General features: G+C 70.5%; 61 protein-coding genes and 2 pseudogenes (1 of these 63 running past the window's edge). 19 read left to right on the top strand and 44 right to left on the bottom strand.

Translation table 11 applies throughout. The features are described 5' to 3' along the window. From A5705_RS17445 to A5705_RS27330, 7 genes and pseudogenes are all read right to left on the bottom strand, one after another. Positions 1 to 562, bottom strand: the 5' end (the start) of a protein-coding gene (locus tag A5705_RS17445; protein WP_067881561.1) for a cytochrome c biogenesis protein ResB. 1019 nt of this gene lie to the left of the window's left edge; only the first 562 of its 1581 coding nucleotides appear in the window; its start codon is at positions 560 to 562; its stop codon lies off the left edge, out of view. A 101-nt stretch (positions 563 to 663) separates the two neighbouring features. Next, positions 664 to 1443, bottom strand: a complete 780-nt coding sequence (locus tag A5705_RS17440) for a cytochrome c biogenesis CcdA family protein (RefSeq protein ID WP_067881466.1) — start codon at positions 1441 to 1443, stop codon at positions 664 to 666. Then, positions 1440 to 2009, bottom strand: coding sequence for a TlpA disulfide reductase family protein (locus A5705_RS17435; RefSeq protein ID WP_067881564.1), 570 nt, complete (start codon positions 2007 to 2009; stop codon positions 1440 to 1442). Before A5705_RS17435 ends, A5705_RS17440 begins: the two co-directional genes overlap by 4 nt. 17 nt (positions 2010 to 2026) lie before the next feature. After that, positions 2027 to 2635, bottom strand: a complete 609-nt coding sequence (locus tag A5705_RS17430) for a histidine phosphatase family protein (RefSeq protein WP_068278796.1) — start codon at positions 2633 to 2635, stop codon at positions 2027 to 2029. Then, entirely contained in the window at positions 2635 to 3978 is a 1344-nt protein-coding gene (gene hemL, locus A5705_RS17425; RefSeq protein ID WP_067881460.1) for a glutamate-1-semialdehyde 2,1-aminomutase, read from the bottom strand. The genes A5705_RS17430 and hemL overlap by 1 nt, the downstream gene beginning before the upstream one ends. A gap of 60 nt (positions 3979 to 4038) precedes the next feature. Next, positions 4039 to 4380 carry a hypothetical protein gene (locus tag A5705_RS17420; RefSeq protein ID WP_067881457.1) on the bottom strand — a complete coding sequence of 114 codons (342 nt, stop codon included), beginning with the start codon at positions 4378 to 4380 and terminating at the stop codon, positions 4039 to 4041. Continuing rightward, positions 4361 to 4543: pseudogene (locus A5705_RS27330) on the bottom strand (FAD-dependent oxidoreductase); the annotation flags it as partial. The gene A5705_RS17420 and the pseudogene A5705_RS27330, both read right to left, overlap by 20 nt. A gap of 82 nt (positions 4544 to 4625) precedes the next feature. Between A5705_RS27330 and A5705_RS17415 the strand changes: the two are divergent. Beyond that, complete coding sequence (locus A5705_RS17415; protein WP_067881453.1) at positions 4626 to 5117, top strand: STAS/SEC14 domain-containing protein; 492 nt, start codon at positions 4626 to 4628, stop codon at positions 5115 to 5117. A 4-nt stretch (positions 5118 to 5121) separates the two neighbouring features. Here the strand turns inward: A5705_RS17415 and A5705_RS17410 are convergent, their stop codons facing one another. The 4 genes from A5705_RS17410 to A5705_RS17395 all read right to left on the bottom strand — a co-directional run bounded on the left by A5705_RS17410 (position 5122) and on the right by A5705_RS17395 (position 10359). Further along, positions 5122 to 6492: an amino acid permease gene (locus A5705_RS17410; protein ID WP_068278924.1), complete on the bottom strand. Its 1371-nt coding sequence runs from the start codon at positions 6490 to 6492 to the stop codon at positions 5122 to 5124. Positions 6493 to 6550: 58 nt separating this feature from the next. Continuing rightward, the gene (locus A5705_RS17405; protein ID WP_067881450.1) at positions 6551 to 7294 is read right to left on the bottom strand and encodes a class I SAM-dependent methyltransferase; all 744 of its coding nucleotides are present in this window, start codon (positions 7292 to 7294) and stop codon (positions 6551 to 6553) included. 235 nt (positions 7295 to 7529) lie between these two features. Further along, positions 7530 to 8675 (bottom strand): LLM class flavin-dependent oxidoreductase, encoded by a 1146-nt coding sequence (locus A5705_RS17400; RefSeq protein WP_068278794.1) that lies wholly within the window; start codon positions 8673 to 8675, stop codon positions 7530 to 7532. 85 nt (positions 8676 to 8760) lie between these two features. Beyond that, positions 8761 to 10359, bottom strand: coding sequence for a phospholipase C (locus A5705_RS17395; protein WP_068278792.1), 1599 nt, complete (start codon positions 10357 to 10359; stop codon positions 8761 to 8763). A gap of 167 nt (positions 10360 to 10526) precedes the next feature. Here A5705_RS17395 and A5705_RS17390 point away from each other — a divergent pair, with 167 nt between their 5' ends. Together A5705_RS17390 and A5705_RS17385 are read left to right on the top strand one after the other, a co-directional pair. Next, on the top strand, positions 10527 to 11411 hold the full coding sequence (locus tag A5705_RS17390) for an alpha/beta hydrolase family protein (protein ID WP_068278790.1): 885 nt from the start codon (positions 10527 to 10529) through the stop codon (positions 11409 to 11411). A 9-nt stretch (positions 11412 to 11420) separates the two neighbouring features. Then, a complete protein-coding gene (locus tag A5705_RS17385) occupies positions 11421 to 13580 on the top strand; it encodes an acyltransferase family protein (RefSeq protein WP_068278788.1) in 2160 nt (719 codons plus the stop codon). Positions 13581 to 13811: 231 nt separating this feature from the next. Here the strand turns inward: A5705_RS17385 and A5705_RS17380 are convergent, their stop codons facing one another. Both A5705_RS17380 and A5705_RS17375 read right to left on the bottom strand, forming a co-directional pair. Then, entirely contained in the window at positions 13812 to 14501 is a 690-nt protein-coding gene (locus tag A5705_RS17380; protein ID WP_068278786.1) for a GDSL lipase, read from the bottom strand. Between the two features lie 162 nt (positions 14502 to 14663). After that, on the bottom strand, positions 14664 to 15908 hold the full coding sequence (locus tag A5705_RS17375; RefSeq protein ID WP_068278918.1) for an acyltransferase: 1245 nt from the start codon (positions 15906 to 15908) through the stop codon (positions 14664 to 14666). A 288-nt stretch (positions 15909 to 16196) separates the two neighbouring features. Between A5705_RS17375 and A5705_RS17370 the strand changes: the two genes are divergently transcribed. Then, positions 16197 to 16628 (top strand): STAS domain-containing protein, encoded by a 432-nt coding sequence (locus tag A5705_RS17370; RefSeq protein WP_067881433.1) that lies wholly within the window; start codon positions 16197 to 16199, stop codon positions 16626 to 16628. Here A5705_RS17370 and A5705_RS17365 read toward each other — a convergent pair. The 7 genes from A5705_RS17365 to A5705_RS17335 all read right to left on the bottom strand — a co-directional run bounded on the left by A5705_RS17365 (position 16612) and on the right by A5705_RS17335 (position 22853). Beyond that, on the bottom strand, positions 16612 to 16878 hold the full coding sequence (locus tag A5705_RS17365; protein ID WP_067881430.1) for a hypothetical protein: 267 nt from the start codon (positions 16876 to 16878) through the stop codon (positions 16612 to 16614). The two genes, A5705_RS17370 and A5705_RS17365, sit on opposite strands and share 17 nt — an antisense overlap. After that, positions 16875 to 17384 carry a DUF3093 family protein gene (locus A5705_RS17360; protein WP_067881554.1) on the bottom strand — a complete coding sequence of 170 codons (510 nt, stop codon included), beginning with the start codon at positions 17382 to 17384 and terminating at the stop codon, positions 16875 to 16877. Before A5705_RS17360 ends, A5705_RS17365 begins: the two co-directional genes overlap by 4 nt. Positions 17385 to 17398: 14 nt before the next feature. Further along, positions 17399 to 18379, bottom strand: coding sequence for a porphobilinogen synthase (gene hemB / locus A5705_RS17355; protein WP_068278784.1), 981 nt, complete (start codon positions 18377 to 18379; stop codon positions 17399 to 17401). A gap of 88 nt (positions 18380 to 18467) precedes the next feature. Then, on the bottom strand, positions 18468 to 20129 hold the full coding sequence (locus tag A5705_RS17350; protein WP_067881424.1) for a uroporphyrinogen-III synthase: 1662 nt from the start codon (positions 20127 to 20129) through the stop codon (positions 18468 to 18470). Between the two features lie 22 nt (positions 20130 to 20151). Further along, entirely contained in the window at positions 20152 to 21096 is a 945-nt protein-coding gene (hemC, locus tag A5705_RS17345; RefSeq protein ID WP_068278915.1) for a hydroxymethylbilane synthase, read from the bottom strand. Positions 21097 to 21109: 13 nt separating this feature from the next. Further along, on the bottom strand, positions 21110 to 22486 hold the full coding sequence (locus tag A5705_RS17340) for a glutamyl-tRNA reductase (RefSeq protein ID WP_067881421.1): 1377 nt from the start codon (positions 22484 to 22486) through the stop codon (positions 21110 to 21112). Positions 22487 to 22583: 97 nt separating this feature from the next. Continuing rightward, on the bottom strand, positions 22584 to 22853 hold the full coding sequence (locus A5705_RS17335) for a glutaredoxin family protein (protein WP_067881548.1): 270 nt from the start codon (positions 22851 to 22853) through the stop codon (positions 22584 to 22586). A gap of 65 nt (positions 22854 to 22918) precedes the next feature. On the opposite strand from A5705_RS17335, the gene A5705_RS17330 reads away from it, so the two are divergent. The 5 genes from A5705_RS17330 (at position 22919) to cmaA2 (ending at position 26033) form a co-directional block, all read left to right on the top strand. Beyond that, positions 22919 to 23230, top strand: coding sequence for a WXG100 family type VII secretion target (locus A5705_RS17330; protein WP_082956524.1), 312 nt, complete (start codon positions 22919 to 22921; stop codon positions 23228 to 23230). Next, the gene (locus tag A5705_RS17325; protein ID WP_067881418.1) at positions 23223 to 23513 is read left to right on the top strand and encodes a WXG100 family type VII secretion target; all 291 of its coding nucleotides are present in this window, start codon (positions 23223 to 23225) and stop codon (positions 23511 to 23513) included. The genes A5705_RS17330 and A5705_RS17325 overlap by 8 nt, the downstream gene beginning before the upstream one ends. 105 nt (positions 23514 to 23618) lie before the next feature. Continuing rightward, positions 23619 to 24545, top strand: coding sequence for an HAD family phosphatase (locus A5705_RS17320; RefSeq protein WP_067881414.1), 927 nt, complete (start codon positions 23619 to 23621; stop codon positions 24543 to 24545). Positions 24546 to 24589: 44 nt separating this feature from the next. Further along, positions 24590 to 25102: a MaoC family dehydratase N-terminal domain-containing protein gene (locus A5705_RS17315; RefSeq protein WP_067881411.1), complete on the top strand. Its 513-nt coding sequence runs from the start codon at positions 24590 to 24592 to the stop codon at positions 25100 to 25102. A gap of 10 nt (positions 25103 to 25112) precedes the next feature. Next, a complete protein-coding gene (gene cmaA2 / locus A5705_RS17310) occupies positions 25113 to 26033 on the top strand; it encodes a cyclopropane mycolic acid synthase CmaA2 (RefSeq protein WP_067881408.1) in 921 nt (306 codons plus the stop codon). A gap of 54 nt (positions 26034 to 26087) precedes the next feature. Here cmaA2 and A5705_RS17305 read toward each other — a convergent pair whose 3' ends face one another. The 9 genes from A5705_RS17305 to A5705_RS17270 form a co-directional block, all read right to left on the bottom strand. Further along, on the bottom strand, positions 26088 to 27179 hold the full coding sequence (locus tag A5705_RS17305; RefSeq protein WP_156738449.1) for a lysophospholipid acyltransferase family protein: 1092 nt from the start codon (positions 27177 to 27179) through the stop codon (positions 26088 to 26090). Continuing rightward, complete coding sequence (locus A5705_RS17300; protein WP_067881405.1) at positions 27161 to 28273, bottom strand: SDR family oxidoreductase; 1113 nt, start codon at positions 28271 to 28273, stop codon at positions 27161 to 27163. The genes A5705_RS17305 and A5705_RS17300 overlap by 19 nt, the downstream gene beginning before the upstream one ends. A gap of 71 nt (positions 28274 to 28344) precedes the next feature. Continuing rightward, complete coding sequence (locus tag A5705_RS27325; protein ID WP_003402602.1) at positions 28345 to 28446, bottom strand: 30S ribosomal protein bS22; 102 nt, start codon at positions 28444 to 28446, stop codon at positions 28345 to 28347. A gap of 94 nt (positions 28447 to 28540) precedes the next feature. Further along, positions 28541 to 28798, bottom strand: coding sequence for a cell division/environmental response transcriptional regulator (locus A5705_RS17295; protein ID WP_066917724.1), 258 nt, complete (start codon positions 28796 to 28798; stop codon positions 28541 to 28543). Between the two features lie 139 nt (positions 28799 to 28937). Then, positions 28938 to 29810 carry a pyrroline-5-carboxylate reductase gene (gene proC / locus A5705_RS17290; RefSeq protein ID WP_067881403.1) on the bottom strand — a complete coding sequence of 291 codons (873 nt, stop codon included), beginning with the start codon at positions 29808 to 29810 and terminating at the stop codon, positions 28938 to 28940. Positions 29811 to 29838: 28 nt separating this feature from the next. Further along, positions 29839 to 30678, bottom strand: coding sequence for a thioesterase family protein (locus A5705_RS17285; RefSeq protein WP_067881400.1), 840 nt, complete (start codon positions 30676 to 30678; stop codon positions 29839 to 29841). 23 nt (positions 30679 to 30701) lie between these two features. Next, positions 30702 to 31544, bottom strand: coding sequence for a sugar phosphate isomerase/epimerase (locus tag A5705_RS17280; protein ID WP_067881397.1), 843 nt, complete (start codon positions 31542 to 31544; stop codon positions 30702 to 30704). A gap of 29 nt (positions 31545 to 31573) precedes the next feature. Then, positions 31574 to 32545, bottom strand: a complete 972-nt coding sequence (locus A5705_RS17275) for a hypothetical protein (RefSeq protein WP_067881394.1) — start codon at positions 32543 to 32545, stop codon at positions 31574 to 31576. Beyond that, on the bottom strand, positions 32542 to 33558 hold the full coding sequence (locus A5705_RS17270; protein ID WP_067881392.1) for a Ppx/GppA family phosphatase: 1017 nt from the start codon (positions 33556 to 33558) through the stop codon (positions 32542 to 32544). Before A5705_RS17270 ends, A5705_RS17275 begins: the two co-directional genes overlap by 4 nt. Before the next feature lie 196 nt (positions 33559 to 33754). Here A5705_RS17270 and A5705_RS17265 point away from each other — a divergent pair, with 196 nt between their 5' ends. Next, positions 33755 to 34540: a hypothetical protein gene (locus A5705_RS17265; RefSeq protein ID WP_067881389.1), complete on the top strand. Its 786-nt coding sequence runs from the start codon at positions 33755 to 33757 to the stop codon at positions 34538 to 34540. A gap of 13 nt (positions 34541 to 34553) precedes the next feature. Here A5705_RS17265 and A5705_RS17260 read toward each other — a convergent pair whose 3' ends face one another. After that, entirely contained in the window at positions 34554 to 35276 is a 723-nt protein-coding gene (locus tag A5705_RS17260) for a FadR/GntR family transcriptional regulator (RefSeq protein WP_067881386.1), read from the bottom strand. A 76-nt stretch (positions 35277 to 35352) separates the two neighbouring features. Here A5705_RS17260 and A5705_RS17255 point away from each other — a divergent pair, with 76 nt between their 5' ends. The 3 genes from A5705_RS17255 to A5705_RS17245 are packed head-to-tail and all read left to right on the top strand — an operon-like array spanning position 35353 to position 38500. Continuing rightward, entirely contained in the window at positions 35353 to 36318 is a 966-nt protein-coding gene (locus A5705_RS17255) for a hypothetical protein (protein ID WP_068278782.1), read from the top strand. After that, a complete protein-coding gene (locus A5705_RS17250) occupies positions 36315 to 36644 on the top strand; it encodes a hypothetical protein (RefSeq protein ID WP_068278780.1) in 330 nt (109 codons plus the stop codon). The genes A5705_RS17255 and A5705_RS17250 overlap by 4 nt, the downstream gene beginning before the upstream one ends. After that, the gene (locus tag A5705_RS17245; RefSeq protein ID WP_068278778.1) at positions 36641 to 38500 is read left to right on the top strand and encodes a GMC family oxidoreductase; all 1860 of its coding nucleotides are present in this window, start codon (positions 36641 to 36643) and stop codon (positions 38498 to 38500) included. The genes A5705_RS17250 and A5705_RS17245 overlap by 4 nt, the downstream gene beginning before the upstream one ends. Before the next feature lie 89 nt (positions 38501 to 38589). On the opposite strand, the gene regX is transcribed toward A5705_RS17245, so the two are convergent. From regX to A5705_RS17215, 6 genes are all read right to left on the bottom strand, one after another. Further along, positions 38590 to 39273, bottom strand: a complete 684-nt coding sequence (gene regX / locus A5705_RS17240) for a two-component sensory transduction protein RegX (RefSeq protein WP_066917713.1) — start codon at positions 39271 to 39273, stop codon at positions 38590 to 38592. After that, positions 39270 to 40490, bottom strand: coding sequence for a cell wall metabolism sensor histidine kinase WalK (locus A5705_RS17235; protein ID WP_156738447.1), 1221 nt, complete (start codon positions 40488 to 40490; stop codon positions 39270 to 39272). The genes regX and A5705_RS17235 overlap by 4 nt, the downstream gene beginning before the upstream one ends. A gap of 150 nt (positions 40491 to 40640) precedes the next feature. Then, on the bottom strand, positions 40641 to 41390 hold the full coding sequence (locus tag A5705_RS17230) for a phosphoglyceromutase (protein WP_067881372.1): 750 nt from the start codon (positions 41388 to 41390) through the stop codon (positions 40641 to 40643). A gap of 13 nt (positions 41391 to 41403) precedes the next feature. Further along, positions 41404 to 41922, bottom strand: a complete 519-nt coding sequence (locus A5705_RS17225) for a YbjN domain-containing protein (protein WP_068278776.1) — start codon at positions 41920 to 41922, stop codon at positions 41404 to 41406. Then, positions 41919 to 43250, bottom strand: coding sequence for a D-inositol-3-phosphate glycosyltransferase (mshA, locus tag A5705_RS17220; RefSeq protein ID WP_068278774.1), 1332 nt, complete (start codon positions 43248 to 43250; stop codon positions 41919 to 41921). The genes A5705_RS17225 and mshA overlap by 4 nt, the downstream gene beginning before the upstream one ends. A gap of 52 nt (positions 43251 to 43302) precedes the next feature. Next, the gene (locus A5705_RS17215) at positions 43303 to 44610 is read right to left on the bottom strand and encodes an ROK family transcriptional regulator (protein WP_067881540.1); all 1308 of its coding nucleotides are present in this window, start codon (positions 44608 to 44610) and stop codon (positions 43303 to 43305) included. Between the two features lie 177 nt (positions 44611 to 44787). Between A5705_RS17215 and A5705_RS17210 the strand changes: the two genes are divergently transcribed. Then, entirely contained in the window at positions 44788 to 45537 is a 750-nt protein-coding gene (locus tag A5705_RS17210) for an SDR family NAD(P)-dependent oxidoreductase (protein WP_067881363.1), read from the top strand. On the opposite strand, the gene A5705_RS17205 is transcribed toward A5705_RS17210, so the two are convergent. Next, a complete protein-coding gene (locus tag A5705_RS17205) occupies positions 45521 to 46813 on the bottom strand; it encodes an Ig-like domain-containing protein (RefSeq protein ID WP_067881360.1) in 1293 nt (430 codons plus the stop codon). The two genes, A5705_RS17210 and A5705_RS17205, sit on opposite strands and share 17 nt — an antisense overlap. A gap of 121 nt (positions 46814 to 46934) precedes the next feature. Next, on the bottom strand, positions 46935 to 48053 hold the full coding sequence (locus A5705_RS17200) for a UDP-N-acetylmuramate dehydrogenase (RefSeq protein WP_068278773.1): 1119 nt from the start codon (positions 48051 to 48053) through the stop codon (positions 46935 to 46937). 26 nt (positions 48054 to 48079) lie between these two features. On the opposite strand from A5705_RS17200, the gene A5705_RS17195 reads away from it, so the two are divergent. The 3 genes from A5705_RS17195 to A5705_RS17185 are packed head-to-tail and all read left to right on the top strand — an operon-like array spanning position 48080 to position 50519. Then, entirely contained in the window at positions 48080 to 48598 is a 519-nt protein-coding gene (locus A5705_RS17195) for a DUF2505 domain-containing protein (protein ID WP_067881354.1), read from the top strand. Between the two features lie 23 nt (positions 48599 to 48621). Next, entirely contained in the window at positions 48622 to 49464 is an 843-nt protein-coding gene (locus A5705_RS17190) for a carbon-nitrogen hydrolase family protein (protein ID WP_068278771.1), read from the top strand. Continuing rightward, complete coding sequence (locus A5705_RS17185; protein ID WP_067881348.1) at positions 49461 to 50519, top strand: DUF2993 domain-containing protein; 1059 nt, start codon at positions 49461 to 49463, stop codon at positions 50517 to 50519. Before A5705_RS17190 ends, A5705_RS17185 begins: the two co-directional genes overlap by 4 nt. Before the next feature lie 10 nt (positions 50520 to 50529). Here A5705_RS17185 and deoC read toward each other — a convergent pair whose 3' ends face one another. The 6 genes and pseudogenes from deoC to A5705_RS17155 form a co-directional block, all read right to left on the bottom strand. After that, positions 50530 to 51222 (bottom strand): deoxyribose-phosphate aldolase, encoded by a 693-nt coding sequence (deoC, locus tag A5705_RS17180; RefSeq protein ID WP_068278769.1) that lies wholly within the window; start codon positions 51220 to 51222, stop codon positions 50530 to 50532. Then, on the bottom strand, positions 51222 to 51635 hold the full coding sequence (locus tag A5705_RS17175) for a DUF2599 domain-containing protein (protein WP_068278767.1): 414 nt from the start codon (positions 51633 to 51635) through the stop codon (positions 51222 to 51224). The genes deoC and A5705_RS17175 overlap by 1 nt, the downstream gene beginning before the upstream one ends. Positions 51636 to 51639: 4 nt before the next feature. Then, complete coding sequence (locus A5705_RS17170) at positions 51640 to 51927, bottom strand: DUF2516 family protein (RefSeq protein ID WP_197517001.1); 288 nt, start codon at positions 51925 to 51927, stop codon at positions 51640 to 51642. A 103-nt stretch (positions 51928 to 52030) separates the two neighbouring features. Beyond that, positions 52031 to 52624 (bottom strand): heparin-binding hemagglutinin HbhA, encoded by a 594-nt coding sequence (hbhA, locus tag A5705_RS17165; RefSeq protein WP_067881339.1) that lies wholly within the window; start codon positions 52622 to 52624, stop codon positions 52031 to 52033. 133 nt (positions 52625 to 52757) lie between these two features. After that, positions 52758 to 53178: pseudogene (locus A5705_RS17160) on the bottom strand (helix-turn-helix domain-containing protein); the annotation flags it as partial. A gap of 82 nt (positions 53179 to 53260) precedes the next feature. After that, the gene (locus A5705_RS17155) at positions 53261 to 54646 is read right to left on the bottom strand and encodes a DUF445 domain-containing protein (protein ID WP_369803363.1); all 1386 of its coding nucleotides are present in this window, start codon (positions 54644 to 54646) and stop codon (positions 53261 to 53263) included. 133 nt (positions 54647 to 54779) lie between these two features. Between A5705_RS17155 and A5705_RS17150 the strand changes: the two genes are divergently transcribed. Then, entirely contained in the window at positions 54780 to 55481 is a 702-nt protein-coding gene (locus tag A5705_RS17150; RefSeq protein WP_067881333.1) for a TetR/AcrR family transcriptional regulator, read from the top strand. A 238-nt stretch (positions 55482 to 55719) separates the two neighbouring features. Beyond that, a partial coding sequence (locus A5705_RS17145) for a class I SAM-dependent methyltransferase (protein ID WP_197517000.1) occupies positions 55720 to 55916 on the top strand: 197 nt, incomplete at its 3' end.

The raw sequence follows: 55916 nt of genomic DNA, 5'->3' as shown, positions 1-55916 counted from the left end.
CGGGGCCGCCGTCGGCGATGACGATCACGTTGCCCTCGTAGCCGAAGAGCTTGCCGACCGCCACGGCGACCAGCAGGCCCAGCAGCGAGAAGTGGAAGACGATGTTGCCGAACTCGCGCAGGTAGCCCTTCTCCGCCGAGACCTCGACGACTTCGCCTTCATGCCGGATGGCCGTGCGCCAGCCGCGCAGCCGGCCGGCGACCGTGTTGGCCAGGGCGTTCAGGTCCGCGGCGTCACCGGCGACCTCCGCACTCGCGTGCTTGGGCAGCCGGGACAGGTTGCGCGGGGCGGGCACCGGGGTGGCGCGCAGGCTGCGCGCGTGCTCGATCATCCGCGGGGTCAGGCAGCCGACCAGCGAGACGAACAGCAGCACGTAGACCGCGGTGAACCAGAAGCTGGAGAACACGTCGAACGCCTGCAGCCGGTTCAGCCAGGGTCCGATCACACGATGGGCCTTGAGGTAGTCGTCGACCTTGCCGGCGTTGAGGCTGCGCTGCGGCAGCAGCGCCCCGGGTATCGCGCCGAGCGCGAGCAGGAACAGCAACACCAGCGCGGTGCCCATCGAGGTCAGCGCGCGCCAGGTGTTGCGGCTTTTCGCAGCGAGCAGACGCAAAAGCCCCCAAAATGGGCCACTTTGGGGTGCTTTTGCGTCTGCTCGCGCCATCAAATCGGGAGCCTCACGTCGGATACGAACGCGTCGCGCAGCCAGGAGATGAAATCGTTCCACACCCCGGTGACCAGCAGCACGCCGACCGCGATCAGCAGTGCGCCGCCGAAGATCTGGATGGCCCGGGTGTGCCGCCGCAGCCAGCCCAGGGCCCCCACCGCACCCGCCGAGCCGAACGCCAGCAGCACGAACGGGATGCCCAGCCCCAGGCAGTAGGCGATCACCAGCGCGACGCCGCGCGCGACATTCGCACCGTCGGTGGCCGAGGCCACGGTGATCACCCCGGTCAGCGTCGGCCCCAGGCACGGCGTCCACCCGAGCGCGAACACCGCGCCGAGCAGCGGCGCCCCCGCGACCGTCGTCAGCTGTCGCGGGCTGAACCGCGCCTGCCGCTGCAGCGCCGGGATCAGGCCCACGAACACCAGCCCCATCACGATGGTCAGCACTCCCCCGGCCCGCTGCAGCGCCAGCTGGTTGGTGATCAGCGTGGTGGTCATGCCGAGCACCGCGACGGTGCCGAGCACGAACACCGTGGTGAACCCGGCGACGAACAACGCCGCCGACCCTGCGACCCGCCACCGGGCGGCCGGCGGGGCCTTCAGTGCCCCGGGGGGCGGCTGCTCGTCCACCCCGACGACCGCGGCCAGATAGGACAGGTAGCCCGGCACCAGCGGCACCACGCACGGCGAGGCGAACGACACCAGCCCCGCCAGCAGGCACACCCCCAGCGCCACCAGCAGCGGCCCGGCGGCGGCGATCTGCGCGAAGCCGGTCACGATTCTTGCGCCACCCGCTGCACGACGGGCTGCAGGTCCTGGGCCAGCAGCTCGCGCAGGAAGACCGCGGCGACCCGGTGCTGCCGGTCCAGCACCAGCGTGGACGGGATGACGGTGGTGGGGTACTTGCCACCGAACGCGATCAGGGTGCGCATCGCCGGATCGTAGAGCGACGGGTAGGTCACGTGGTGGTCGTCGACGAAGTCCAGGGCCGCCTGGCGGTTGTTGTCCCTGACGTCGATGCCCAGAAAGGACACCCCGGCCCCGCGGGTGGCGTCGTAGACCTGCTGCAGCTGGCCGACCTCGGCGCGGCACGGTCCGCACCACTGCCCCCAGATGTTGACGACGACGACCTGGCCGGCGAAATCGTCCAGCGACCGGGTGTGCGCGGGGTCGGCCAGGTCCGGTCCGGACAGCGGACCGGGCCGGCCGCGGCTGGACGGCGGGTTGTAGTAGATGTCGGTCTTGCCGCCGGGCGAGACGAATTCGAAGGTGCCGCCCTGGGCCACCGCGTCGTGGCCGGACGAACAGCCGGCGACGAGGGTCGTCAGCACGACCCCCGTCAGCGCCAGTCGCCACCCGGTCAAGGCGCCGCCGGTTGGAAGTACTCGATGTCGACCAGCCGGTCGCCGTCGTAGATGAGCGTGGTGATCGAGCACAGCCCGCATTCGCGCCGCCGCGGGTCGTGCCAGAGCCGCTTGCCGCTCAGGTGCAGCCGCAGCGTCCACACCGGCAGCTGGTGGCTGACGCACACCACCTCCTGGCCCGTGCCGCGGGCGCGCGCCTTGTCCACGGCGGTCGTCATCCGGTTCGCGATCTCGGTGTAGGGCTCACCCCACGACGGCGTGAAGGGGTCGCGCAGCCGCCACCAGAACCGCGGGTCGCGCCACGCGCCGTCGCCGGGGCCGACACGGCGGCCCTCGAAGAAGTTGGCCGACTCGATCAGGTCGGGGTCGGTGTCCACGGCCAGGTCGTGCTTGGCGGCGATGGGCGCGGCGGTCTCCTGGGCGCGCTGCAGCGGGGAGGCGATGACGGCGACGATGTCGCGGCCGGCCAGCGCCTCGGCGACGGCGTCGGCCTGGGCCCTGCCCTTGTCGGACAGGTGGAACCCGGGCAGCCGCCCGTACAGGACGCCGCTCGGGTTGTGCACCTCGCCGTGGCGCACTACGTGGACGCGGGTTTCGTCGGCCATCAGGGCTTGTCCTCCTCGGCGGCCCGGCGGGCGGCGTCGGGCAGCGCCCCGGCGACCCGGTCGAACGCGTCGTCGTCCAGGGCGGTCGAGACGAACCACGCCTCGAATGCGCTGCACGGCGGGTAGACGCCCGCATCCAGCAGGGCGTGGAAGAAGGGTGGGTAACGCCACGTCTGGGTCGCGCGCGCCGACGCGAAGTCGGCCACCGGCGTTTCGGAGAAGAACACGCTGAGCATGTTGCCGGCCTGCGGAACCTGATGTGGCACACCGGCTTTCGTGAGCGCCTCCGATATCAGCCCGGCCAGGCGGTCGGCGTTGGCGTCCAGCGCGGCGTAGGCGGCGTCGTCGGCGGCGCGCAGCGTGGCCAGCCCGGCGGCCATGGCGACCGGGTTACCCGACAGCGTGCCGGCCTGATACACCGGCCCCAGCGGCGCCAGCCGCTCCATCACCTCGGCCCGCCCGCCGAACGCGGCGGCCGGCAACCCGCCGCTCATCACCTTGCCGAAGGTGAACAGGTCGGCTGCGACGGGATCGATTCCGTACCAACCACTTCGGCTGACGCGGAAGCCGGTCATCACCTCGTCGACGATCAGCAGCGCGCCGTGTTCGGCGGTGACCGCGCGCAGCGCCGCGTTGTAGCCGGGTGCGGGCGGCACCACTCCCATGTTGCCGGGGCTGGCCTCGGTGATCACCGCGGCGATCTGGTCGCCGAAGTTTCCGAAAGTCTGGCGCACGGCCTCGATGTCGTTGTAGGGCAACACGATCGTGTCCGCCGCGGCCGCGCCGGTCACGCCGGGCGAGGACGGCAGGCCCAGCGTCGCAACGCCGGAGCCCGCGTCGGCGAGCAACGCGTCGGCGTGGCCGTGGTAGCAGCCCGCGAACTTGACGATCTTGGCCCTGCCGGTGAACCCGCGGGCCAACCGGACGGCGCTCATGGTGGCCTCGGTGCCGGAATTCACCAGCCGGATCCGCTCGACCGGGGCGACCCGCCCGATGATCTCGGCGGCGAGCTCGCTCTCGGCCGGCGTCGGCGCCCCGAACGACAGGCCGGAGGCGGCGGCCTTGGCGACGGCGTCGACGACGGCGGGATGTGCGTGGCCGAGGATCATCGGCCCCCAGGAGCAGACCAGGTCGACGTAGCGGTTGCCGTCGGCGTCGGTGAGCCAGCACCCGCGCGCCTCGGTGATGAAGCGCGGGGTCCCGCCCACAGCCGTGAACGCCCGCACCGGGGAGTTCACCCCGCCCGGAATCACCGCGCAGGCGGCCTCGAACAACCTCGCCGACGCCGCGGTGACCCCGGTCGCGGCCGGGGCGGGTGCGGTCGCCTGGTCACTGCTACCCATGCCGACCAGTGTCCCAGCCTCCGCAAATCGTTCAACTACAGGGTGTAGCAGACGCGGGGGTCAGGCGTCTTGCCGGTCCGATTCCTGGGCGGCCCGCAGCTCGCGCCTGGCGGCTTCACGCTCCCGTTCCGCGGCGCGTTGGTGCGCGGCGACGTCGCCGAGGCCTTCCTCGACCGCGAGTTCCTGGATTTCGGCGGCGCGTTCGTGGGCGGCACCCGCCTCGTAATGGCGCTGCAGGTCGCGTCGATGCGCCTCCCGGTCGCGCTCGTGGGCGCGCTCGGCGCGCTCGGCGGCGAGCTTGACGTCGTCCTCGGTGACGGCCTTGCGGGCGGCCAGCTCCGCGCCCCGCCGCTGCAACTCCCGGGCGCGCTCGGCGGCCTCATCACCAGGCGAAACGGCCATGACGCGACATTACGCCGGTTGCGCCGCCCGTGCGGAGCCGCGGCGCCTTCTCGATCAGCGTCGGCTCGTGGCCGTAGCGCCGCAGCCAGTACGCAAGCGTGGGGCCGGCGATGCCGGCACCGACAATGGCGATCTTCATGCGTGCAGACCTCCGGTGAATGAAGCTGTCGCTATCATAGCACTAGGCAACAGTTGCACTGGGAAGTAGGATCTGGAGGCGGGTCGGCGTCCGAGAGGAGGTCGTTGTGCTGAAGGAACTTTCGGGCATGCCGCCCGGAATTCAAGCCCTGGAGGCCGTCGGGACGGTGACGGCGGCGGACTACGGACGGGTGTTTGCACCGCTGGTCGATCGGGCGCGACGGAGCGGAAGCCGGATGCGGCTGCTCTACCAGTTCGGCCCGGCCTTCCAGCGCATCACGGCCGGGGCGCTGTGGGCCGACGCCCGAGTTGGGTTGGGCTACTTGCCAATCCTCGACGGCTGCGCCGTGGTGAGCGACATCGGCTGGGTCCGCGCACCGGCGCGCGACATCGGCGCGTGGATGCCATGCCCGGCGCGGGTGTTCGACAACGCCGAACGCGATGACGCCGTGGCATGGCTGGCCTCACTGGGGCAAGCCTCCGACGTGTCAGCCCGCGATATGGCCAAGGCCTACATCGGTGGGGTGGGCGCCGCAGTCGCGAGCCCTACCGGGCTGCTCGTCTCCAGGGGCATCGGCCACCCGGCATCGGCGGGCTGAGAGTTCATTCGCCCGAGGCGATTTCGCGTCCGACGCGGATCCGGCCGCGGGTCCGGGCGAGGAAGTACAGCCCCCCCACCACGGCCCAGGACAGCAGGGACAGCCATAACTGGCTGCGCGCGGAACGATCGAACGCCATCTGCACGAGCACGGCGGTGATCGCGGCCAGGGTGAGGATCGACAGCGCCGGGAAGAACCACATCTTGACCCGCAGCTTGTCCGCGGGTGTGCGCCTGCGCAGGATGATCTGCGACAGCGCGATCAACCAGTAGACGAACAGGATGATGGCGCCCGACGAGTTGAGCAGGAACAGGAACACCGTGCCGGGCGCCAGCCACGCCATGACGACGCAACCGAAGCCGATCGCCGACGAGACCAGGATGGCCAGATAGGGGACGCCGCGCCGGCTGAGCGTGATCAGCCGGGCCGGCGCCTCGCGCCGGTCGGCGAGCACGAAGAGCATGCGCGAGGCCGTGTACAGGCCCGAGTTCAGGCAGGACAACACCGCGGTGAGCACCACCGCGTTCATCACCTGATCCGCCCCGCGCAGGCCGATGTGTTTGAGCGCTGCCACATACGGCGAGGAGCCCGGCTCCACCGAATTCCACGGCAGGAGCACCACGAGCAGGAACACCGAACCCACGAAGAAGACGCCGATGCGCGCCACCACCGATCGCGTCCCCCGCTGCACGGCGAGCTCGGGATCGCGGCTCTCGGCGGCGGCGACGGTGACGATCTCGGCGCCGACCATGGAGAAGATCACCACGACGATGGCCGCGAAAACCGCCCCGACGCCCTTCGGGAAGAATCCGCCGTGCGACGTGAGGTTGGAGAAGTCCAGGTGATGGCCCGGCAGCAGGCCCAGCGCGACGAGCGAGCCGACGACGAGAAACCCGACGATGGTCGCGACTTTGATTCCGGCGAACCAGAATTCGAATTCGCCGAAGGACGACACCGAGAACAGGTTCGTCGCGGTCATCAACGACATCAGGCACAGCGACAGCAGCCACAACGGCGCGTGGAACCAGTAGCCCAGGACCTTTCCGCCGGCGACCGCCTCGAACCCGACCACGATCACCCAGAAATACCAATAGAGCCAGGCCACCGAAAAGCCCGCCCAGCCGCCCAGGGCCCGCGCCGCGTAATCGGCGAACGACCCCGTCGACGGGTTGGCGGCCGCCATCTCGCCCAGCATCCGCATCACCAGGACGATCAGCAGGCCGCACAGCGCGTACGTCAGGAACGCGGCCGGCCCGGTGTCCTTGATCACCACGCCGGAGCCGACGAACAAGCCGGCGCCGATCACCCCGCCGAGCGCGATCATGCTGAGCTGCCGCTGCGACAGCCCTTGCCGCAGTTGCGTTGTGCCGGCCATGGTTAACCACAGCACATCGCCCGCGCGGGCACCACCCCGGCGCGCGGACGACGGGGCCTCAGTCCTCGCGGGTGGCCACCACGGACCAGACCGGCAAGTGCACCAGTCCGTCGTGCAGCAGTGGGCTCAGGATGTCCATCTGGCGCTTGAGCGGCTGCATCTTCTCGACGGCGTCGCCCTGCCGCTCGGCCATGATCCTGCCCATGGCTTCGAACGTCTCGGGGCCGAAGCGGGCCAGGTAGGTGGTGCCGCCGAGGTAGTCCAGGCGCCATCCGCTCGCGCCCAGCACTCGCTCGAAGTTGTCGGCGGGGATGCCCTGCCACTGCAGGCCGTTGACGTTGTGCGGGCTGAACTCGAACATGAACAGCCGCGCGCCGGGCTTGGTGGCGCGGTGCAGCGCCTGCGCGTATCGGGTCTGGGTCGCCTCGTCGTCGAGGAACACGTGGTAGAAGGCGCTGTCCACCACGGTGTCGAAGCGGCCGTCGAAGCCGTCGAGCTTGGTGGCGTCGGCCACCTGGAAATCAACGCGCACCCCGGCCCGCTCGGCGTTGCGCCTGGCCCGCTCGATGGCGGTGGGCGAGCCGTCGATGCCGGTGGCCGAATAGCCGCGGGACGCATAGTGAATGGCGTGGTAACCGGGCCCGGTCCCAGGGTCGAGCACCTCGCCGCGGATCGCCCCGTAGGCCACCAACTGCTGGACCACCGGCTGCGGACCGCCGATATCCCAAGGGATCAAGCCGTCGGTGTGTTCCGCCTCGCCGTACAACGGCTCGAATCCGGACTCGCTCGCGTCAACCGTCATGGTCCCTCGCCTCCAGCTTGTAGACGTCATCGTTCACTAATTCATCACCGTAGTCCGGGCGAGCAAGGGACGCAATCGTCCATTCGAAGCGAGATTGAAGTAAGGGCGCTTCGAGCCTGCGCACAGTGCGTGAAAGCTGCGGAAAATGCGGTCTGAGCGCAGTCTCGATGGCCCGGGACGTGCGCAGCGGGCGGGGCTCAGAGGTGCATGTCGCGGTCGCGGATCAGCGCCGTGGCTAGTGCGCCGAGGCGACCGCGAACGGCGTCGACGGCGCCGGTTGGGTCTGCCGGTTGGGGTGGCGCCACAACCCTTTTCGCTCGAGCAGCGGCAGCACGCCCTCACCGAACCAGTAGGCCTCCTCCAGGTGCGGATAGCCCGACAGGATGAAGTGGCTGATGCCCAGCCGCGAATACTCGACCAGCCGTTCGGCCACCTCGGCGTGCGACCCGACCAGCGCGGTGCCCGCACCGCCGCGCACCAGGCCGACCCCGGCCCACAGGTTGCGGCCGACCAGGAGCCGGCCGCTGTCGCCGCCGTGCAGGTTCAGCATGCGGCGCTGACCCTCCGATTCGCTGCGCGCCAGGCTGGCCTGCACTCGCTCGACGTCGGCCGGGTCGACGGCCGCGAGCAGCCGGTCGGCTTCGGCCCAGGCCTGCTCGGAGGTGTCGCGGCTGATCACGTGAATCCGCAAGCCGTACTGCAGGATCCGCCCCGCATCGACGGCCTGCCCGCGAACCCAGTCGAGCTTCTCGGCGACGGCCGCCGGCGGCTCACCCCAGGTGAGGTAGACGTCGGAGTAGGCGGCCGCGACCGGCCCGGCGGCCGCCGACGAACCGCCGAAGAACACCGCGGGCGTCGGGTCGGGCGGGTTGTTCAGCTGCGCGCCCTCGATGCGGATGTGGTCCCCGGCGAAGGTCACCGGCTCCCGCGACGTCCACAGCTGCCGCACCACATGCAGGAACTCGGCGGTGCGGGCGTAGCGCGCCTCCTTGTCCAGGAAATCCCCGTAGGCGCGTTGCTCGTGCGGCTCGCCGCCGGTGACGACGTTGAGCAGCAGCCGCCCGTTCGAGTGGCGCTGGAAGGTCCCGGCCATCTGCGCGGCGAGGGTGGGACTGAGCAGCCCGGGCCGGAACGCGACGAGGAACTTCAGCGTCCGGGTCCCCTCGATCAGCATCGCCGTGGTCAACCACGCGTCCTCACACCACAGGCCGGTCGGCGTGAGCACCGCCTCGAAGCCGTTGTCTTCGGCGGCCGCGCAGATCTGGTGCAGGTAGCGCAGACTCGCGGGCCGGTCGCCGTGCATCGCCGTGCCGTGCCCGCCCGCGACCAGGTTGCGCGAATCCCCATACGTCGGCAAAAACCAATGAAACGCCAGGCTCATCCTCTCCCCTTCGATCTCTGGCATCCTCCGGGACATCCGTGCGCCGCGCGAGGGTTGAAACCGCGGAGATCGAATCCCGGCGAAGCTAGCGCGGGTTGCCGGTGTGCGGGTCGAGGGTCAGCGTCGGTTGGGCCGGACCGCCGAAATCGAACATCCCGGTGAGCGCGCCGGCGCGCTCGTCGAAGGAGTGGTCGCCGATGCGGCCCGTGCTCCAGTTGTCCTCGATGAACCGCAGGATCGAGGTTTGGTCGGCGAGCGTGTGATCGACGAAATTTGCTCTGGCATAAGGGGATAACACCAGCAGCGGCAATCGCGGACCGTACCCGCACCGGCCCTGGTAGGCGGCGGGCGCGGTGGCCGGATCACCGCAGCGGCCCGGGCCGTTCAGGGCATCCTCGGTCGTCGCCGACGACGACACGATCGGCGAGGGCTTGTGATCGTACCAGCCGTCGGAGTCGTCGTAGGTGATGACGATCGCCATGTCCCGCCATACCGGCAGCCGCTGCAGATGGTTGACCGTCTCGACGAGGAACTGCTGCTCGTCGAGCGGATCGGAGTAACCGGCGTGCCCGTTCTGGTACGCCGGGGGCTTCAGGAAGCTCACCGACGGCAGGCGGCCGCCGTCGGCGGCGGCCCAGAAGTCCGACAGGTCGTATTGGTGGTTGGCCTGATCCGCGCGACCGATCTTGTCGACCGCACTCGGCGGCAGATGGTGCGGGTTGGCGGTGGACGAGTAGTACTGGAACGGCTCGTGATGCGGGACGTAATCCGGTTTGGTGCCGAACGGCAGCGCGCCGCCCGTGCCGGTGCCGCCGACGGCCGCGCCGATGTTGTGCGTCGCCCCGCACAGCGCCGCGCCGTTCGTTCCGCGGCCGGTGGGCCTGAAGCCGCCCTGGAACCAGCCCCAGGTGACGCCCTTCGCGTTGAGCAGGTCGCCGACGTTCTTGTTGCCCGGGCCGAACCGCACCTGGTCGCGGGAGGAGCAGTCGTCACCGAGGGGTTGCGAGTCGTCGATGAGGGTCCCCTGCCCGTTGCCGGTGTCGGCGATCACGTTGTGCGGCGGGAACGGCTGGCCCCCGGGCATGAATGTGGCTGTCACGCCGTGGGTTTGGCCCGAGACGAGGTTGATGTGGCCGGGTGAGGAAGGGCCGAAGGTGGTGTTGTAGAAGTTGTCGCTCATCGAATAGCGCTGCGCGTAGTTCCACAGCGCGGTGACCGTGTTGCCGTCGTAGTAGCCCATCACCAGCCCGGGGGTGCTGAAGGCCGGCGGCGGGCACGGCTCGCCCTCGGTGTGCTCGACGAAGCGGTCCATCGCGCCGCCGTTGAACGCCGCCTGCTCGGCCTGGTAGGCGTGGTCCTGGTCGCAGGTGACCTGCTGACCCGGACCGCCCAGGCGCATCGGCTGGACCGCGTTGGGGTTGTGCGTCAACAACTCTGGCGTGAGGCCGTCCACCCCCGGGGTGCCCGCTCTGGCGGTGAACGGCTGGCCGTCGACGCCCGCGGCGCGGGGATAGGTGCCGAAGTAGTGATCGAACGACACGTTCTCCTGGTATACGACGACCAGGTGGCGGATCGGCGTGGCGGTCGCGGGTTCCGCGGCCGGGCCGGGCCGGTGCGCGCACGCGGCGACCAGACCGAGCACCGCGACGGGGACCGCCAGGACGGCGAAGCGCTGCACCACCATGCCGCGAAGGCCTACCGGCTCCAGGTGCCCATTGCGTGAACGGCGCGTCAATAACAGGGGTCCGGCGCTTCGAAGGTCACCTCTTCGCGACCGACAGATCACACGAGATCACACAATGCTTCCAAAACGGCGTGGCTTGGCCGAAAACGCCGTGTCGGCGCGGCATTATGACGCCTGTGCCTGACCTGAACCGCCGCGCGGTACTGCGTATGGGCGCCGGTGCCAGCGCGGCGGCCGCTGGCGCGTGGGTGTTGAGCGCGCTGCTGGATCCGCTCGAGCCGCACGCGGCGCCCGCGCCGCTGGCCCCCGCCCCGTTCGAGCCGTCGGCGGCCGGCAGCACCCTGCCGAACCGGTTGACCGGCTCGTTCGTCTCGGCGGCGCGCGGGGGGATCAAGACCAACTGGGTGATCGCCCTGCCGCCCGGGCAGAAGGCCGAAGCCGGCGCCCTGCGTCCGGTCATCGCGCTGCACGGCAAGGACGGCGACGCCAACATGATGCTCGACTGCGGTGTCGAGAAGGCGCTGGCCCAATTGGTCAGGGAGGGCAAGCCGCCGTTCGCGGTGGTGGGCGTCGACGGCGGCGCCAACAGCTATTGGCACCGCAGAGCCTCGGGCGAGGACCCCGGCGCGATGGTGCTCGAGGAGCTGTTGCCGATGCTGTCCTCGATGGGTTTCGACACCTCCCGGGTGGGCTTTTTGGGGTGGTCGATGGGCGGCTACGGCGCGCTGCATCTGGGCGCCAGGCTGGGCCCGTCGCGCACGGCCGGCATCTGCGCCATCAGCCCGGCGTTGTACACCTCGTTCACGGGCAGCGAGCCGGGCGCCTTCGACAGCTACGACGACTGGGTGCAGAACACCGTGGTGGGCGTGCCGGCGCTGAATTCGATTCCGCTGCGCGTGGACTGCGGCACCTTCGACCGGTTCTATTTCGCCACAAGACAATTCGTCGGCCAGCTGAAGACGCCCCCGGCGGGCGGCTTCTCCCTCGGCGGACACGACATCGGCTACTGGCGAACGCAATTGCCGGGCGAGCTGGCCTGGATGGCGACCTAGCCCACGCACATGACAGTCCGGCAGGAAGACACCGCCAGCGGCCCACGTCGAGTGGAGCGGCGGACTTCCCGGAACGGTTTTCGCCCGGACATCGAGGGGCTGCGCGCCGTCGCGGTCATCGCGGTCGTGCTCTACCACGCGGGCATACCCGGACTCGGCGGCGGCTACATCGGTGTGGACGTCTTCTTCGTCATCTCCGGCTTCCTCATCACCGGGCTGCTCTGGCGCGAGGCCGCCGCCACCAATACCGTTGCGCTGGGCCGCTTCTACGGCGCACGGGCCCGGCGCCTGCTGCCGGCCGCGGCCACCGTCGGCGTCACCACCGCCGTCGTGGCGGCCGCCGTCCTGCCGCCGCTGCAGGCGCGCAGCGTCTTCGTGGACGGCATCGCCAGCGCGCTGTACGTGGGCAATTACCGGTTCGCCACGCGCGGCACCGACTACCTGTCCGCCGATATCCCATCGCCGTTCCAGCACTACTGGTCGCTGGGTGTCGAGGAACAGTTCTACCTGGCGTGGCCGCTGCTGATCATCGGCACGGCGTGGCTTGCCGGCAGGGTGCGCCGCGGCGCCGGCGCGGGCGCCGCGCCCTACGCGGTGGTGCTGGCCGTGGTGGCGGCGGCGTCGCTCGCGGCGGCTATCGGGTGGACCCGCACGTCGCCGTCCTGGGCGTTCTTCTCGCTGCCCACCCGGGCCTGGGAGCTGGCGGCCGGCGGCCTGGTGGCCCTGTCGATCCGGCACTGGCGCAGGCTGCCCCTGCTGCCCGCGACGATCGTCGGGTGGGGCGGCCTGGCGCTGATCGCGCTGACCTGCACCCAGCTGGGCCCCGGCACCCCGTACCCCGGCACCGCGGCGCTGCTGCCCGTGCTGGGCACGGCGCTGGTGATCGGTGGTGGGTGCGTCACCGGCGGCCTGGGCGTCGGCCGCGTGCTGTGCCGGCCGGAGATGCGGGCGATCGGGCGGGTGTCCTACTCGTGGTACCTCTGGCACTGGCCGGTGCTGCTGCTGATGCCGCAGCTGCTGGGCGAGCCCGCGGGGCTGCCGGCCAGGGTGACCGCCACCGCGGTGTCCGGCGGGCTCGCCGTGCTCACGTTGCATCTGGTCGAAAACCCCGGCCGGTTCGCGGCCGCGCTGCGCCGGTCGGTGCGGGCCAGCCTGGCGGCGGCCGCGGCGGCCACCGCGGCGGCGGCCTGCGCGTGCGTGGTGTTGCTGACGATGACGCCGGTGCCCGCGGGCCACGGGGTCGCGGCACCCAAGGCGAACATCGCAGTGCTCCCCCCGGCCAACGTCCCCGCCGTCAGCCCCCAGGAGGCGACCGTTCGGCAGGCCTTCGCGCAGGTGCGCGACGCGGTCGCGGCGTCGGCCGGCCTGCGCGCCGTCCCGTCCAACCTGGACCCGCCGCTCGCGCAGGCGCCGGCCGACAAGGCGCCCGTGTTCGTCAACGGGTGCGTGCGCTCCTGGCGCGAGGTCGGTGAAAGCGAGTGCGCGACGGGCGATACCGCTTCGCCGACGACGGTGACCCTGGTCGGCGACTCGCACGCCGCCATGTGGGAGCCGGCGCTCCGGCGGGCCGCCGAGCAGCACCACTGGCGGCTGGAGACGCTGGCCAAGGTGACGTGCCCGCTGCAGGAACTGCCCATCCGCAGCCCGTACCTGGGTCGCGAGTACACCGAGTGCGAACAGTGGCGCGCCCAGGTCTCCGACCGGCTCAGGGCCGAGCACCCGCGCCTGGTGGTGCTCGACATGAGCCGGCGCTACGGCGCGGACTTCGGTTTCAAGTCCTACGACCCGGCGTGGATCGACACGCTGGGCCGCGCCGTGGCGCAGCTGCGGAGCACCGGTGCGACCGTCCTGGTCCTCGGCCCGGCGCCGGACCCGCACGGGCCCGTGCCCGCCTGCTTGTCGGCCCATCTCGACGACGCCACCGCGTGCGTGCCGGCGCGGCAGGCCGCGCTCGACGGCGACGGCATCGGTGCCGAGCGGGCGGTGACCACCGGCGCCGGCGGGCAGTACGCCGACCTGGCGGACCTGTTCTGCACGCCCGACCGCTGCCCGCCGATCGTGGGCAACACCCTGATTTTCCGCGACGACAACCACGTGACGACCGAGTACGCGCAACTGCTGGCGCCCGTGATGGGCGCGCTGGCCGACCGCGCGCTGGCGGGCGGGTGACCCTTGTTGAACTTCTCCGTGCGAACGAACGTCTTATTGCTGAAGGGTTTTGGGAGGTTGTGAGATGACTTCGCTGCTGCTGGTCTGCATTGCGGCCATCGCGCCGGTCGCCGGCATCGGCCTGATGCAGTTGCAGGCGCGCCTGGAACGGTGGGACTACGAACGACACGCGGAAGACTAGTCCCCGCAGCGTATTTCGCTAAACCCTTGCGGGGCTGGGGCTTTCGCCGATCACCGGGACAGCTGCATGCTGATGAGCGGCGCGATGTTGTCCGCGAGATACTGATGCCCCGCGTCGTTGGGGTGCACGCCGTCCGGGCCGATCAGATCCGGCCGGTCGACGAACCAGTGGTCTCCGATCGGATCCACGAACGCCGCTCCCGCGGCCCGGGCGGCCGCGTTGAGCACGTCGCGGATCTGCAGGATCGACTCGGGCACGTCGGCGGTCGGCCACGGCGGGCCGATCACCAGCAACCTGGCGGACGGCGCGAACCGGCGCGCCAAGGCGAAGGCGTCGCGGGCCTTGTCGGCGACCAACGCGGGATCCGCGCCCTCGTCGTTGCGCGATCCGAAGAACACCACCAGCGCGTCGCCGGGCTTGACCGCCCTGGCGGTCAGGTCCTCGAAGATGCTGCCGTGGTCGCCGGGCACCACGTAGCCCGCCCTGCCCTCGGCCGCCACGTCCGCGGCGACGCGCACGCCCCGCTGCGCCAGCGCGTGCCAGGTCAGCGCGGTCCACGACCTCGGCCCGAGGCCGCCCTCGTCGGTGCCGGTGGTGTACGAGTCGCCGACCACCGCGAGGTGGTTGACGCGCGAATCCAGCGTCAGCGGTCGGTAGGCCCGCACCGGGCGCGCGGGCGCCCCTGAGACGACATTCAGCACCAGGGCGAGGCCGGCAATGGCCGTGACCAGGCGACTCACTGCAACCTCCCCCATGCATCGTCATGCGCCGCACCGAAATCAACGGAATCGTACGGGAAACGACGCGGACTCGACGTCAACCCGCTGAATCGCGGCCGGCCGCTCCGGCCATGGTATTCGACGGATCAGGCGCATCGCACGGGTCGCGCGGCGAGGCGAACGTCACACCGCGCGGGCCGAAACCGCTTCCAGCCCACCGTCGATCGGGTGCAGCTTGGTGCCCGCCGGCTCGGCGGCCGCGGCCTTCTCGTCGGCGGGCCTGACGTCGACCATCCTGCGCATCCACCGGCGCGCGGGCTCCTCGACGAAGTGGTACATCAGCGCCGACAGGCCGACGGCGATCGCGAGCAGCCCGATGATGTTCCATTTCCACGGGTTGTCCTGCTGCCATGGCGTGAGGTTGAACTGAAGCACCGCCCATCCCCACGACGTGTGCACCAGCTCGTGAACCATGTACAGGCAGAAGGAGATCTGGCCGCCGTAGACCATGACCCGCGTCGACAGCACCCTGGGCAGGCTGCCCACGCCGATGGCCAGGGTGATCACCAGCGGCACGAACAGCACGTCGACCACCCCGCCGCTGTCGTTCTCCACGATCCCGGAGATCGGGTGCGCGTGGAACCAGTACAGGACGCCCACCATGGCTGCCAGGAGCAGCAGGGAGGCGTACCCGGCGACGCGGCGACCGCGCTCGGTCAACCGCAGCCTGCGCACGGCGGCGCAGGCCAGGGCGCCGGCGGTGAACTGCGTGACGATGCGCGGCAGCCAGCTCCACGGGGTGTAGAAGTGGCCGCTGGCCAGCAGCATCACCACCGGCGGCAACGAGGCCGCGAATGCCAGCGCCATCAGGCTGCGCGCCCTCGTCGCCTGCTTCATCCGCAGGATCACCAGCACCAGGAACCCGAAGAGCAGGTAGGCCAGCCACTCCGCGCTGATCGACCAGGCCGGGCCGTCCCAGCTCGAGTCGTCGAAGAACGGCACGAACCACAGCTGGACCAACAGGATCTGGCGCACATAGCTGATCGCGGTGAGCTGGCCGGCGTCGGGCGACGGCACGTGACCGACGTGCAGGGTGAAGATCACCCATACCGCGGCCAGGTGCAGGGTGACCAGGTACACCGGCCACACCCGGGCCAGCCGCAGCCACAGGAAGTGCAGGGTGGCGCGCGTCGACCACGAGCGGCCCATCCGGTCGAGGTAGTTCCAGGTCAGGACGAACCCGCTGAGGATGAAGAAGAGGTCGACGCCCTGGGCCCCGCAGTTGAGCACCGGCGCGAGCGCGTCGCGGAAGTCCGGCGAAATGTCGCTCACCATGGGCCGGAAGTGAAACAGCACCACCCACACGGCGGCGACGATGCGGAGTCCCGTCAGGGCCTTGATCTCTCCCCGGATCTCTGCGCCGCGCACGATGCTCTTTCCGTCTGGACTTGCCGTTTCGTATCCGATCTGTCCGGCTGACCGGGCGATCACGAGCCCCCCGACTGGCAACCGGCAGCCCACGAAGCCTAGCAGCGGACGGCTTCCGATGGCGTGATGGGCCGTGGCGTGGCACGGCTACAAAACGGCCACGATGTTGCCTGAACCCCCACCAAACGCACCGAAATCGGCTTCTTAGCAAAGAGTTAGAGGCGGCTTCCGGTCCCCTTAGATTTGGCGGGCACCTTTAGAGGACAGGTCGAAGGGAATGAGGCGCTCATGACAATCACCACCGTCGCGACACGGCACGGGTACGGCACCTTCGACTGCGATGGCGCCCAGATCCGCGCCCACTGCCGGCACCTGGCGACCGTGGTGACCATTCGCGGCGACATCAACGCGGCCAACGTCGACCGGGTCAGCGAGTACCTCTGGCGTTTCACCCTGGGGAGCAACCCGGTGGTGGTCGACCTGAGCGACGTGACCCACTTTGCTGCGGCGGGTGTCTCGCTCGTGCACCGGCTCGACGAGGACTGCCGCGCCGCCGGGGTGGAGTGGACGCTGGTCGCGAGCCCGGCCGTCATGGGGCTGCTGGGCGGCGAGGGCGAGTTGCCGGTCGCGCGCTCGGTGCGCGAGGCGCTCCGCAACCTGGCCGAAGCGATCGTGAGCCGCCGTCAGCTCGTGCTGCCGCTGATCAAGAAGACGGCGTAGCTTTTCCCGGCGTCCGCGCCCGCAGCAGGCGGGCGATCCCGACCACCGCCAGCACCCCGGCGGCCGTCACCAGCACCAGGGTCAGCAACAGCAGCTGAGGGTTGTACACCAGCGACGTGGTGAACGGCTGCCCGTCGGCGATGGGGGCGACACGCACCGTGTGGCGCGCGTGCACCCAGCTCAGCCCCCCGCCCACCAGCGCGACGCAGGCCAGGGCGAGCTCCACGACGGCGCGATAGCGGGCGATCACGGCGTGGGCCCGTCGTCGCGGTCGTCGGCGGCGTCGGAGCCGGCGGGCTCCACCCGCTCCTGGACCAGCGGCGTCAGGGCCGCCCGTAGCTGACGATGACGGCGGGCCCAGGCCTGGGCGGTGCGGTCGCCGGTGAGCTTGAGGCCGATGCCGATGCGGTGGCGCGGCACCCCGACGAGTTCGCCGAGCGCCCGCGACGACTGCCATCTCGCCAGCTCCTTGCCGGACGCCTCGTGGTGTTCGGGTTCGGGGTACACCTTGAGGATTTCGCGCACCAGGATGGTTTCGGTGCCCTGCCGCAGGGCGTCTTCGGTGAGCTCCACCGAGACGTGGATCCGCGCCGCCTTCACCTGCAGCCCCACGAACGCCGACACCAGGACCAAGAAGATCGCCGGGACGACGAACGACACCGGGGCCCCGCTCCAGATTTCGATCAGCACCATGGCCGCCGCCGACGCCGGGCCCAGCGCCACCCACCACCAGCTGGCGCCGGGCTCGTAGAACAACGGCCGGGGGTCCGTCACGACAGCCAGCTTGCCGCATCCGCGGCCCAATAGGTGAGCACGATGTCGGCCCCGGCGCGCCGGATGCCGGTCAGCGACTCCAGGGCGGCGGCGCGCTCGTCGATCCAATCGTTGGCGGCCGCGGCGCAGATCATGGCGTACTCGCCCGACACCTGGTAGGCGGCCACCGGCACCGGCGAGACCTCCGCCGCCGCCGCCAGCACATCGAGGTAACCCAGGGCGGGCTTGACCATCACGATGTCGGCGCCCTCGTCGAGGTCCAGCCGCACCTCGCGCAGCGCCTCCCGGAAGTTGCCGGGCTCCTGCTGGTAGGTGCGCCGGTCCCCGGACAGCCTCGAGCTCACCGCCTCGCGGAACGGGCCGTAGAACGCCGAGGCGAACTTGGCGGCGTAGGCCAGGATCACCACGTCGGTGTAGCCGGCCGCGTCCAGGCCGTCGCGGATCGCGGCCACCTGGCCGTCCATCATGCCGCTCGGTCCGACCACATGGGCGCCCGATTCCGCCTGTGCCACAGCCAGTTTGACGTAGCGGGCCAGGGTGGCGTCGTTGTCCACCCGGCCGCGGGCGTCCAGGACGCCGCAGTGCCCGTGGTCGGTGAACTCGTCCAGGCAGGTGTCGGCCATCAACACCGTGGCGTCACCGAGATCCTTGGCCAGGTCGCGCAGCGCGACGTTGAGGATGCCGTCCGGATCGGTGCCGGCCGAGCCGGTCGCGTCCTTGTCCTGATCGCGGGGAACGCCGAACAGCATCACCCCGCCAACCCCGGCGGCGACGGCCTCCTCGGCGGCGCGGCGCAGCGAATCCCGGCTGTGCTGAACGACGTTGGGCATCGATGCGATCGGCCGCGGTTCGTCGATCCCGTCGGCGACGAACATCGGCAGCACCAAATGCCTTGGCTCCAGCGACGTTTGCGCCACCAGGCGACGCAACGCGGGTGTCGAGCGGAGCCGGCGCGGGCGCTGCCGGGGGTAACTCATGCTCGTCCGTCGCCGCGAGCGTGCGCAGAATGCCAGCCCAGACGGCGTGTCGCTGTACAGACACGCACGCTCGCGGGAAGGGCGACCACTAGCGCCTGCGGCTCTTCTTGCGCGGCGGCGGCAGCGCCCCCTCGGCGCGCAGCCGCGCGGCGTGCTCGGCCAACGCATCGACCAGGGGGCCGACGGCGGCGGTGTCGGGCTGGACGTCCACCCGCAGGCCGAATTCCGCGGCGGTCTCGGCGGTCTTGGGGCCGATGCAGGCGATGATCGTGCGCGCGTGCGGTTTGCCGGCGATGCCGACCAGGTTGCGCACGGTCGAGCTGGAGGTGAAGCACACCGCGTCGAAGCCGCCCGTCTTGATCATCTCGCGGGTGGCCGCCGGCGGCGGCGCGGCGCGCACGGTCCGGTAGGCCGTGACGTCCTCGATCTCCCAGCCGCGCTCGCGCAGCCCCTCGGCCAGCGTCTCGGTGGCGATGTCGGCCCGCGGCAGCAGGACCCGGTTCACCGGGTCGAAAACGCTGTCGTAGGGCGGGAAGTCGTCGAGCAGGCCCAGCGAGGACTGCTCGCCGGCCGGCACCAGCTCGGGGCTGATCCCGAAGGCGCGGACCCGGTCGGCCGTCGACTCGCCGACGCAGGCGATCTTCACCCCGGAGAACGCCCGGGCGTCCAGCCCGAACTCGCCGAACTTCTCCCACACCGCGCGCACCGCGTTGGTGGAGGTGAACACCACCCACTGGAAGCGGCCGTCGACCAGGCCCTTGACGGCCCGCTCCATCTGGGCGGGGCTGCGCGGGGGCTCGACGGCGATGGTCGGCACCTCGATCGGCAGGGCGCCGTAGGACGTCAGCCGCTCGCTCATCTCGCCGGCCTGGTCCTTGGTGCGGGGCACCAACACGGTCCAGCCGTACAGCGCGCGGCTCTCCCACCAGTTCAGCTTCGCCCGGCTGGCCACCGTCTTGCCGATGGTCACCACCAGCGGCCCGGTCATCGGGCCGGCCGGGTCGTTGCCGCCCAGGACGGCGGGATCGGTCAGGCCGGCCAGCGTGGTCTCGACCGAGCGCTGCTGGCAGGTGGTGCCCTGCGCGGTCACCACGCAGGGGGTGGCCTCGGCCAGCTCGTGCTCGATCAGGGCGCGGGCCGCGTCGGCCACATGCGACGCGGTGGCCTGCAGGATCAGTGGGCCGGGCGCCGCCGCGAGCGCGTCGAAGTCCACGTCGCCCCGCACGTCGGCGACCGTGTGCGACGAGCCCAGCGGCAGCCCCGCATAGGTGGGGACGGCGCTGGTGGCGGCCAGCCCGGGCACGATCTCGATGTGCAGGTGGCTGCGCGCGACGGCGTTCACCTCCGTGATGACCGCGTCGAGCGTCAGCGGGTCGCCGGCCACCAGCCGCACCACGTCGGCGCCCGTACGGGCCTCGGCGACAAGCGTTTTGGCGACCTCGGCGGGCTCGCCCAGCGCCGGGCGGATATCGGGGCCCTCGGTGATCACCGCGGGCCCGGCCTGGCCGGCGTCACCGTCGGGGTTGCCCTCGGCCTTGGCTTCCGGGCCGGCCGGCGCCGGGCCGGAGACCGGCGGCAGATCCCTGCCGATCAGCGCGAGCACGGGTTCGGGCACGTCGGGGTCGGTGAACACCAGGGCGGCGTTGGCCAGCACCGTGGCAGCCCGCGTCGTCAACAGTCCCGGGTCGCCGGGGCCCGAGCCCACGAACGTGATGTGGCCCGGTCTCGGCTTACGCCCTCGCGTCGTCATTGTCGCTCCCAAGTGACTCTCTTCAGTTTCCTCGCGCGGGGTCTTGCCGCGCTCCCCCAATCAGCTCTCCGGCCCCCAGCTCGAGCAGCTCGGCGGCGACCGAGAGCCCCAGCTCCCGTGCCCGACCGGGAGTGCCGATGCCGGACGCGCGGATCACGTCGGACCCGTCCAGCGCCGCCACGCAGCCGCGCAGCGACAGCTCTTCGAAGACACGGCCCTCGTCGTCGATGGACTCGACCACCTCGGCGATCGCGCCCACCGGTGCGGAGCAACCGGCCTCCAATTCGGCGAGCAGGGCCCGCTCCGCGGTGACCGCCGCGCGCGTGTCGGCGTCGTCCAACTCCGCCAGCACCGCGGCCAGTTCGTCACCGGCGCGGCACTCGACGGCGAGCGCTCCTTGAGCCGGTGCTGGCAACATCTGCACCGGCTCCAGCGTCTCGGTGACATCGTCGAGGCGGCCCAGCCGGGCGAGACCGGCCCTGGCCACCACGATCGCGTCAAGATCACCACTGCTTACCCTGTTCAACCTGGTATCTAGGTTGCCTCGTAGGGGGCGGATTTCCAAACCGAGACCCAATGCTCTAAGCTGAGCCGCCCTGCGCGGCGACGACGTGCCCACCAGCGAGCCCGCCGGCAACTCACCCAGCACCAGGCCGTCGCGCGCGACGAGCGCGTCGCGGGGGTCGTTGCGCGGCGGTACCGCGGCGATGGTGAACCGCGGGTCGTCGGCCGTCGGCAAATCTTTGTGCGAGTGCACCGCGGCGTCCACGCGGCCGTCCTCGATGGCCTCCCGCAACGCGGTCGTGAAGGCGCCCACGCCCAGGCTCTGGATGGGGGCCGACGACCGGTCGCCGGCCGTGGTGATGGTCACCAGTTCGGCGGGATGGCCGTTGGCGATCAGGGCGTCCCTGACCACACCGGCCTGGGTGGTGGCCAACAGGCTGCCCCGGGTGCCTATCCGGATCACGTGCGGCAATCGGCTACTCGCCGGACTGTTGCGGCGTGGCGTCGAATCGGCTTGGCGCGACTGGCAATTCACCAGCGGCCACAGCGGCGACCGAGTCAATGGCGGTCTGGTCGAGTTCGAAGAGTTCGCGCAGCGCCTCGGCGTAGCTGTCGCCGCCCGGGGCGCTGGCGAGCTGTTTGATCCGCACGGTGGGTGCGTGCAGCAGCTTGTCGACCACGCGGCGCACGGTGCGCGCCACCTCTTCCCGGTGGGCGCTTTCCAGGCCGGGCAGCCGGTTGTCGAGGCGCAGCAACTCCGCCTCGACGACGTCGGCGGCCCGCTGTCGCAGCGCCGTCACCGTCGGGGTGACCTCGGCCATCCGCTGCCCCGCCAGGTAGGTGGCGACCTCGGTCGCCACGATGTGGCGCGCGGCGTCGACGTCGGCGGCCGCGGCGTGGGCCGACGGCTCGCGCTGCACGCGGTCCACGTCGACGACCCAGACCCCGGGCAGTCCGGCCACCGCCGGGTCGACGTCGCGCGGCATGCCCAGGTCGCAGATGACCAGCGGGTGGGCGGCCTCGTCCCGGCGGGCCGCGGCCAGCGCGTGGTGCACGTCCGCCAGTGAGACGACGGGGCTCACCGCGCCCGTGCAGCTGACCACGACGTCGGCGTCCGCCAGCGCGTCGGGCAGCCGGTCCAGGGTCAGCGCCTCGGCCCGCACGCCGGATTCGCGGATCTTGCGGGCCAGCCGCTGCGCGCGCGAGGCCGAGCGGTTGACCACCGCGACCTGCTCGATGCCGGCCCGGGTCAGGTGCGCCGAGGACAGCGCGCCCATCGCCCCGGCGCCGACGACCACGGCGGTCTTGCCCGCCAGCCCGCCCAGCCTGCGCTCGGCCATGCCCAGGGCGACCGAAACCACCGACGCGCCGGCGGCGTCGATGGCGGTTTCGGAGTGCACCCGCTTGCCCACCGACAGCGCCCGCTGGGCCAGCTCGTGCAGCACCCGGCCGACGGTGCGGTTGGCCTCGGCGGTCCCGTAGGCGCGGCGCACCTGGCCCAGCACCTGCTGCTCGCCGACCACCGCGGAATCCAGGCCGCTGGCCACCGCGAACAGGTGCTCGACGGCGGCCTCGCTGTAGCGCACGTAGGCGTACTTGGTCAGGTCGCCCATCGACATCCCGGAGTGTTCCGACAGCACCTGCCCGACCACCGCCAACCCGCCGTGGAACGCGTCGACGACGGCGTAGACCTCGACCCGGTTGCACGTCGAGAGCACCATCGCCTCGGTCACCAGCGGCGACTGCAACACCCGATCGACGATCTTGACCTGATCGGATTCGTCGATGCTGAGTTGTTCCAGGACGGAGACCGGCGCACTGCGGTGCGAAACCCCGAAGAGCAGGACGCTCACGGCAGCATCACCTGGCCAGCTCCCTTGCTTCCCCAGTAACTGAACTGCTGTCCACGGTAATCGTTGATCAGCTGGGCTACCAAATAAGTGACCGCCGTTACCGAGCGAGGTCCGCGCGCAGCCGCGGCTCGTCCACCTCCCAGTAACTGTGCTCGCGCCCGTTGAGCAGAACCACCGGCAACCGATCGCCGAACTCGGCACGCAGGCCCGGGTTGCCCGCCGCCGCGGCGGCGTCGACGTCGGTCGCCGCCAGCTCGAAGCCCAGCTCGTCGGCGAGCTCGACCAGCCGCGCGTGCACCCGCGCGCAGATCGTGCAGCCGTCGCGGGTCAGCAGCTCCACCCGCGGCCGGCCGGTGCCCTGCGTCATGGCGAACAGTGTGGCACTCGCGTCGGTGAATTGTGGGGCCACGCCGCGGCGGTTAGGTTGCCGATGTGGCTGCCCAGGACGCGGTGCGGGTCGATCCCGAGGCGATGCGGGGGTTCGCCGAGGCGCTGGCGGGGCGCGCCGAGGACCTGCGGAACCAGTTCGCGGAGCTCAACGCCCAGGTCGGCGACATGCTCGGCGGCTGGCGCGGCACGTCGGGAAGCGCCTACGCCGACGCATGGGAGCTGTGGCACCGCGGTGCCGGCGAGGTGGAGGTCGGCCTCTCGATGCTGGCGCGGCTGGTGGCCCGGGCCGGCGGCCTCTACCGGGAGAACGAGGCGGCGTCGGCCCAGGCTCTGCGCGGGGTGCGCCGTGGCTGAGCCGTTTCGGGTGGATCCCCGGGCGCTGGCCGACGCCGTGCAACGAATGACCGAATTCGGCCGCTATGCCGAAGACATGCTGGCCGAAATCGATTCTCTGGTAAGCACTTTGCACTCGACATGGACGGGCAGCGGCGCGGCGGCCCACGTCGAGGCGCATCGGCACTGGGCCCGCGGCGAAGCGATGATGCGCGAGGCCCTGGCCCAACTGCGGGCCGCGGGCGAGACGGCGCATGCCAACTACACCGGAGCGATGTCAACGAATTTGGCCATGTGGTCCTGACCTGACGCCTCAGGCGCGCAAACCGCCCGGAATCCCCGCCGGATAGGGTTGAGAACGGTCATCCCACGGATTACCCGGCGGCACAGCGATCTAGGAGGTTGGGCCTTGGCTTCATCGGCTTCCTCTGAGCCGGGCGGCGCGGACCCCGCCGGCCGCCCCGACCTCGACGCGCTGGTCGACAACGCGAGCGCCGAACGCGCGCTCGAGGATCTGGCCACCGTCGCCCCCGCCGCGCCCGACGAGGGCCGCCCGCAGCCGCCGATCGACCTGACCGCGGCCGCGTTCTTCGACGTGGACAACACCCTGGTGCAGGGTTCGTCGGCCGTGCATTTCGGACGGGGCCTGGCCGCCCGCAACTACTTCACCTACCGCGATGTGCTCGGATTCATTTACGCCCAGGCCAAGTTTCAGTGGTTCGGCACGGAGAACAGCGACGACGTCGCCGCCGGCCGGCGCAAGGCCCTCGCGTTCATCGAGGGCCGCTCCGTCGAGCAGCTGGTCGCGCTGGGCGAGGAGGTCTACGACGAGATCATCGCCGACAAGATCTGGCCCGGCACCCGCGAGCTCACCCAGATGCACCTGGACGCCGGCCAGCAGGTGTGGCTGATCACCGCCACCCCCTACGAGCTGGCGGCGACGATCGCGCGACGGCTCGGGCTGACCGGCGCGCTGGGCACGGTCGCCGAGTCGGTGGACGGCGTGTTCACCGGCAGGCTGGTCGGCGAGATTTTGCACGGCCCCGGCAAGGCGCACGCGGTGCGCTCGCTGGCCATCCGCGAGGGCCTCAACCTCAAGCGCTGCACGGCCTATTCCGACAGCTACAACGACGTGCCGATGCTGTCGCTGGTCGGCACGGCGGTGGCCATCAACCCCGACGCCCGCCTGCGGGCCCTCGCCCGCGAACGGGGGTGGGAGATCCGCGACTTCCGCACCGCCCGCAAGGCCGCGCGGATCGGGGTGCCCTCGGCGCTGGCCCTGGGCGCGGCCGGGGGCGCGCTGGCGGCGCTGGCGTCGCGGCGCCAATCGCGCTGATAGGCTGCGCCGCTGAGACGTAATCGAGCGGAGAGCACAGCGGCATGACAGTCCCAGAATCGGCCCGAGGGATCATCGGCAGCCACTACCGGGCACCGGACTACTTCCAGGTGGGGCGCGAGAAGATCCGGGAGTTCGCCCAGGCCGTCAAGGACGATCACCCGGCGCACTACAACGAGGCCGACGCCGCCGCCGCCGGCTACCCCGCGCTGGTGGCGCCGCTGACGTTCCTGGCCATCGCGGGGCGGCGCGTGCAGTTGGAGATCTTCACCAAGTTCAGCATCCCGATCAACATCGCCCGGGTCATGCACCGCGACCAGAAATTCCAGTTTCACCGGCCGATATTGGCGCACGATAAGCTCTACTTCGACACCTATCTAGACTCGGTGATCGAATCCCACGGCGCCGTCGTCGCTGAGATCCGCAGCGAAGTCACAGACGCCGAGGGCAAGCCGGTCGTCACCAGTGTCGTTACGATGCTGGGGGAAGCCGCACACCAGGACGCTGGCGCTGAAGAAACCGTCGCCGCGATCGCATCGATATCAGCCGGAAAGTAGGGCGATTCCAATGTCACAGGGTGAAACGGGTGGCACCCAGCTGAAGCCGCCGGTCGAGGCAGTCCGATCCCACTACGACAAGTCGAACGAGTTCTTCAAGCTGTGGCTTGACCCGTCGATGACCTACAGCTGCGCGTACTTCGACGAGAAGCCGGACCCCAATCACCTGACCAAGACGCTGGAAGAGGCGCAGTACGCCAAGCGCAAGCTCGCGCTGGACAAGCTGAACCTGGAGCCGGGCATGACGCTGCTCGACATCGGCTGCGGCTGGGGCGCGACCATGCGGCACGCGGTGGCCGAGTACGACGTCAACGTCATCGGCCTGACGCTGAGCGAGAACCAGTACGCCCACGACGTGGCCAAGTTCGAGGAGATGGACAGCCCGCGCCGCAAGGAGGTGCGAATCCAGGGCTGGGAGGAATTCGACGAGCCGGTGGACCGCATCGTGTCACTCGGCGCGTTCGAGCACTTCGCCGACGGCGCCGGCGATGCCGGATTCGAGCGCTACGACACCTTTTTCAAGAAGTTCTACAGCCTGACGCCCGACGACGGCCGGATGCTGCTGCACACGATCATCATCCCGGACAAGGAGGAGGCCCAGGAGCTCGGCCTGACGTCGCCGATGAGCCTGCTGCGCTTCATCAAGTTCATCCTGACGGAGATCTTCCCGGGCGGGCGGCTGCCGCGGATCTCACAGGTCGACCACTACTCGTCCAACGCGGGCTGGAAGGTCGAGCGCTACCACCGCATCGGCAAGAACTACGTGCCGACGCTGAACGCGTGGGCGGATGCGCTCGAGGCGCACAAGGACGAGGCGATCGCCCTGAAGGGGCAGGAGACCTACGACATCTACATGCACTACCTGAGGGGCTGCTCGGACCTGTTCCGTGACAGCTACACCGACGTCTGCCAGTTCACGCTCGTCAAGTAGTTCTGCGACGCAAGACGGCCCCGGTGTCGCGCCACGCGGCGCCGGGGCGTTTCGCTAGCCGAAGAAGATGTTGCGGCGCCCGGCCAGCAGCCGGTACAGGGTCTGCTGGATCGTCTCGCGCACCTGGTCGGTCAGCTCGAAGGTGACCATCGGGTCCTCGGCGTCGGAGGCGGCGTAGTCGTTCGTGTAGATCGGTTCACCGAACGCGATGCGCCACTTCGACGGCAGCGGCACCAGCCCGGCGGGGCCGGCCAGCGGGAACAGCGGAGTGATCGGGAAGTAGGGCAGGCCGAACAGCCGCGCCAGCAGCTTGACGTCGGTGAGCATCGGGTAGATCTCTTCGGAACCGACGATCGAGCACGGAACGATCGGGGCCTTGGTGCGCAGCGCCGCCGTCACGAATCCGCCGCGCCCGAACCGCTGCAGTCGATAGCGGTCCTCGAAGCGCTTGCCCAGGCCCTTGTAGCCCTCCGGGAACACGGCGGTGAGTTCGCCGGCGGCCAGCAGGCGGTGCGCGTCCGTCGTGCAGGCCATGGTGTGGCCCGCCTTGCGCGCGGCTTCGCCGACCACCGGCAGGTCGAACACCATGTCGGCGGCCAGCAGCCGCAGGTCCCGGTGCGCCGGGTGTTCGTCGTGCACCGCCACCGACAGCATCAGCCCGTCGAACGGCAACACCCCGGCGTGATTGGCCACCACCAGCGCGGCCCCGTCGCTCGGCAGGTTCTCGATGCCGCTGACCTCGACCCGGAACCACGACCGGAAGAAGAACCGCAGCAAAGGCCGGACGACCGCGCTGTTGAAGTGCGGATCGAAGCCGAACTCGTCGACGGTGTAGTCGCCCGTGAACCGCTGCCGCAAAAAGCCGGCAACCGCGGCCACCCGTTGTGCGAGCTCGTTGAGCGGCGCCTCGGCCGTCGACGGTGCACCCGCGGCGCGGCGGTGTTCGTCGATTTCGCGAACGACCGCGGCGATCTGTTCAGCCGACGCTCGGCCGCGGGGATCGGACAGCAGCGAGGGATGTTGGCGGGACGATTCCGCGCGTTGATCGGCTCTACGGCGCGCGGCGACCCGACCCCGATTTGTATGTAGTGGAATGACGTTCGCTCTGGTTTCGCCCGTCACGATCTCTACCTGACCCCGCCCCATGGAATTGGATTTCGGCTTCCCCAGCGCTGCGCTAACGCTACGACGCGACCCTCCAGGGAGCGTACCCGATCAGGGTCGATTATGGGAGTCAGGCCACGGCCGCGGACGTAGTCGTCGAACGCCTCGGCCGTCGTCCATTTCGGCTGGTAGCCGAGCTCCGTCCGCATTCTGGTGGTGTCCATGACGCGGCCGTAACTCAAATACTCAAACTGATCCCGGGTGATCTCGGTATAGCGGTTGGCCCGTCTCAGCGAATCCAGCGCCCACACGCCGAACCCGGGCACCGGCACCGGTATTCGGCCCGCCCGCCGGATCGCCTGCGAGAGCATGATGATGCCGTCGGCGCCGATGTTGAAGGTGCCGGCCTTGCCGGCCATCGCCGCGCGCTCGAGGGCGCCGAGCGCGTCCTGCTCGTGCAGCAACTGCAACCGGGCGTCGCGGCCGAACATCGTGGGGACCAACGGCCCCGCCAGATACCGCGACAGCGAGGTGTCCATCGCCGGGCCGATCATGTTGGCCAGCCGCAGAATCGTCACCGCGATGTCGGGGCGCCGCCGGGCCAGCCCGCGCACGTACCCCTCGATGTCGAGGCTGTCCTTGGCGAAGCCGTCGCGAAACGGCCGCCGGCTGCTGCTGTCCTCGGTGAACATGACCGGATCGTGCGCGCTCGACCCGTACACCTCCGACGTCGACTTCAACACGACGCGGCGCACCGAAGGCGCCTTCTGGCAGGCGGCGAAGAGTTGCATCGCGCCCATCACGTTGATTTCCTTCAGCGCGGCGCTGCCACCGGATCGCGGGGCGTACGACGCCGCCGCGGCGTGCACCACGGTGTCGACGTCGCCGTTGCGAATCACCTTGGCAATGAAGGGATTACGAATGTCGGCGCGAACGAACTCGGCGCGCCCCATGCGGCGCAGCATGTCCTTGCTGGGGGCGATCGCGTCCACCGCGATGACCGCTTTGATCAACGGGTTCTGCGCGAGCCGGGCAGTCAGGTAGCCGCCCAGGAACCGGCAGGCACCGGTGACGAGCACCACTTTGGGGTAGTGCACGGTGCCGGTTGCGGCACCTTCCCCACTCGACTGATCCACCCGAACAGCCTAACGGGCGTGCGAGACGGCGGCGTTACGGCGACGCGACGGTCGACTGGGCTTACTCGGGCTTACTTGCCGAGTTTTCTGCGCTGCACCCGGGTGCGACGCAGCAGCTTGCGGTGCTTCTTCTTCGACATACGCTTGCGCCGCTTCTTGATTACTGAACCCATGAACTCCGCTATCTGACCGGTGACCTGCTCCTACTTGACCCGGACACTTTACCCGGCCCTCAGCGCGGAACACCAAACCGGCGGCCGCGGCAGGTCAGCCCGCGTCGAAGTACGAAGTCTCCAGCATGTCGTGGACGGCCTTGGCGTGCACCCGGAAGGACCGCCCGACCCGCACCGCGGGCAGCTCGCCGTTGTGCACCAGCCGGTACACCGTCATCTTGGAGACGCGCATCAGCGCCGCGACCTCCGCGACGGTGAGAAATTGCGTCCTGGCCTGCTGGCCATCGCCGGAACCGGAGTCCCGCCCCTTAGCAGCGGAATCGCGTGCCGATGGCCCGTTCGTAGACGTCATCGCAACCCAATCGTGTCAGGCTCGCGCAATGCCAGCGGCTTCCCCTCCGCTGGCACCCACACGTGCATACAAGAGGAGAATAGCGGGACTAATGGGGTTAATGGTACTGGTGAGGGACAATCCGTCCGGAAAACTTGAATTATTCCGATGTAATTCTTAGCTGCTCAGAGCGCCTTTTCGCGGCCTGGACGGCCGCGTCGACGGCCACCCGCAATCCGCCCCGTTCCAGTTCGCGCAGCGCAGCGGCGGTGGTGCCGCCCGGCGAGGTGACCGTCGCGCGCAGCTGCGCCGCCGTGGCGTCCGCACGCACCCCCAGCGCCTCCCGCTCGGCCAAGGGCGACGAATCCATCCGTTCGAGCAGCATCGCCGCCGAGCCGGCCATCGTCTGCGCCGTCAGGTCGGTGGCGACCTGGCGGCTCAGACCCGCGGCGACGCCGGCGTCGACCAGCGCCTCGACCATCAAGAAGAAATACGCCGGGCCGGATCCCGACAGGGCGGTCACGGCGTCCATCTGGGATTCCGGGACGGTCAGCACGCCGCCGACGGAGTCGAACAGCGCCGAGACCTCTTCCAGCTGTGGCTCGGTGACGTAGCGGCCCTTGGCCAGCGCGGTCACGCCCGCGCCCACCAACGCCGCGGCGTTGGGCATCGCCCGGACCACCGGGGTTCCGGCCGGCAGCTTGGATTCGAAGTAGCTGATCGTGATGCCCGCCGCGACGGTGACGAAAACCTGTTCGGGGCTGTCGGTCTCGGCCTCGGCGGCCGCGCGGGCCAGCTCCCCCAGCACGCTCTCGACGTCGGCGGGCTTCACCGCCACGACGACGAACGTCGCGTTGTCCACCGCGTCACCGACCGGCGCCACGCGCACGGCATAGGTCTCCGCCAGGTACTCGGCGCGCTCGGGCATCCGTTCGGCCACCACCAGGTCCCTGACCTGCCGACCCGCGCGCAGGAGGCCCGACAGCAATGCCTCGCCGATGCTGCCGCCGCCGATGATCGCGATACGTGCCATGGGAGCAAAGCATTCCAGACACCGCCCGTCAGCGGGCGGCGGGCACCATCGCCAGTTGCCGGGCCTGCACCACCAGTCGGCCCAGGTGGTCGACGACGATGTGGTCCTCGTCGAACCAGTCATGTCCGATCTCCATGCAGGTCGCGAGGATCCGCAGCCACCCGTCGGCGGGCAGAGCCCGTAGGAAGGCCGTCAGCTGGATGGTGGGCGCCCACCCGGTGCGGTCGACGGCGAAGGTCACCGGCGCCGACAGATCTCCGCACATGAGCGCGAACAGCGCGTCCGGCGCGACGCCGCGGGGGCGCGCCCACATCTGGATCATCGGCGGGTGGCCGTCGCGCGGCCGCATCGTCGACAGCAGCGGTCGCACGTCGCATCCCTCGCCGAGGTGCACCAGGCCGGCCAGGGGGTGACCCGGCCCGATGGGCTCGACGTCGTCGGGGGGTTCGGGAGCCATCAGATCCAGGACCGGGTTCGCCGACAGCAGCGGCGCGTGCGAGCCGTCGGGCGGAAAATGCTCCGGCTGGCCAAGGTTGACCACCGCATGCACCGCGGTGCGCTCGCCCTGCATGAGCTCGACGTCGACCACGCTGACCCGGCGGCCGCGCTTGCGGAACGAGGTCACCAGCCGCATCGGCCCCGGATCCGGCGCCCACAAAAAGCTCGCCGACACGGCCACTGGTTCGGGTCCGTCCGGCTGCGCGCCGCACGCGGTGCGGGCGGCATTGGCGCACAGCGCCAGCATCGCGCCACCGTGCACCTTGGGCCCGATGGTCCAGTGCTTGTCGAGCTCACCTTCAAAAACGCGTGGGTAGATGCCTTGACCGGCCTCCCGCAACGTCATTGCGGTGGTGAATAGCGCGTCCATGTTCTCCTGGTGGTCTTCGGAGGTCAGCGCAGCAGGTGCGTGCGCGCGAACTGTAGCGACTCGGCGAGCATCGCTTCGCGCTCCTGGGCCGAACGCGCGCTGGACGTCGACACCTCCAGGATCACGTGACCGGCGAAGCGGCCGCCGGCCAGCATCTGGCACACCTCGGCGGTGGGTTGGGTGCCGCGTCCCGGCACCAGATGCTCGTCGGCCGGCAGGCCGCTGCCGTCACACAGGTGCAGGTGGGTCAGGCCCTCACCCATTCGCCGGGCCATCTCCAGCGAATCGGTGCCGGCCGTCGCCGTATGCGACAGGTCCAGCGTGTAGTTGGCGTGGTCGCCGTCCAGCGGGTCGTAGGACGGCGCGAACGCCGAGATCGCCGGGCCCGGGCCGCCGCCCCGCTTGCGCATCCGTTCCCGGGACTGCCCGGGCCCGAAGAACCGGTCGGCCCGGAACGGAAACATGTTCTCCACCGCGACCTTGACGTCGCTGGACGCCTCCAGGGCGGCGACCTGGTCGCTGAACCCCTCGGCGTAGCGCCGCTGCCAGCGAAACGGCGGGTGCACGACGACGGTCTGTGCGTCGAGCTGCTCGGCGGCCTGCACGCTGCGGTCGAGCTTGGGAATCGGGTTGGCGCCCCACACCCGCTGCGAGATCAGCAGGCAGGGTGCGTGGACGGACAGCACCGGCACGCGATAGCGCCGGGACAGCTTCTTGACGGCGCCGATGTCCTGGCTGACCGACTCGCTCCACACCATCAGCTCGACCCCGTCGTAGCCGAGCCTGGCGGCGTATTCGAAGGCGGCCTCGGCCCGCAGTGGGTACACCGAGGCCGTCGACAGGCCTACTTTGATTGCCGGGCGCAATGGTCTCTATGGGTTCTCAGTGGATCTGGCTAGCCCGACTGCAGCGACAGGACCAGCGGCCCCAGGGTGATCAGCGCCCCCACCGCGACGGCGATCAGCGTGCTCGCGATGTCCTCGGTTTTGCGCACCACGCGGACTCCCACCACGAGGCCGAGGATGACCAGCACCGTCAGCACCAGGGCCACGATGCTGTTCCACCGCCACAGCTCGTCGAACGCGACGAACAGCCCCGCCCCGAACGCGACGGCCAGGATCGACTGCAGCACGGTCAGGAAGCCCTGCCACAGCCCCTGGAGCCGGCTCGGCGCCTCGTGCAGTTCCTCGTCGGCGCGGCCGACCTCGGCGTCGAGGCGGTCCTCGCCGAGCTCTTCCGTCAGCGAGTCCGCGGACGGCTCGCCGCCGCGCCGCCGGGCCACCTCGTCGGCGAGCGTCTGGCCGCCGAACAGCGTCGAGTCGGAGTGCAGGAAGGAGCGCACGAAGGCGGAATCCTCCGACGTGGGTTCGGCCTCGCGCACCTCGGAGTCCATCACGTCCACCGGGACGTCGGTGTAATGGTCCAGCGGGTCGGGGCTCATGTCCTCGGCGCCGGACTGGGCGGCATCGGCGGGGGCCTCGGGGTGCGGCAGGGGCCGCGGGTAGGCGCTGCGCTCCGGGCCCGACAACCGTTTGGGTTGGGGCGGTGACTTGGGCCAGCGCGGCTCGGGTTCGGACCAGTACGAGGTCGTGCGCCGGTCCTCGGCGGTCTGCTCGGCGACCTGGATCGTCCCGTTGGCCGGCTCTTCGGTGACGTCGTGGTCGTCGTCGTGGTCGTCGTCGTGGTCGCGGATGACGGGGATCTCACCGGTGAGCTCGGCGACGGTCACCGCGTCGCTGTCGCCGCGCCGACGGCGCCGCCGCCGGGTGACCGCCGGGGCGCCGATCGTTCCGTTCCTGGCCAGCAGCTCGGCCACCGAGATCGGCCGAGTGCCGGGGCTCTCGGTCTCGGAGTGGGGTCCGGTCATGATTTGTCGCCTCTCGATCGGTTGGCGTTCCGATCAGCCTTCTGACCTCCAGCATCGCGCAAGGAACTGTCGAACAGCGCAGTTCCGTCGGCTTCGCTGTCGAGTTTGCGCAAGATGAGACCTTCCCGTAACGCCCACGGGCAGATATCCACCGCTTCGATCGACAGCGCTCGCATGCTCGCTTCCGCCACCAGCGCACCCGCGACGATCTGCGGTGCCCGCTCGGCGCTCACTCCCTCCAGTTCGGCCCGGTCAGCGGTGGTCATCCTAGAGATGAAAGCTATGAGTTGCCTGAGGCCGTTCTCGGTCAGCGTCCGCTTGACCCGCGGTCCGGCCGCCGAGGGCGCCGCCCCGGTCAGCCGCGCCAGCGAACGGAACGTTTTCGACGTGGCGACCGCGAGGTCGGGCGGCCCGGCCTCGAGGACCGTGACGGCGGCCTCCGCCAGCTCGGCGTCCAGCCAGTCGCGCAGCATCGCCACCCGCCGCCGCCCGGGCGGATCGTCGGGCAGCCATTCCCGGGTCAGGCGACCCGCACCCAGCGGCAGCGACAACGCGACCTCGGGCTCCTCGTCGACGCCGCTGGACAACTCCAGCGAGCCGCCGCCGATGTCGAGGTTGATGATGCGACCGGCGCTCCAGCCGTACCACCGGCGCACCGCGAGGAAGGTCAGCCGCGACTCGTCGACCCCGGTCAGCACCTCGAGCTCGACGCCGGCTTCCTTGCGCACCCGGGACAGCACGTCGTCGGAGTTCTCGGCGTCGCGGACCGCCGAGGTGGCGAAGGCCATCAGCTCCTTGCAGCCCGAGCTGTCAGCGATCTTGGCGAACTCTTTGATAGTGGAGACCAACTTGTCGGCGCCGCGCTTGGTGATCTTGCCGGAGCTGTCGATCGACTCGGAGAGCCGCAGCGTGGCCTTCGTCGAACTCATGGGCGTGGGATGCCCACCGCGGTGGGCGTCAACCACCAACAGATGAACCGTGTTGCTGCCCACGTCGAGCACGCCTAACCGCACAGCAACAACCTAGCCGGGTGACGATGCGCGCCGCGAAGCGGCGCGAGGTGGGGGCACCCCCAGCCGCGCAAGCGGCGAGGGGGCGAACCGGCAATTCAGCCCCGCCGGGTGACGATGCGCGCCGCGGTCCGACCTGCCGACGAGTCCGTCGCGTCAAAGTGCCGGACGGCCGGAATCGTGGTCTAACGTTGGCGACGTGGCGAATTCGCACCCGGAACCGGGTCAGGAGGTCGAGTTGGACTTCGCCCGCGAATGGGTGGAGTTCTACGACCCGGACAATCCGGAGCACCTGATCGCGGCCGACCTCACCTGGCTGCTGTCGCGTTGGACCTGCGTGTTCGGCACACCGGCCTGCCGCGGCACGGTCGAAGACCGCCCCGACGACGGGTGCTGCTCGCACGGCGCGTTCCTGTCCGACGACGACGACCGGGCCCGGCTGGACGACGCGGTCAAGACGCTGACCGACGAGGACTGGCAGTTCCGCGAGAAGGGCTTGGGACGCAAGGGTTACCTGGAGCTCGACGAGCACGACGGCCAGCCCCAGTACCGCACCCGCAAGCACAAGGACGCCTGCATTTTCCTCAACCGGCCGGGGTTCCCCGCCGGGGCCGGGTGCGCGCTGCACACCAAGGCTCTCAAGCTGGGGGTGGCACCGCTCACCATGAAACCCGATGTGTGCTGGCAGTTACCGATCCGGCGCAGCCAGGAATGGGTGACCCGGCCCGACGGGACGGAGATCTTGAAGACCTGGGTGACCGAATTCGATCGCCGCGGCTGGGGCTCCGGCGGGGCGGACCTGCACTGGTACTGCACCGGCGATCCGGCCGCCCACGTCGGCGCCAAGCAGGTGTGGGAGAGCATGGCCGACGAGCTCACCGAACTGCTCGGCGCGAAGGCCTATGCGGAGCTGGCGGCGATGTGCAAGCGGCGCAGCAAGTTAGGGCTCATCGCGGTGCACCCGGCCACCCGGATCGCCGAATAGCGCCGGCCCGCGCTCAGGTGGCCTGGGTTCTTTTGTAGGACAACACCATTCGCAGGGCGCTGGCGTTGAGGTAACCCTCGACCGCGGCGGCCGCCGCTTCCGACTGGCGCGCCAGCACGGCGTCGGTGATCGCCCGCAGGTCGGCCAGCACCGGGGCGGCGTCGTCGTAGGCGCCGGTGAGTTCGTGCTCGCGGCCGCCGAACGCGTGCTCGACCCAGCGATACAGCAACCCCAGCGCGCGGTTGCGGGTGCCGTGGATGAGCACCCGGAAGTAGGCCAGGTCGGCGGCCTGGCGCGCCGCCGGGCCGTCGGCCTCGCGCACCGCCGTCAGGGCGGCGCGCAGCGACTCGGCGTCCTCCGGCGTGCTGCGTTGCGCCGCCAGCCGGCCGATCATCGGGCCCAACGCCGCCCGGATCTCCAGCAATTCGGCCAGGAACTCGGGGCCGAGCCTGCGGACCAGCGCCTCGACGACGGCGGGATGCGTGAGCGCCTGGGGGTCGCACACCACGTTGCCGCTGCCGTGCCGGGCCTCGATGAGACCCATCTGCTGCAGCCGGGCCAGCCCCTGGCGCAGCGACGTGCGGTTGACGCGGAGCTGCTCGGCCAGCTCGCGCTCGGGCGGCAGGGTCGACCCGGGCGGAAAGGCGCCGTCGAGGATCGCGTCGGCGATCGACGCGGCGATCTGTTCGTCGACCCGCTGGCGATCGGGCGGCTGCAGTGCGCTTGACTGGTTCATTGGCTCAACCAATATAGTGGACCGACCGGGCCCCGGACAGCAACCGAGCGCCCGCGTCCCGACCGGAGGTGAGCACGTGGACGACGAGCTGCGATCGGCCTCCGCCCCGCGCTGGCGCGGCAAGGCCGGCCGCCTGGAGGTCTGGTACGCCACCCTGTCGGATCCGCTGACCCGCGCCGGCCTGTGGATCCACTGCGAGACGGTGGCTCCCCTCCACGCCGCGGACGCCCCCTACGCGCACGGCTGGGCGACCTGGTTCGCGCCCGACGGCCCGCCGCGCACCGAGCGGTTCGGCCCCGAGCCCGCCGGGCCGGCCTCGGGCACCGCCTGGTTCGACGCGGCGGGGGTGCGCGTGGCGCCGGAAAAGCTGGCCGGGCGCGCGGGATCGCTGGCATGGGACCTGTCCTGGACGGACGCCGGCACGCCGTTGTGGACGTTTCCCCGGGCGGCGTGGGAGCGCGAGCTGCTGCCCGGCGCCCAGGTGGTCGTCGCCCCCACCGCCGACTTCGCGGGCTCATTGACCACTGACCTTCAAGCAGACGCCGCCGCGCGCATCGAGGGGTGGCGCGGCGGCGTCGCGCACATCTACGGACACGGCAACGCCCGGCGCTGGGGCTGGATCCACGCCGACCTCGGCGGCGGCGACGTGGTGGAGGCGGTCACCGCGGTGTCGCACAAGCCGGGGCTGCGCAGGCTGGCGCCGATGGCGTTCGTTCGCTTCCGCATCGACGGGAAGGATTGGCCCCCAAGCCCTTTGCCGTCGCTGCGGATGAAAACGACGCTGGGCCTGCGGCACTGGCAGCTGGAGGGGCGCATCGGCGGTCGCCGGGTGCTCATCCGGGTCGACCAGCCGCCGGAGCGGTGCGTGAGCCTGGGATACACCGACCCCGACGGCGGCCGCGCGGTGTGCACCAACACCGAGCAGGCCGACATCCACATCGACATCGACGACCGGCACTGGTCGGTGCTGGGAACCGGGCACGCCGAAGTGGGGCTGCGCGGCGCTGACGCACCCCAAATCAACGAAAGGATCCCGTCGTGAGCTTTGCGCTCGACCCGCCGCTGCTGTTCGCCGCCGGAGTGCTCATCGAGCGGCGGCTGCCCCCGGACCGCCGGGAGCTCGCCGAGGCCGCCACCCTCGGCGTCTTCTTCGGCGGCTCGTTCGGCCTCTACAACAACGTGCCCGGCCTCGGTGTGCTGTGGCGGCCCTTCCGCGCGCAGAACGGGCGCGACTTCATGTGGAACAGCGGCGTTTTCGGCGTCGACACCGCGCAGGCGGGCCCGCGGCTGCACGCGGCGGCGGCCGGCATCTTCGCGACCTATCCGTTCTTCATCAAGCTGGGGCGCCGGGTCGGACGCTTCGGATGAGCCGTCTCGCCGCGTCGTTCGGCGCCGCGCTGCTCCCCCGGGAGTGCGGCGGCCCGGCACCCGCCGATCTCGCCGGCCGCGTCGACCGCTACCTGGAGCGGCTGCCAGCCACATCACGGGCGGCGGTGCGGGCCGGGTTGGTCTCGCTGGCCGCGGCGAGCTACCTCACCACCGGCCGCTCGCTGTCACGGCTCGGCCCCGGTGAGCGGGAGCGGGTGTTGCGGCGGGTCGCCGCCCTCGGCCCGGACGCCGGGGCGGCCGTCGAAGCGCTGAAGGCGATCGTGTTGCTGGCCAACGGCGCCGAAACCTATGCGCCCGAACTGCTTTCGCGTGCCCAGGAGCATGACGTCGCGCGCCCGGACGCGCCCCTGAACGTCACCCCGTCGCCCGAGAGCGGCTCGGTCGTCGTCGCCGACGCGGTCGTCGTCGGGTCCGGCGCCGGCGGGGCGATGGTGGCCCGCACCCTGGCGCGGGCCGGCCTCGACACCGTCGTGCTCGAGGAGGGGCGGCGCTGGACCGTCGGGGATTTCCGCACCGGCCACCCCATCGACCGGTACGCCGGGCTGTACCGCGGCGCGGGGGCCACCGTCGCGCTGGGCCGCCCTTCGGTGGTGCTGCCCATCGGTCGTGCGGTCGGCGGCACCACCGTGGTGAACTCCGGCACCTGCTACCGGCCGCCGCCCGCCGTGACGCTGCGCTGGCGCGACGACTTCGGCCTGCGCCTGGCCGATGAAGACCGGCTGAGCGAGCGCCTCGACGACGTCGAACGCACCATGCGGGTCGCGCCGGTCCCGCTGGAGATCATGGGGCGCAACGGGCGGCTGCTGCTGGATGCCGCCGCGACGCTGGGCTGGCGGGCGGCGCCCATCCCGCGCAACGCGCCGGGCTGCGAAGGCTGTTGCCAGTGCGCGATCGGCTGCCCGCGCAACGCCAAGTTCGGCGTGCACCTCAACGCGCTGCCGCAGGCGTGCGCGGCCGGCGCGCGGATCATCTCGCACGCCCGCGTCGAGCGGGTGCTGCACCGGCAAGGGCGCGCCCGCGGGGTGCGCGCCCGCCGCCCCGACGGCACCGCGCTCGACGTGCTCGCCGACACGGTCATCATCGCCGCGGGCGCCACCGAGACGCCGGGGTTGTTGCGGCGCAGCGGTTTTGGTGCTCACCCGCGCCTGGGCCGCAACCTGGCGCTGCACCCGGCGACGATGCTGGCCGGGCGATTCGACGACGACGTCGTCGCCTGGCACGGCGTGCTGCAAAGCGCGGCGGTGCACGAGTTCCACGAGTCCGACGGCGTGCTGATCGAGGCGACCTCCACGCCGCCGGGGATGGGTTCGATGGTCTTTCCCGGCTACGGCGCCGAGCTGCTCGGCTGGCTCGACCGCGCGCCGCAGGTCGCGACGTTCGGCGCCATGGTGGCCGACCGCGGCGTCGGGTCGGTGTCGTCGGTGCGCGGCGAGACGCTGGTGCGCTACAACATCGCGCGGGCCGATGTCGCCAAGCTGCGAGTGGCGATCGAGGCCATGGGCCGGCTGCTGTTCGCCGCGGGTGCCGTCGAGGTGCTCACCGGCTTACCCGGCGCGACGACGGTGACGTCGCTGCCCGCGCTGCGCGATGCGCTGAGCCGAAGCGACGCGCGCAGCCTGCATCTGGCCGCCTTCCACCCGACGGGCACGGCGGCCGCGGGCGCCGACGACCAGCGCTGCCCCGTCGACGAGACCGGGCGGCTGCGCGGCGCAGACGGCGTGTGGGTCGCCGACGCGTCGATCCTGCCCAGCTGCCCGGAGGTGAACCCGCAGCTGTCGATCATGGCGCTGGCGCTGGGCGTGGCCGACGAAATCGTCGGCGCCCGCGCGAATTGAGTGTGAATCCTGGGTTTTGACTGTGCGTACAGGGCGCCCTGAGTGCACAATCCGCGCCGTGGCTTCACACGCGAAGCCCTCAGCGCACGCTAGCCCTCGAGCTTGTAACCCAGTCCCCGCACCGTCACCAGGTGCACCGGGTTGGCCGGGTCCGCCTCGATCTTGGAGCGCAGCCGCTTGACGTGGACGTCGAGCGTCTTGGTGTCGCCGACATAGTCGGCACCCCAGACCCGGTCGATCAACTGCCCGCGGGTCAGCACTCGTCCGCTGTTGCGCATCAGGTACTCGAGCAGGTCGAATTCCTTGAGCGGCAACGTGATCGTGTCGCCGTTGACCGAGACGACGTGGCGCTCGACGTCCATCCGGACCGGGCCGGATTCCAGCACGCCGTCGCTGATCTCGGAGTCGTCGTCGCCGCCCCGGCGCAGCACGGCGCGGATCCGGGCGATGAGCTCGCGCGCCGAATAGGGCTTCGTGACATAGTCATCCGCGCCCAGCTCCAGGCCGACGACCTTGTCGATCTCGCTGTCGCGCGCGGTCACCATGATCACCGGCACGCTGGACCGGGCGCGCAACTGCTTGCACACGTCGGTGCCCGACATGCCCGGGAGCATCAGATCGAGCAGCACGATGTCGGCGCCGGCACGGTCGAACTCGGCGAGGGCCGCGGGCCCGTCGGTCATCACCGTGGCCTCGAAGCCCTCCTTGCGCAACAGGAATGCCAGCGGATCGGCCAGCGACTCCTCGTCCTCCACGATCAAGACACTGGTCATCTACTCAGTTCTTCCTCTCGTTGTGACCTGTTGGGCCGCACCTCACGGCCCAGCGGTGGCTCGGGTTCCTCGTCGCTGTCCTTGTATGCCGGAATCGACAGGGTGAACGTCGACCCGGTCCCCGGCTTGCTCCACACGCCGATGCTGCCGTTGTGGTTGGCCGCAACGTGTTTGACGATGGCCAGGCCCAGCCCACTGCCGCCGGTGGCCCGCGACCGCGCCTTGTCGCCGCGGAAGAATCGCTCGAAGACCCGTTCCTGGTCTTCCAGGGGGATTCCGATGCCGCGGTCGGTCACGGCGATCTCGATGTTGTCTCCGCGGCGGCGGCGGCTGATCGACACCGGCGACCCCGGGGGCGAGTAGGCGATCGCGTTGGACACCAGGTTGGCCAGTGCGGTCACCAGCAGCCCCTCGTCACCCAGCACCCGCAGGCCGCTCGGCGCGTCGGTGCGGACCTCGATGTGGGCGTTGTCGGCGGCCACCTTGTGGCGTGCAATCGCCTCGGAAACAACGGTGTCCACCTCGACCTCGGTCACGTTGGGCAGCCGCTCGGCACCCTGCAGCCGGGACAGCTCGATAAGCTCGGCGACCATGTCGCCCAGCCGGTTCGCCTCGACGAGGACCTTCTCGGCGAAGCGGCGGACGGTTTCGGAGTCGTCCGCGGAGGCGAGCAGCGCCTCGGCCAGCAGGGCCATCGCCCCCACCGGGGTCTTGAGCTCGTGGCTGACGTTCGCCACGAAATCGCGCCGGGTCGCCTCCATGCGGGCGTAGTCGGACTGGTCGTGGACGAACACCACGGCGAACCGGCGGTCCTCCTCGCTCAGCAGCCGCGCCTGACCGTGCACCGAGAGCCCGGCCCGGCCAGGCCCCCGCTTCGGCGGCCGCAGGTCGAACTCGACGTCGACGCCGGTGAGCGCCTGCTGCGCGGCCTGCCAGGCCTGGTTGTCGAGTTGACGGTCGCGCACCAGGCCCAGTTCCTTGGCCCGTTCGTTGAGATAGACGACGTCGCGGTGCGAATCCACCACCGCGGCGCCCAGCGGCATCAGCGCGACGATGCGCTGCAGCATCTGCGCGACCGTGATGCCCGTCCATTCGGTGGTGGATTGCTGGCGGCGTTGCACCGCCCGCGGCGCGAGCCGGGCCCCGACCGCAACTCCTGCGGCCAGCGCCAGCACCGACAAGACCCCGGCCAGCAACAGCGCCGAGAACACAGTCACAACAAAATCCTACAAATTTGGTGAACGCCGCCCTAGCGGAGCGAGGCCAAAATCGGACAAGTCACATCTTGCGCTATAGGTGTTCCGCTTCCGTTCACTCGATGTTTGGCAAACGGGCCTATGCAGGCGGTCTTTTACCTGCGGACCGACTCAGGCCCGCCCTTGGCCGGCAACCGCGGCGGCGCCCGCCGCGGCCGCCTCCGGGTCCAGATACGTGCCGCCCGGCAGCACCGGCCGCAGGTCGGCGTCCAGGTCGTAGCGCAGCGGAACGCCGGTCGGGATGTTGAGCCCGACGATCTCGTCGTCGGACATCCCGTCCAGGTGCTTGACCAGGGCGCGCAGCGAGTTGCCGTGCGCGACGATCAACACGGTCTTGCCGGCCCGCAGGTCCGGGACGATGACGTCGGTGAAATACGGCAGGAACCGCGCCACCACGTCGGCCAGGCATTCGGTCAGCGGGCCGCCGCCGATGTTGGCGTAGCGGGGATCCGCATCCTGGCTGAATTCGCTGCCCCGCTCGATCGGCGGGGGCGGCGTGTCGTAGCTGCGCCGCCACGCCATGAACTGCTCCTCGCCGTAGCGGTCCTTGGTTTCGGCCTTGTTGAGACCCTGCAGCGCGCCGTAGTGGCGTTCGTTGAGCCGCCAGCTGCGCCGCACCGGGATCCACAGCCGGTCGGCGGTGTCCAGCGCCAGGTGCGCGGTGGTGATCGCCCGGCGCAGCAGCGACGTGTAGAGCACGTCGGGCAGCAGCCCATGTTCGCTCAACAAATCGCCGCTGCGCTCCGCCTCGGCCCGCCCCTTCTCGGTCAGCCCGACGTCGACCCAGCCGGTGAACAAATTGAGGGCATTCCAGTCGCTCTCGCCGTGGCGCAGCAGCACCAGCGTGGCAGTTTCACCCATGCCGGTCAGTGTCTCACGCAGGTTCGTCGTCGTCTTCGTCGATCAGATGCGCGAAGGCCTGCAGGTTCTTCAGCGACTCCCCGCGGGACACCCGCCACTCCCACTCTTTCTGGATCGACGACCGAAAACCCAACTCCAGCAACGTGTTGAAGTCGGAGTCCACGGCCTCGAGCACCTGGCCGAGCACCCGGTCGATCTCGTCGGCGTCCACCGATGCCAGCGACATGCGGCCCACCAGGTAGATGTCGCCGACGTTGTCGAGGGTGTAGGCGACCCCGTACAGGCGCCGATTGCGCCGGAGCAGGAACCGGTAGACGCCCTCGTGGTTCTCGTCGGGCTTGCGGCACACGAACGCCTCGACGCGCACCGAGTGCTCGCCGATGCTCAGGATGGTGTTGGTCTTGAGCTTGCGCTCGCCGGGCAGCTCCACCACCAGGCCGGGCAGCCCGCCGTGCGCCCCGGGGAACTCCGAGTAGGTCAGCCCGCTGGCCTGCAGCGTGCGCTCGATCACGGCCTGCACTGTCGAGTTCACGCGCCCACCCCGCGACGGGTCGCCCAGCGGCGGGGCTTGCGCATCGCGGCCCGGTCGCGAAAGCGGCGCTGGCGCAGGGCGGTGAAGTCGCCGATCGCGCGCCGATAGCTGGTGAGCAGCGCGTCGGTGGTGTTGTCCCAGGAGAACGTGGCCGCGTGCGCGGCCGCGGCGCGGCTCATCGCGTCGGCCCGGGGCGGGTCGAGCCGCAGCATCCGGTCCAGGGCGGCCGCCCAGTCGCCGACGTCGTGTCCGGACACCAAGCTGCCCGACACCCCGTCACGCACCGCCACCGGCAGGCCGCCGACCGACGCGGCCACCACCGGGGTGCCGCACGCCTGCGCCTCGACGGCGACGAGCCCGAACGACTCCGAATAGCTGGGCACCGCAACAAGATTGGCGGCCTGGAACAGGGTGGCCAGGTCCGGACGGGACTGCGGCGGCAGGAAGTTCACCCGGTCGGTGATGCCGAGTTCGTCTGCCAGCCTTACCAACCCGTCCGGGGAGGCCAGGCCGCTGCCCGACGGGCCGCCGGCCACCACGATGCGCAGCCCCGGCAGTTTGGCCGCGGCGCGCAGCACGATGTCGGGGGCCTTCAGCGGCTGGATCCGCCCGACGAAGGCCACCAGGTCGCCGTCGAGCGGCAGCCCGAGCGCGGCCCGGGCCGCCCGGCGGTTGCCCGGGCGGAACACGTCGAGGTCCACCCCCGGGTGGACCACGTCGATTCGCGCCGGGTCGGCGTGGTGGATCGAAATCAGTTGCGCCGCTTCATCATCGGTGTTGACGATCAGCCGGTCCGCTTCGTCGACGACTTGCTGCTCCCCGACCGTGCGCAGGGGCGGCTCGGGCGCATCACCGTCGGCCAGGGCGGCGTTCTTGACCGCGGCGAGCGTGTGCGCGGTGTGCACCAACGGGACCGCCCAGCGGTCGCGGGCCAGCCAGCCGACCTGCCCGGACAGCCAGTAGTGGGAGTGCACGATGTCGTAGTGACCGGGTTCGTGGGACGCCTCGGCGCGCAGCACCGCGGCCGCGAACGCGCACAGCTGAGTGGGCAGGTCGTATTTGTCCAGGCCCTCGAACGGCCCCGCCACCACGTTGCGGACCAGCACGCCCGGCGCCACGTGGGCGATCGGCGGATCGGCCGACGCGGTCGCCCGGGTGAAGATCTCCACCTCGATCCCCCGCCGCGCCAGGTGCAACGCGGTCTGCAGCACGTAGACGTTCATGCCGCCGGCGTCGCCGGTCCCGGGCTGGGCCAACGGTGAGGTGTGCACCGCCAGAACTGCGACCCGGCGCGGGTCGCTGCGCCGGGAACCGTCGTCGTGCCGCACTCCTTCATCTTTACAGGACGGGCCGCGACCCGGCCCGAGCGCGCCGTTCGCTCTACGCGGACGACTCGCCGGCGGCCTCTCGCAGCCGGGACTCCAGCGCCCCGGCGCGCCGCATCGCGCCCAGCGGATCCGCGTAGAGGCCGCCCAGGGACACCGTCCCGGCCCCGGCCTCCTGGACCCGGTTGCCGAAGGCGGTGACGCGGATGTCGCGCGCGGGAAGGACCGAGCGCACGGCGAACGCCGCCTCCACCTGCCCCATCGCCTCCGGGTACTCGGTGAAAGCCTGGCCACCGACCACCAGCTCGTCGGGGTTGAGCATGTCGCGCAGCAACGCGACCGCCTCGCCGAGCACCCGGGCCCGCTCGGCCAGCAGGGCCTGGGCCTGCTGGTTACCGGCCCGGGCCACCCGCAGCAGGTCGGCCATCGCGGTCGTGGCCCCCGCGGTGCGGTTCCCGGGCGGGACGCCGGGCAGGATCTTGAGGCGGCGCGCCGCGACCAGGACCGCTTCGTCGCTGACGGTGGATTCCAGCTGGCCCGTCCCGCCGAGCAGCTCGGAGTGGGCGGGCAGGGCCGCGATGGTGCCCGGCCCGCTGGCCGGGCAATGCACCCGGCCGCCGATCACCAGCGCATAACCCACGGTCTCGCGGGCGTACACATACAGGCTCGTCGGCGAGCTCGGCGCGAAGCGCCGCAGGCCGAGCAGCAGCTCGGCGCCCGCCATCGCGTCGACGTGCGAGGCCACCGACAGCGGCAGTCCCAGCGCGTCGGCCAGCACCGGGCCGACGGGCGCCTGCCGCCACCCCAGCCGCGGGTGGTCGACGAGGCCGGTGGCGCCGTCGACGGTGCCACCGATCGCGACCCCGACCCACAGCGGCCGGCGCCGGTGCCAGCGCTGCAGGTACCGCGAGGCGCTCTCGGCCAGCGACGCCAGCGCGGGCCCGGGGGGCGACAGCGGCGTCGGGGTCTCGACGGTGTCCAGCGTGCGGCCGAACAGGTCGGTGGCCACGATGCTGGTGGTGCGCGCGCCGATGTGGATGCCGAGCGTCACGAACGGTTCGTGGTTGACCTCCACCGGCACCCGCGGGCGCCCGATGGCCCCGGAGACGGCCAGGTCGGCGCGTTCCCGCAGCAGGCCCGCGTCCAGCAGGGCGATGACCTGGCGGTTGACCGTGGCGATGCTCAGCGAGGTGACGGCCGCGATGACGTCGCGGCCCACCGGGCCGCGCAGCCGGACGGCGCGGAACACGGATGCCGCCGCCGAGTCCGAGATGTGTAGCGCCGGAGGCAGGATCTGGCGGTGCATCCGCGGAAGGCCTTTGCGGCTGTGGGAATGGTGGCTACGGGTAAGGGTAGTGCGCATGGGTGTCCTTTTGTGTGCGAGTTCCTGATGGCCGGCTTCGGCCACACCTGAAAGTCAGGAGCGGCAAAGTGCGCGACAACAACACGCACCCGCCGCGCACAGACACGCGGCGGTGTTGTTGATCAGGGCGCCAAGGAGCACCCCGAGAACTTAGCACGTTCACTAGAGTTGTTCCGTGTGAACGCAGCTGGGGGACAACGACGGGTCGCGGTGGTTACCGGGGCCAGTTCGGGCATCGGTGAAGCGACCGCGAAAACCCTTGCGGCACAGGGGTTCCACGTGGTCGCGGTGGCGCGCCGGGCGGACCGGCTCGAGGCGCTGGCCGACGAGATCGGCGGCACCGCGATTGTGGCCGACGTCACAGACGACGACGCGGTGCGGGCGCTGGCAACCGAATTGAGCCGGGTCGACGTGTTGGTCAACAACGCCGGTGGCGCCTGGGGGCTGGAACCGGTCGCCGACGCCGACCTCGAACACTGGCAGTGGATGTGGGAGACCAACGTGCTGGGCACGTTGCGCGTCACCCGCGCGCTGCTGCCCAAGCTCATCGACTCCGGCGACGGCCTCATCGTCACGGTCACCTCGGTCGCGGCCATGGAGACCTACGACGGCGGCGCCGGCTACACCGCGGCCAAGCACGCGCAAAGCGCCCTGCACCGCACGCTGCGCGGTGAACTACTCGGAAAACCGGTGCGGCTCACCGAGATTGCGCCGGGCGCGGTCGAGACCGAATTCTCCCTGGTGCGCTTCGACGGCGACCGGCAGCGCGCCGACGCCGTCTATGCCGGGATCACGCCGTTGGTGGCGGAAGACGTCGCCGAGGTCATCGGGTTCGTGGCCACGCGGCCATCCCACGTGGACCTCGACCTGATCGTCATCAAGCCGCGCGACCAGGCCAGCGCGACGCGGTTCAACCGCCGGGGCTAGGCGACGGGCTCGTGGTCGTCGCCGGAGTAGAAGTGGGCGTGCCCGACAGCGTCGGCGCGTTCGACGGGGTGACCGGCGCGGTGACCGGAATCTGAGTGGCCGGCGGGTGCGCGGTCGCGGGCGGCAGCGCCGACATCGCCACCCAGGTGTCCCAGTCCACCGCCCAGTCCCAGATGTCGCCGTCGGAGTAGGACAGCTGGATCGAGCTTCCCGTCACCTCGACCGGGTCACCGTAGATCGCGGTCCGGTAGTACTGCTCGGCGTCGGCCGTCGACAGGTTGATGCAGCCGTTGGTGACGTTGCTGTTGCCCTGCGCGCCCGCGCTCGACGGGTTGGCGTGGATGAACTCGCCGTTGTTCGAGATCCGCACCGCCCAGCGCTCGTGGGCGTTGCTGTAGCCGGCGGCCGGGTTGGACATGTAGAAGTCGGAGTACTTCTCGGTCACCACGTGGATGCCGTTGCGGGTGACGTTGCGCGCCTTGTCGGCCTCCCCGTAGCTGCACGGGAAGTCCATGATCACGCCGGCGTCGGTGACGACCTGGATGCGGTGCGAGGAGACCTCGGCCTTGACCACCTGCCGCCGGCCGATCTGGAAGTGCAACGAGATGTCGTCGGCGCCGTACGCGCCGTCACCGAACGGCCGCCCGTAGAACTTGGCGTCGACGTTGACGGTGGTGCCGGCCGGGTAGTACTCGCGGGTCCGGTAGTGGACGCGGGCGCCCTGCGCCTCGTCGGGCAGCCAGGCCCAGCTGCCCTCGACGGGCGGGTCGGTGGTGACGGTGAGCGCCTTCTCGACGGCGGCCTTGTCGCTGATCGGCGAATCGAACTGGATGATGATCGGGGCCGCGACACCGACGGTCTGGCCGTCGGCCAACTGGAAGGCGCCGCTGATCTTCTTGCTCGGCGACACGGTGGTGAACTTGCCGCTCACCGGGATCGCCTTGCCGTTGTGGCCGACGGCCGACCCGCTCCAGGTGTAGGTCGCGTCGTAACCCAGCGGTTCGGTGGTGGTGAAGACGGTGCGGTCGGAGTTGAACGACCCGGCGACCGCCTTGCCCGACGAGTTCGTCAGCGCCACCTTCTGGAACCAGCCGTCGGTGACCTGCACGCTGATCGGCGCGATCGGGACCACGTCCGCTGCGGAGTCGGCCGGCTGGAACTTCAGCTGCGGCGCCGGCGGCTCCTTCTTCTCGGCCTGTTTGTTGGCCACCGTGCCGGCGCAGGCGGCCAATACGCCGGGGGCGAACACGCCGAGCCCCAGGGCCGCCAAGGCCATGCGCCGGTTGACCGGCGGGGGGGAACTGGAGGTGCTCACGACAGTTAAAGATACCGTGAGACAAGACCCCTACCCCGCCATGACAATTCGAGGCCGGGGCGCCGCTTCCGGGAATTTGCGGCTAAAGCCTGCAACCGAGCAGGACAGGCTCCGGTTCCAGTGTGATACCAAACACAGCGCGGACTCCGTCACGCACGGTGCGGGCCAACGCGATCACGTCCCCGGCGGTCGCGCCGCCGCGGTTGGTCAGGGCGAGAGCGTGCTTGGTCGACAGCCGGCACGGCGCCTCCGGGCCGCCGGGTTCGGGGTCCGGGTAGCCCTTGTGAAAGCCCGCCCGCTCCACCAACCAGCCCGCGGCCAGCTTGACGCCGTCCGGCGCCGGGTAGTGCGGGAGCGGGCCGTCCACGCGATCGGCCAGCCGCTCGTACACCTGGCGGGAGACCACCGGGTTGGTGAAGAACGAACCCACGCTCCAGGTGTCGTGGTCGGCGGCGTCGAGCACCATGCCCTTGGCCGACCTGAGCGCCAGCACCGCCCGGCGGACGTCACCGGGGTCCGCGCGCTCACCGCTGGCCGCGTTCAGCGCGGCCGTCAGCTCGCCGTAGCGCAACGGCGCGCTGCGGCCCGATGCGTCCAGCGCGAACTCCACTTCCAGTACGACGGAAGGGATTTCACCGCCCGAGCGGTTGGCCCGCTTGAACGCGCTGGTGCGGTAGCCGAAGCCCAGCTCGTCGGCGGGCACCCAGCGCACATCGCCGGTGCGGCGGTCCAGCACCCGGACGCGGGTGAGGGTGTCGGACACCTCCGCCCCGTAGGCCCCGACGTTCTGCACGGGGGTGGCCCCGGCCGAGCCGGGGATGCCGGACAGGCATTCCAGCCCGCCCAGGCCGTGCTCGATGGCCGCAACCACCACGTCGTCCCAGACGGCGCCCGCCTCCGCGCGAAGCACGTTGCCGTCGACGGTGACGGCGTCACCGGCCAGGCGCACCGCGGTCAGCTCGGGCAGCGTGTCGGCGATGACGAGGTTGGAGCCGCCGGCAAACACCAGCACCGGCCCGCCGCCGCCCGTGCGGGCCTCGTCGTCCAGCTGCCCCAGCACGGCGACCACCTGTTCGGTGCTGGTGCAGGTGATCAGGCGCCGGGCGACCGGCCCGACCCGCAGCGTGGTCAACGGCGCGAGCGGCGCCGCATCGGCGACGTGGGCACCGGCGAACAGCGAACCGGCACCGGTCGGTTTCATGGCCCGTAACGGTAGCCTGGCCAGCTATGCCGCGTTCATTCGAGTTGTCGGCCGACTACCAGGCGAGCGTCGAAGAGGTTCATCGGGCCTTCCACGAGGAGGGCTATTGGCGCGCCAGGCTGGCCGACATTCCCGTCGACGAGGCGAGGCTGGAGTCGATGCGCATCGGCGGCGAGTCCGGGGACGACGGCACCGTCGAGGTGGTCACGCTGCAGGTGGTGCGCAGCCACAACTTGGCCGCCGTCGTCAAGCAGCTGCACCGGGGTGACATCCGCGTCAGACGCGAAGAAACGTGGGGACCGGTCACCGACGGCATCGCCTCGGCGTCGATCGCGGGCACGATCGAGGGCACCCCGGTGCACGTTTCGGGCACCGGCGAGCTGTTCCCCGTCGCCCGCGGCGCCCGGATCTCCTACTGCGTCACCGTGAAGGTGCGGGTCCCACTGATCGGCGGCAAGGTGGAGCGGCTCATCGGCGCCCAGTTGGCCGAGCTGGTGGCTATGGAACAGCGCCTGACCGCGGAGTGGATCGCCAACAACGCCTAACCGCCGGGCCTAAGCTGGCGCCCATGCGAATCGCGCTGGCCCAGATCCTCAGTGGCAGCGATCCGGCGGCGAACCTGCGGCTCGTCGGCGACTACGCCCGCCGGGCCGCCGAGGCGGGCGCCACGCTGGTCGTCTTCCCGGAGGCGACCATGTGCCGGTTCGGCGTCCCGCTGGCGCCGGTCGCCGAGCCGATCGACGGGCCGTGGGCGAACGGCGTCCGCAGCATCGCGACGGAATCCGGGATCACCGTGATCGCCGGCATGTTCACCCCCGCCGGCGACGGGCGGGTGACCAACACGCTGATCGTGGCCGGGCCGGGTGCCCCCAACCGGCCGGACACCCACTACGACAAGATCCACCTGTACGACGCGTTCGGGTTCACCGAGTCGCGCACCGTCGCGCCCGGCCGCGAGCCGGTGGTGGTCGACGTCGACGGGGTCCGGGTCGGGTTGAGCGTTTGCTACGACATCCGGTTTCCGGCGCTCTACACCGAGCTGGCCCGGCGCGGCGCCCAGCTGATCGTCGTGTGCGCGTCCTGGGGCTCCGGTCCCGGCAAGCTCGAGCAGTGGACGCTGCTGGCGAGGGCGCGGGCGCTCGATTCGATGAGCTACGTCGCCGCCGTCGGCCAGGCCGACCCCGCGGACGCCCTGACCAAGTCGGGCTCCGGCGCGGGAGCCCCGACCGGGGTGGGCGGCAGCCTGGTGGCCTCGCCGCTCGGCGAGGTGGTCGCCTCGGCCGGCGACGGCCCGCAACTGGTGGTCGCCGACATCGACGTCGACCGGGTGGCCGCGGCCCGCGACAGCATCGCGGTGCTGCGTAACCGCTCCGACTTTGCTCAGCTGGATAGGGCAGAATCGGTTGGGTGACGAACCCACAAGGCCCGCAGGGACCACCCAACGAGGGCCCGTCGACGTGGGCCCGTCCCGCCAGCCAAGGCCCGTTCGGTCAGCCCCCCACTGAGCGGCCCACCGAGCGCATCAGCACCGGTGGCCCGGGCCAGGTCCCGCCGCCGTTGGCGCCCGGCCAGCAACCCGGCCAGCAACCCGGCCAGACAGAGAGGTTGGGCGTCGCGAACCCGAACCCGCCGCGGCCCCCCCACGCGCCGCCGCCCATCCCGCCCGCGGGACCGACGGAGAAGCTGGCCACTCCGAACGAAGAGCCGGCACCGGTGAAAAGAAAACGACGCTTCCTTCGCGACCCGCTGTCCATCCTGTTGATCTGCATCATCGTGTTCGCGCTGATCGTCGCGGGCCTGATCGGGGCCGAGCTGTACGTCCGCCACGTGGCGGACACCAAGGTCGCCGAGGCGGTGGCGTGCGAGGTCAAGGACCAGGCCACCGCCTCCTTCGGCGTGACGCCGCTGATGCTGTGGCAGCAGATGACCAAGCACTACACCAACATCTCGGTGCAGACCGCCGGCAACAACATCCGCGACGCCAAGGGCATGAAGCTCAACCTCAACATCCGCGACGTCCGGCTCCAGTCGACCGCCAACTCGAAGGGCACCATCGGCTCGCTGGACGCCACCATCAGCTGGACCAGTGACGGCATCAAGCAGTCGGTGCAGAACGCGATTCCGGTGCTGGGGCCGTTCGTCACCAACAGCGTGACCACTCACCCGGCCGACGGCACGGTCGAGTTGAAGGGCATGCTCGACAACATCACGGCCAAGCCGGTGGTGTCGGGCACCGGGCTGCAACTGCAGATCGTGAGTTTCAACGCGCTGGGCTTCACCATGCCGAAGGAATCGGTGCAGTCGACGCTGGACGACTTCACCGCGCAATTCACCAAAAACTACCCGCTGGGCATCCACGCCGACAGCGTGCAGGTCACCGATACCGGTGTGTCAGCGCACTTTTCGACGCAGAACGCCAGCATTCCCAACGACAACACCACCGACCCCTGCTTCGCCCACGTGTGAGCGGGGACGGCTAGTCGAGGCCGTCGAGCACCGCGCGGGTGGCCGACAGGCCGAGCCGCGTCGCCCCGGCCTCCACCATGGCCAGCGCGTCGGCGGCGGTGCGGATGCCGCCGCTGGCCTTGACCCCCAGCCGCCCGCCGACGGCCCCGGCCATCAGGGCGACGGCGGCCACCGACGCGCCGCCCGCGGGATGGAACCCGGTCGAGGTCTTGACGAAGTCGGCACCGGCGTCCTCGGCGGCGCGACACACGTCCGCCAGCCGGCGCCCGTCGGCGAGGCCGAGCAGCACCGCCGACTCGACGATCACTTTGAGCACGGCCCGCGGCGCCGCGGCCCGCACCGCCTCGATGTCGGATCGCACCGCGCCGAGCTCGCCGGCCAGCGCGGCGCCGAGGTCGATGACCATGTCGATCTCCCCCGCCCCGCACGCCACCGCATGCGCGGCCTCGTGCGCCTTGACCTCCGACACGTGCTTGCCCGACGGGAAACCCGCCACCGCCGCCACCGGCATGGCGGCCCCGGCGGCGGCGTCGACAGCCTCCAAGGCGGCCGGGACCATCGAGGGCGAGACGCACACCGCGTAGACGCCCAGTTCGGCGGCCTCGGCGACCAGGGCGGCGACGTCGGCGCGGGTTGCCTCGGGTTTGAGCAGGGTGTGGTCGATCAGGGCCGCCAGCTGGGCCCGGGTGGGGTGGCCGGCCACTAGAACGCTTCTTCGGGACCGCCGGGGTTGCAGCCGGTCGCGAACATCTCGGCGTCGTCGACCACCGGGCGCCAGGGCTCCAGGTTCCAGCTCGCCTTGCCCGGCTGGGCGAGCTCGGCGAACTGCCAGTGGCAGACGAACTGCGCGCGCATGCCGGCGGTGTCGGCGTCCGGCGACAGCGCCAGCACCTCGCCCCAGGCCTCGTCCGCGTCGGTGGCGACGAAGGGCCGCCTGGCGGCCATCCGCCCCGAAGGTGTCGGAAAGACCCGCAGGCTGGGCAGCCCGCTCCAGTGCGCCCACTGGGTGTGGTCGATGAAGGGGGGTGCGGGGGTGGCGTCGGCACGAGCGGGAGCCGCCGCCGGCGAGCCGAGCAGCGCGACCGCCACCGCGGGCGCGGCCAGCAAGGCTTTCATCCCGCTAGCGCGACTTGCCCTGGATCTCAAGGAGTTTGGGCCGCACGTCGACCAGATACACGCCGGCCGCGCACGCGGCGATCGCCATGCCGAGCACGCCGAAAACGGGATACAGGATGGAGGACATCGCCACGGCCCCGCCGAGGATGAGCAACCAGACGGGTTTGGTCAGCTTGTCTGCGGCGGTATATGCGTCGCGCCGCTGCAGCGCCGCGTGCACAAACGCGTACACCGCCGTCACCAGGATGGCGAGAAGCAGGACCCACATGACGGTGTTCACTACATGAGGCACGCCATAAGGGTATGCGGGCGGCCCGCAAAACGTCGACTCCGAGTCGCCCCGGAGGGCAACTCGGAGTCGAGCGTCATCTCACCGAGTTCGCCTCGGTGCCGGATTACTTCTGGGTGACCTTCTTGGCCGACGCCTTCTTGGCCGGCGCCTTCTTGGCCGCAGCCTTCTTGGCGGGCGCCTTCTTGGCCGGGGCCTTCTTGGCCGACTCGGCCTTCTTGGGCAGGTCGATGCCGACCAGCTTGGCCGCCCGCTCACCGACCGCGCGGGTCTGGGAAGCGACGGTGCCCAGGGCCTCCTGGGTCAGCTCGACGGCTTGGTCCACGTAACCCTCGGCGCGGGCCGACGCGTCCTCGAAGGGCCGCTGGCTGCGCAGGCGCTCCAGGGCCGACTCGCCGCGCTCGACCAGCTCGTTGTACCGGCTGGTCGCCGCCTCCAGGTAGCCCTCGGCGGCCTTGCGCAGCTCCTCGGACGTGAACCGCTCGCGCAGCTCGGTGAACTGCTCGGGCAGGTCCTCCTGCAGCTTCGACAGGCGCGCGCGGCGCTCCTCGACCCGGCTGCGGGTCTCGGTGCGGGTCTCCTCGGCACGCTCACGGATGTTGGCGATCAGCTCGTTGACGGTGGCCAGGGCCAGGTCGGCGGCGCCCAGGGCTGCCAGCAGCGGGGCACGCAGGTCCTCGACGTTCGAATTTTCAGCCATGTGCTTCGTGTTTCCTTTCATGATTTGTCTTGCTATCGGGGTTACTACTTCTTCTCATCTGAAAAAAGGGCCAAGTGTCAGTCCTGGGGGTGAATTCGGGGGGAATTGTCAAGACCCGCGGATTGACAGGGCAATCACTCGTCGCTGTCGGATCCGCTCGGACACTCCTCCACAATCGATTCGTTCTGCTGGGTGAACGACGCGTAGATCTCCAGCAGGATCTGCTTCTGCCGCTCGGTGATCGCCGTGTCGGTGATGATGGCGTCGCGCACCTGGCTCTTGTCGCTGGGCTCGAGGATCCCGGCCCGCACGTAGAGCACCTCGGCCGAAACCCGCAGCGCCTTCGCGATCTGGTTCAGGACGTCCGCGGACGGCTTGCGCAATCCGCGCTCCACCTGGCTCAGGTAAGGGTTGCTGACACCGGACCGCTCGGCGAGCTGGCGCACCGAGACCTGCGCGTTCTCCCGCAGATCCCGGATGAAGCTGCCGAGGTCGGAGGCCACTTCGGAAGCCGCCGTGGACACCTTGGCCGAGAGTTTCTCCTCCGGCGGCATCGCGTACTCCTCGGGTGGGCCTGATCGTTACGCGCCCAGAGTACGACCAAGTGCTTGCTATTGCAAGCACTTGTTAGCACCCCTAGAAAAGCAGCTGCGCGACGGCGTAGATGATCAGCCCGGCCAGGGACCCCACGACGGTGCCGTTGATCCGAATGAACTGCAGATCGCGCCCCACGTGCAGCTCGATGCGCCGGCTGGCCTCCTCGGCGTCCCAGCGCTCGATGGTGTCGGTGATGATCGCGGTGATCTCCACCCCGTATTGGGAGACCAGGTGCTGGGCCGCCCGCACGATCCAGTTGTCGACCTTGTCGCGCAGATCGGCGTCGTCGCGCAGCGACTCCCCGATGCGGACCACGGTGTCGGCGATGCGCGTGCGCAGCGTGCTGGACGGGTCGTCGACACCCTCGAGCACCAGCCTTTTCAGCGTCCGCCACGCCGTCGCCGCGGCGTCGGCGATCTCGTCGCGCGCCATCAGCTGTTCCTTGACCGCCTCGGCGCGGGCGATGGTCTCCGCGTCGTTCTGCAGGTCGTCGGCGAACTCGAACAGGAAGCGCGTCGCCGAACGGCGCAACTCGTGGTCGGGGTTGCGGCGGACCTTGTCGGTGAAGTCCATCAGCTCGCGGTGGATGCGGTCACCGACGAGATGGTCGATGAAGCGGGGCGACCAGCTCGGGGAGTCGCGCTCGACCACCCGCTGGATGACCTCGCCGGCGTTCAGCGACCACTGGAATGCCCGGTCGGCCAGCAGCTGGATCAGCGCCTCCTGGCGGTTTTCGGCCAACAGGGTGGACAGCACGCGGCCCACGGGCGGACCCCATTGCGGCTCGGCGATGCGGCGGACGATCATCCGGTCGATCACCTGCTGGACGTCCTCGTCGCGCAACAGCTCCACGAGCACCCGCAACACCGTCGCCGTCTCGCTCGCCACCCGGGCTGCGTGCGTGGGCTCCGAGAGCCACTTGCCGAGCCGGCTGGGCACCTGCGCGTCGCGCAGCTTCGTCTCGACGACCGGCGCCGACAGGAAGTTCTCCCGCACGAACGTGCCCAGGCCCTCGCCGAGCTGGTCCTTCTTGCGCTTGATGATCGCGGTGTGCGGGATGGGAATGCCGAGCGGGTGCTTGAACAGCGCGGTGACCGCGAACCAGTCGGCCAGCGCGCCGACCATGCCGGCCTCGGCGGCGGCCCCGACGTAGCCGACCCAGACCGCGGTGGCGCCGTGCGCCTGCGCCCACCGGCAGGCGAGAAACACCACGGTGGCGCCGACCAGGAAACCCAGCGCCACCGTCTTCATCCGGCGCAGCGCCGCCCGTCGCTGCGCGTCGGCCTCCGGATCGGCCCCGGCGAAGGATTCGGCGAGGGACGGTCGAGCCCTGCCGGCCGGGGGCGCGATCAGATCCGGGTCCGACGGCGGGACGCCGGACCGGCTCGGCGCTTCGGCTCTGTCCGGGGCTCTGTGTACCACCACACCATCATCTATCGCCGTGGGCAGTTAGTGTTACCGCCCTGCTTGTGGCCCCCGAGCATCCGCAGCCCATGCGCCTAAACCGGCCCGGTAACCCGTAGTATCGGGGGCGTCGATTGAGTGGGAAGCGGCGAGAGTGGCAGAGCGGATAACGGCCGCGACCATCAAGACGGATGGTCGCAAGCGGCGCTGGCACCAACACAAGGTGGAGCGCCGCAACGAGTTGGTCGACGGCACGATCGTGGCGATCCGCCGGCACGGCCGCTTCCTGAGCATGGACGAGATCGCCGCCGAGATCGGCGTCTCCAAGACCGTGCTGTACCGCTACTTCGTCGACAAGAACGACCTGACCACCGCGGTACTGATGCGCTTCGCGCAGTCGACGCTGATCCCCAACATGGCGCGTGCGCTGACGTCCAACCTCGACGGCTTCGACCTGACCCGCGAGATCATCCGGGTGTACGTCGAGACCGTCGCGGAGGAACCCGAGCCGTATCGGTTCGTGATGGCCAACAGCTCGCCGACCAAGAGCAAGGTGATCGCCGACTCCGAGCGGATCATCGCCCGGATGCTCGCGATGATGCTGCGCCGGCGCATGCAGGAGGCCGGGATGGACACGGGCGGGGTGGAAACGTGGTCCTACATCATGGTCGGCGGCGTGCAACTGGCCACCCACTCCTGGATCTCCGACCCGCGGATGAGCGCCGACGAGCTGATCGACTACCTGACCATGCTGAGCTGGAGCGCGATCTGCGGCATCGTCGAGGCGGGCGGCTCGCTGGAGAAGTTCCGCGGGCAGCCGCACCCCTCGCCGATCCTGCCGCCGCGAGAGCCGTGAGGCGGCGCCAAGACGCCTCACGTGGGCGTGGGCTGACGCCTCAAGGCCGTGGACCCACGCCGTTCGCACCACCAATCCGCCCCCGCGTCTTGTGACGGGTATGTGACGTAGAGCCAAGCCTTGAAATGCGACTTGGACAGCCTTAACGGCTAGCATGCAGGGGATGCATCGGGGGTAAACCGGGGCGCGCGGGCGCTGGGAAGCCCGGGACCCGAGATACAGAAAGGCTCAATACCTCATGTCTGTGCAGCTCACGCCGCATTTCGGGAATGTGCAAGCACACTACGATCTCTCGGACGACTTCTTCCGGCTGTTCCTGGACCCCACCCAGACCTACAGCTGCGCCTACTTCGAGCGCGACGACATGACGCTCGAGGAGGCGCAGAACGCCAAATTCGACCTGGCGCTCGGCAAGCTGAACCTCGAGCCGGGGAT

Source organism: Mycobacterium sp. E787 (assembly GCF_001668725.1).
Lineage (GTDB): Bacteria > Actinomycetota > Actinomycetes > Mycobacteriales > Mycobacteriaceae > Mycobacterium.
Note: the sequence above shows the minus strand (reverse complement) of the source record. Positions and strands in the feature narration are given on the sequence as shown.

Bases quoted from the DNA above. Each gene is read 5' to 3' on its own strand.
- A5705_RS17430 (WP_068278796.1), bottom strand. From the start codon at position 2,635: ATGGCCGACGAAACCCGCGTCCACGTAGTGCGCCACGGCGAGGTGCAC.
- hemL (WP_067881460.1), bottom strand. From the start codon at position 3,978: ATGGGTAGCAGTGACCAGGCGACCGCACCCGCCCCGGCCGCGACCGGG.
- A5705_RS17420 (WP_067881457.1), bottom strand. From the start codon at position 4,380: ATGGCCGTTTCGCCTGGTGATGAGGCCGCCGAGCGCGCCCGGGAGTTG.
- A5705_RS17410 (WP_068278924.1), bottom strand. From the start codon at position 6,492: ATGGCCGGCACAACGCAACTGCGGCAAGGGCTGTCGCAGCGGCAGCTC.
- A5705_RS17405 (WP_067881450.1), bottom strand. From the start codon at position 7,294: ATGACGGTTGACGCGAGCGAGTCCGGATTCGAGCCGTTGTACGGCGAG.
- A5705_RS17400 (WP_068278794.1), bottom strand. From the start codon at position 8,675: ATGAGCCTGGCGTTTCATTGGTTTTTGCCGACGTATGGGGATTCGCGC.
- A5705_RS17395 (WP_068278792.1), bottom strand. From the start codon at position 10,359: ATGGTGGTGCAGCGCTTCGCCGTCCTGGCGGTCCCCGTCGCGGTGCTC.
- A5705_RS17390 (WP_068278790.1), top strand. From the start codon at position 10,527: ATGACGCCTGTGCCTGACCTGAACCGCCGCGCGGTACTGCGTATGGGC.
- A5705_RS17385 (WP_068278788.1), top strand. From the start codon at position 11,421: ATGACAGTCCGGCAGGAAGACACCGCCAGCGGCCCACGTCGAGTGGAG.
- A5705_RS17370 (WP_067881433.1), top strand. From the start codon at position 16,197: ATGACAATCACCACCGTCGCGACACGGCACGGGTACGGCACCTTCGAC.
- hemB (WP_068278784.1), bottom strand. From the start codon at position 18,379: ATGAGTTACCCCCGGCAGCGCCCGCGCCGGCTCCGCTCGACACCCGCG.
- A5705_RS17350 (WP_067881424.1), bottom strand. From the start codon at position 20,129: ATGACGACGCGAGGGCGTAAGCCGAGACCGGGCCACATCACGTTCGTG.
- A5705_RS17335 (WP_067881548.1), bottom strand. From the start codon at position 22,853: ATGACGCAGGGCACCGGCCGGCCGCGGGTGGAGCTGCTGACCCGCGAC.
- A5705_RS17315 (WP_067881411.1), top strand. From the start codon at position 24,590: ATGACAGTCCCAGAATCGGCCCGAGGGATCATCGGCAGCCACTACCGG.
- cmaA2 (WP_067881408.1), top strand. From the start codon at position 25,113: ATGTCACAGGGTGAAACGGGTGGCACCCAGCTGAAGCCGCCGGTCGAG.
- A5705_RS17305 (WP_156738449.1), bottom strand. From the start codon at position 27,179: ATGGGGCGGGGTCAGGTAGAGATCGTGACGGGCGAAACCAGAGCGAAC.
- A5705_RS27325 (WP_003402602.1), bottom strand. From the start codon at position 28,446: ATGGGTTCAGTAATCAAGAAGCGGCGCAAGCGTATGTCGAAGAAGAAG.
- A5705_RS17295 (WP_066917724.1), bottom strand. From the start codon at position 28,798: ATGACGTCTACGAACGGGCCATCGGCACGCGATTCCGCTGCTAAGGGG.
- proC (WP_067881403.1), bottom strand. From the start codon at position 29,810: ATGGCACGTATCGCGATCATCGGCGGCGGCAGCATCGGCGAGGCATTG.
- A5705_RS17285 (WP_067881400.1), bottom strand. From the start codon at position 30,678: ATGGACGCGCTATTCACCACCGCAATGACGTTGCGGGAGGCCGGTCAA.
- A5705_RS17275 (WP_067881394.1), bottom strand. From the start codon at position 32,545: ATGACCGGACCCCACTCCGAGACCGAGAGCCCCGGCACTCGGCCGATC.
- A5705_RS17260 (WP_067881386.1), bottom strand. From the start codon at position 35,276: ATGAACCAGTCAAGCGCACTGCAGCCGCCCGATCGCCAGCGGGTCGAC.
- A5705_RS17245 (WP_068278778.1), top strand. From the start codon at position 36,641: ATGAGCCGTCTCGCCGCGTCGTTCGGCGCCGCGCTGCTCCCCCGGGAG.
- regX (WP_066917713.1), bottom strand. From the start codon at position 39,273: ATGACCAGTGTCTTGATCGTGGAGGACGAGGAGTCGCTGGCCGATCCG.
- A5705_RS17230 (WP_067881372.1), bottom strand. From the start codon at position 41,390: ATGGGTGAAACTGCCACGCTGGTGCTGCTGCGCCACGGCGAGAGCGAC.
- A5705_RS17215 (WP_067881540.1), bottom strand. From the start codon at position 44,610: ATGCGCACTACCCTTACCCGTAGCCACCATTCCCACAGCCGCAAAGGC.
- A5705_RS17205 (WP_067881360.1), bottom strand. From the start codon at position 46,813: ATGGCCTTGGCGGCCCTGGGGCTCGGCGTGTTCGCCCCCGGCGTATTG.
- A5705_RS17200 (WP_068278773.1), bottom strand. From the start codon at position 48,053: ATGAAACCGACCGGTGCCGGTTCGCTGTTCGCCGGTGCCCACGTCGCC.
- A5705_RS17195 (WP_067881354.1), top strand. From the start codon at position 48,080: ATGCCGCGTTCATTCGAGTTGTCGGCCGACTACCAGGCGAGCGTCGAA.
- A5705_RS17190 (WP_068278771.1), top strand. From the start codon at position 48,622: ATGCGAATCGCGCTGGCCCAGATCCTCAGTGGCAGCGATCCGGCGGCG.
- A5705_RS17175 (WP_068278767.1), bottom strand. From the start codon at position 51,635: ATGAAAGCCTTGCTGGCCGCGCCCGCGGTGGCGGTCGCGCTGCTCGGC.
- hbhA (WP_067881339.1), bottom strand. From the start codon at position 52,624: ATGGCTGAAAATTCGAACGTCGAGGACCTGCGTGCCCCGCTGCTGGCA.